Annotated in this window: 58 protein-coding genes (2 of these 58 cut by a window edge); 43 read left to right on the top strand and 15 right to left on the bottom strand. The window is 73.1% G+C overall.

Annotated features, from left to right (window positions below; all coding sequences use genetic code 11):
* From Q7A36_RS13575 to Q7A36_RS13560, 4 genes are all read left to right on the top strand, one after another.
* On the top strand, positions 1-36 hold the 3' end of the coding sequence (locus tag Q7A36_RS13575; protein WP_305104241.1) for an SAM-dependent methyltransferase. The gene continues 861 nt to the left of window position 1, outside the view; the window shows 36 of its 897 coding nt (coding positions 862-897); its start codon lies beyond the left edge, outside the window; it ends in the stop codon at positions 34-36.
* Between the two features lie 162 nt (positions 37-198).
* Positions 199-1,347, top strand: a complete 1,149-nt coding sequence (locus tag Q7A36_RS13570) for an HlyD family secretion protein (protein ID WP_305104240.1) — start codon at positions 199-201, stop codon at positions 1,345-1,347.
* A complete protein-coding gene (locus Q7A36_RS13565; RefSeq protein ID WP_305104239.1) occupies positions 1,344-2,927 on the top strand; it encodes a DHA2 family efflux MFS transporter permease subunit in 1,584 nt (527 codons plus the stop codon). The genes Q7A36_RS13570 and Q7A36_RS13565 overlap by 4 nt, the downstream gene beginning before the upstream one ends.
* A 7-nt stretch (positions 2,928-2,934) precedes the next feature.
* Positions 2,935-4,449: an efflux transporter outer membrane subunit gene (locus tag Q7A36_RS13560; RefSeq protein ID WP_305104238.1), complete on the top strand. Its 1,515-nt coding sequence runs from the start codon at positions 2,935-2,937 to the stop codon at positions 4,447-4,449.
* A 39-nt stretch (positions 4,450-4,488) separates the two neighbouring features.
* Here the strand turns inward: Q7A36_RS13560 and Q7A36_RS13555 are convergent, their stop codons facing one another.
* The 3 genes from Q7A36_RS13555 to Q7A36_RS13545 are packed head-to-tail and all read right to left on the bottom strand — an operon-like array spanning position 4,489 to position 8,008.
* A complete protein-coding gene (locus Q7A36_RS13555) occupies positions 4,489-6,381 on the bottom strand; it encodes a potassium transporter Kup (protein WP_370655667.1) in 1,893 nt (630 codons plus the stop codon).
* 51 nt (positions 6,382-6,432) lie between these two features.
* Complete coding sequence (locus Q7A36_RS13550; protein ID WP_305104237.1) at positions 6,433-6,810, bottom strand: DOPA 4,5-dioxygenase family protein; 378 nt, start codon at positions 6,808-6,810, stop codon at positions 6,433-6,435.
* A 1-nt stretch (position 6,811) separates the two neighbouring features.
* Positions 6,812-8,008 carry an aminotransferase class V-fold PLP-dependent enzyme gene (locus tag Q7A36_RS13545; RefSeq protein WP_305104236.1) on the bottom strand — a complete coding sequence of 399 codons (1,197 nt, stop codon included), beginning with the start codon at positions 8,006-8,008 and terminating at the stop codon, positions 6,812-6,814.
* Here Q7A36_RS13545 and Q7A36_RS13540 point away from each other — a divergent pair.
* The 5 genes from Q7A36_RS13540 (at position 8,007) to Q7A36_RS13520 (ending at position 12,880) form a co-directional block, all read left to right on the top strand.
* A complete protein-coding gene (locus tag Q7A36_RS13540) occupies positions 8,007-8,444 on the top strand; it encodes a YqaA family protein (protein ID WP_305104235.1) in 438 nt (145 codons plus the stop codon). The two genes, Q7A36_RS13545 and Q7A36_RS13540, sit on opposite strands and share 2 nt — an antisense overlap.
* 68 nt (positions 8,445-8,512) lie before the next feature.
* Positions 8,513-10,018, top strand: coding sequence for a phytoene desaturase (locus Q7A36_RS13535; protein WP_305104234.1), 1,506 nt, complete (start codon positions 8,513-8,515; stop codon positions 10,016-10,018).
* Positions 10,019-10,499: 481 nt separating this feature from the next.
* A complete protein-coding gene (locus tag Q7A36_RS13530) occupies positions 10,500-11,753 on the top strand; it encodes a right-handed parallel beta-helix repeat-containing protein (RefSeq protein ID WP_305104233.1) in 1,254 nt (417 codons plus the stop codon).
* A 69-nt stretch (positions 11,754-11,822) separates the two neighbouring features.
* Positions 11,823-12,263: a helix-turn-helix domain-containing protein gene (locus Q7A36_RS13525; protein ID WP_305104232.1), complete on the top strand. Its 441-nt coding sequence runs from the start codon at positions 11,823-11,825 to the stop codon at positions 12,261-12,263.
* Positions 12,176-12,880 carry an IS630 family transposase gene (locus Q7A36_RS13520; protein WP_305104231.1) on the top strand — a complete coding sequence of 235 codons (705 nt, stop codon included), beginning with the start codon at positions 12,176-12,178 and terminating at the stop codon, positions 12,878-12,880. Before Q7A36_RS13525 ends, Q7A36_RS13520 begins: the two co-directional genes overlap by 88 nt.
* 390 nt (positions 12,881-13,270) lie before the next feature.
* On the opposite strand, the gene flgH is transcribed toward Q7A36_RS13520, so the two are convergent.
* From flgH to flgF, 4 genes are read right to left on the bottom strand one after another with little or no spacing between them, the layout of a single operon-like run.
* On the bottom strand, positions 13,271-13,993 hold the full coding sequence (gene flgH / locus Q7A36_RS13515; protein ID WP_305104230.1) for a flagellar basal body L-ring protein FlgH: 723 nt from the start codon (positions 13,991-13,993) through the stop codon (positions 13,271-13,273).
* The gene (gene flgA / locus Q7A36_RS13510; protein ID WP_305104229.1) at positions 13,993-14,934 is read right to left on the bottom strand and encodes a flagellar basal body P-ring formation chaperone FlgA; all 942 of its coding nucleotides are present in this window, start codon (positions 14,932-14,934) and stop codon (positions 13,993-13,995) included. The genes flgH and flgA overlap by 1 nt, the downstream gene beginning before the upstream one ends.
* 5 nt (positions 14,935-14,939) lie before the next feature.
* The gene (gene flgG / locus Q7A36_RS13505) at positions 14,940-15,725 is read right to left on the bottom strand and encodes a flagellar basal-body rod protein FlgG (protein ID WP_305104228.1); all 786 of its coding nucleotides are present in this window, start codon (positions 15,723-15,725) and stop codon (positions 14,940-14,942) included.
* Positions 15,726-15,735: 10 nt separating this feature from the next.
* The gene (flgF, locus tag Q7A36_RS13500; protein ID WP_305104227.1) at positions 15,736-16,458 is read right to left on the bottom strand and encodes a flagellar basal-body rod protein FlgF; all 723 of its coding nucleotides are present in this window, start codon (positions 16,456-16,458) and stop codon (positions 15,736-15,738) included.
* 239 nt (positions 16,459-16,697) lie between these two features.
* Between flgF and Q7A36_RS13495 the strand changes: the two genes are divergently transcribed.
* From Q7A36_RS13495 to speE, 9 genes are all read left to right on the top strand, one after another.
* The gene (locus Q7A36_RS13495) at positions 16,698-17,216 is read left to right on the top strand and encodes a flagellar basal body-associated FliL family protein (protein WP_305104226.1); all 519 of its coding nucleotides are present in this window, start codon (positions 16,698-16,700) and stop codon (positions 17,214-17,216) included.
* Positions 17,213-18,280, top strand: coding sequence for a flagellar motor switch protein FliM (gene fliM, locus Q7A36_RS13490; protein WP_305104225.1), 1,068 nt, complete (start codon positions 17,213-17,215; stop codon positions 18,278-18,280). Before Q7A36_RS13495 ends, fliM begins: the two co-directional genes overlap by 4 nt.
* A 3-nt stretch (positions 18,281-18,283) precedes the next feature.
* Positions 18,284-18,706, top strand: coding sequence for a DUF6468 domain-containing protein (locus Q7A36_RS13485; RefSeq protein WP_305104224.1), 423 nt, complete (start codon positions 18,284-18,286; stop codon positions 18,704-18,706).
* Positions 18,706-19,338, top strand: coding sequence for a MotE family protein (locus tag Q7A36_RS13480; protein ID WP_305104223.1), 633 nt, complete (start codon positions 18,706-18,708; stop codon positions 19,336-19,338). Before Q7A36_RS13485 ends, Q7A36_RS13480 begins: the two co-directional genes overlap by 1 nt.
* 41 nt (positions 19,339-19,379) lie before the next feature.
* Complete coding sequence (locus Q7A36_RS13475; protein ID WP_305104222.1) at positions 19,380-19,760, top strand: chemotaxis response regulator CheY; 381 nt, start codon at positions 19,380-19,382, stop codon at positions 19,758-19,760.
* On the top strand, positions 19,753-20,346 hold the full coding sequence (locus tag Q7A36_RS13470; protein ID WP_305104221.1) for a protein phosphatase CheZ: 594 nt from the start codon (positions 19,753-19,755) through the stop codon (positions 20,344-20,346). Before Q7A36_RS13475 ends, Q7A36_RS13470 begins: the two co-directional genes overlap by 8 nt.
* Positions 20,346-23,273 carry a hypothetical protein gene (locus Q7A36_RS13465; protein ID WP_305104220.1) on the top strand — a complete coding sequence of 976 codons (2,928 nt, stop codon included), beginning with the start codon at positions 20,346-20,348 and terminating at the stop codon, positions 23,271-23,273. The genes Q7A36_RS13470 and Q7A36_RS13465 overlap by 1 nt, the downstream gene beginning before the upstream one ends.
* Before the next feature lie 157 nt (positions 23,274-23,430).
* Positions 23,431-23,886: an adenosylmethionine decarboxylase gene (gene speD / locus Q7A36_RS13460; protein WP_305104219.1), complete on the top strand. Its 456-nt coding sequence runs from the start codon at positions 23,431-23,433 to the stop codon at positions 23,884-23,886.
* A 72-nt stretch (positions 23,887-23,958) separates the two neighbouring features.
* A complete protein-coding gene (gene speE, locus Q7A36_RS13455) occupies positions 23,959-24,828 on the top strand; it encodes a polyamine aminopropyltransferase (RefSeq protein ID WP_305104218.1) in 870 nt (289 codons plus the stop codon).
* A gap of 1 nt (position 24,829) precedes the next feature.
* On the opposite strand, the gene Q7A36_RS13450 is transcribed toward speE, so the two are convergent.
* The 6 genes from Q7A36_RS13450 to Q7A36_RS13425 form a co-directional block, all read right to left on the bottom strand.
* Positions 24,830-25,318 carry an NUDIX domain-containing protein gene (locus Q7A36_RS13450; protein ID WP_305104217.1) on the bottom strand — a complete coding sequence of 163 codons (489 nt, stop codon included), beginning with the start codon at positions 25,316-25,318 and terminating at the stop codon, positions 24,830-24,832.
* Complete coding sequence (locus Q7A36_RS13445; RefSeq protein WP_305104216.1) at positions 25,315-25,683, bottom strand: heavy metal-binding domain-containing protein; 369 nt, start codon at positions 25,681-25,683, stop codon at positions 25,315-25,317. Before Q7A36_RS13445 ends, Q7A36_RS13450 begins: the two co-directional genes overlap by 4 nt.
* Positions 25,684-25,874: 191 nt before the next feature.
* A complete protein-coding gene (locus tag Q7A36_RS13440; RefSeq protein WP_305104215.1) occupies positions 25,875-27,344 on the bottom strand; it encodes a hypothetical protein in 1,470 nt (489 codons plus the stop codon).
* Between the two features lie 67 nt (positions 27,345-27,411).
* Complete coding sequence (fliP, locus tag Q7A36_RS13435; RefSeq protein WP_305104214.1) at positions 27,412-28,149, bottom strand: flagellar type III secretion system pore protein FliP; 738 nt, start codon at positions 28,147-28,149, stop codon at positions 27,412-27,414.
* Positions 28,146-28,409 (bottom strand): flagellar biosynthetic protein FliO, encoded by a 264-nt coding sequence (locus Q7A36_RS13430; protein WP_305104213.1) that lies wholly within the window; start codon positions 28,407-28,409, stop codon positions 28,146-28,148. The genes fliP and Q7A36_RS13430 overlap by 4 nt, the downstream gene beginning before the upstream one ends.
* A gap of 31 nt (positions 28,410-28,440) precedes the next feature.
* A complete protein-coding gene (locus tag Q7A36_RS13425; protein ID WP_305104212.1) occupies positions 28,441-28,692 on the bottom strand; it encodes a hypothetical protein in 252 nt (83 codons plus the stop codon).
* Positions 28,693-28,837: 145 nt separating this feature from the next.
* Here Q7A36_RS13425 and flgB point away from each other — a divergent pair, with 145 nt between their 5' ends.
* From flgB to recA, 8 genes are all read left to right on the top strand, one after another.
* Positions 28,838-29,230, top strand: coding sequence for a flagellar basal body rod protein FlgB (gene flgB, locus Q7A36_RS13420; RefSeq protein ID WP_305104211.1), 393 nt, complete (start codon positions 28,838-28,840; stop codon positions 29,228-29,230).
* A 16-nt stretch (positions 29,231-29,246) separates the two neighbouring features.
* The gene (gene flgC, locus Q7A36_RS13415) at positions 29,247-29,654 is read left to right on the top strand and encodes a flagellar basal body rod protein FlgC (RefSeq protein WP_305104210.1); all 408 of its coding nucleotides are present in this window, start codon (positions 29,247-29,249) and stop codon (positions 29,652-29,654) included.
* Positions 29,654-29,962 (top strand): flagellar hook-basal body complex protein FliE, encoded by a 309-nt coding sequence (locus tag Q7A36_RS13410; protein ID WP_305104209.1) that lies wholly within the window; start codon positions 29,654-29,656, stop codon positions 29,960-29,962. The genes flgC and Q7A36_RS13410 overlap by 1 nt, the downstream gene beginning before the upstream one ends.
* The gene (locus Q7A36_RS13405; RefSeq protein ID WP_305104208.1) at positions 29,962-30,240 is read left to right on the top strand and encodes a flagellar biosynthetic protein FliQ; all 279 of its coding nucleotides are present in this window, start codon (positions 29,962-29,964) and stop codon (positions 30,238-30,240) included. The genes Q7A36_RS13410 and Q7A36_RS13405 overlap by 1 nt, the downstream gene beginning before the upstream one ends.
* Positions 30,237-30,998, top strand: a complete 762-nt coding sequence (locus tag Q7A36_RS13400; protein ID WP_305104207.1) for a flagellar biosynthetic protein FliR — start codon at positions 30,237-30,239, stop codon at positions 30,996-30,998. The genes Q7A36_RS13405 and Q7A36_RS13400 overlap by 4 nt, the downstream gene beginning before the upstream one ends.
* A 3-nt stretch (positions 30,999-31,001) precedes the next feature.
* Positions 31,002-32,054, top strand: coding sequence for an EscU/YscU/HrcU family type III secretion system export apparatus switch protein (locus Q7A36_RS13395; RefSeq protein WP_305104206.1), 1,053 nt, complete (start codon positions 31,002-31,004; stop codon positions 32,052-32,054).
* Positions 32,047-33,663, top strand: a complete 1,617-nt coding sequence (locus tag Q7A36_RS13390; protein ID WP_305104205.1) for an ATP-binding protein — start codon at positions 32,047-32,049, stop codon at positions 33,661-33,663. Before Q7A36_RS13395 ends, Q7A36_RS13390 begins: the two co-directional genes overlap by 8 nt.
* 218 nt (positions 33,664-33,881) lie before the next feature.
* The gene (recA, locus tag Q7A36_RS13385; RefSeq protein ID WP_305104204.1) at positions 33,882-34,931 is read left to right on the top strand and encodes a recombinase RecA; all 1,050 of its coding nucleotides are present in this window, start codon (positions 33,882-33,884) and stop codon (positions 34,929-34,931) included.
* A gap of 155 nt (positions 34,932-35,086) precedes the next feature.
* On the opposite strand, the gene Q7A36_RS13380 is transcribed toward recA, so the two are convergent.
* Complete coding sequence (locus Q7A36_RS13380; RefSeq protein ID WP_305104203.1) at positions 35,087-35,617, bottom strand: YciE/YciF ferroxidase family protein; 531 nt, start codon at positions 35,615-35,617, stop codon at positions 35,087-35,089.
* 256 nt (positions 35,618-35,873) lie between these two features.
* On the opposite strand from Q7A36_RS13380, the gene alaS reads away from it, so the two are divergent.
* Positions 35,874-38,522: an alanine--tRNA ligase gene (gene alaS / locus Q7A36_RS13375; protein ID WP_305104202.1), complete on the top strand. Its 2,649-nt coding sequence runs from the start codon at positions 35,874-35,876 to the stop codon at positions 38,520-38,522.
* A gap of 93 nt (positions 38,523-38,615) precedes the next feature.
* Complete coding sequence (locus Q7A36_RS13370; RefSeq protein WP_305104201.1) at positions 38,616-39,023, top strand: hypothetical protein; 408 nt, start codon at positions 38,616-38,618, stop codon at positions 39,021-39,023.
* A 20-nt stretch (positions 39,024-39,043) separates the two neighbouring features.
* On the opposite strand, the gene Q7A36_RS13365 is transcribed toward Q7A36_RS13370, so the two are convergent.
* Positions 39,044-39,724, bottom strand: a complete 681-nt coding sequence (locus tag Q7A36_RS13365) for a DUF599 domain-containing protein (protein ID WP_305104200.1) — start codon at positions 39,722-39,724, stop codon at positions 39,044-39,046.
* 126 nt (positions 39,725-39,850) lie between these two features.
* On the opposite strand from Q7A36_RS13365, the gene Q7A36_RS13360 reads away from it, so the two are divergent.
* The 15 genes from Q7A36_RS13360 to hypC (Q7A36_RS13290) form a co-directional block, all read left to right on the top strand.
* A complete protein-coding gene (locus tag Q7A36_RS13360) occupies positions 39,851-40,471 on the top strand; it encodes a hypothetical protein (protein ID WP_305104199.1) in 621 nt (206 codons plus the stop codon).
* Positions 40,472-40,690: 219 nt separating this feature from the next.
* Positions 40,691-41,830: an NAD(P)H-dependent flavin oxidoreductase gene (locus tag Q7A36_RS13355; RefSeq protein WP_305104198.1), complete on the top strand. Its 1,140-nt coding sequence runs from the start codon at positions 40,691-40,693 to the stop codon at positions 41,828-41,830.
* A 416-nt stretch (positions 41,831-42,246) separates the two neighbouring features.
* Positions 42,247-43,338 (top strand): hydrogenase small subunit, encoded by a 1,092-nt coding sequence (locus Q7A36_RS13350; RefSeq protein ID WP_305104197.1) that lies wholly within the window; start codon positions 42,247-42,249, stop codon positions 43,336-43,338.
* A gap of 1 nt (position 43,339) precedes the next feature.
* A complete protein-coding gene (locus tag Q7A36_RS13345; protein WP_305104196.1) occupies positions 43,340-45,133 on the top strand; it encodes a nickel-dependent hydrogenase large subunit in 1,794 nt (597 codons plus the stop codon).
* Positions 45,134-45,146: 13 nt separating this feature from the next.
* Positions 45,147-45,878: a Ni/Fe-hydrogenase, b-type cytochrome subunit gene (gene cybH / locus Q7A36_RS13340; protein WP_305104195.1), complete on the top strand. Its 732-nt coding sequence runs from the start codon at positions 45,147-45,149 to the stop codon at positions 45,876-45,878.
* Positions 45,875-46,507 carry a HyaD/HybD family hydrogenase maturation endopeptidase gene (locus tag Q7A36_RS13335; protein ID WP_305104194.1) on the top strand — a complete coding sequence of 211 codons (633 nt, stop codon included), beginning with the start codon at positions 45,875-45,877 and terminating at the stop codon, positions 46,505-46,507. The genes cybH and Q7A36_RS13335 overlap by 4 nt, the downstream gene beginning before the upstream one ends.
* 12 nt (positions 46,508-46,519) lie before the next feature.
* Positions 46,520-46,822: a HypC/HybG/HupF family hydrogenase formation chaperone gene (gene hypC, locus Q7A36_RS13330; protein ID WP_305104193.1), complete on the top strand. Its 303-nt coding sequence runs from the start codon at positions 46,520-46,522 to the stop codon at positions 46,820-46,822.
* Positions 46,819-47,178, top strand: a complete 360-nt coding sequence (locus Q7A36_RS13325) for a thioredoxin domain-containing protein (RefSeq protein WP_305104192.1) — start codon at positions 46,819-46,821, stop codon at positions 47,176-47,178. The genes hypC (Q7A36_RS13330) and Q7A36_RS13325 overlap by 4 nt, the downstream gene beginning before the upstream one ends.
* A 10-nt stretch (positions 47,179-47,188) precedes the next feature.
* Positions 47,189-48,058 (top strand): hydrogenase expression/formation protein, encoded by an 870-nt coding sequence (locus tag Q7A36_RS13320; RefSeq protein ID WP_305104191.1) that lies wholly within the window; start codon positions 47,189-47,191, stop codon positions 48,056-48,058.
* Positions 48,055-48,684: a [NiFe]-hydrogenase assembly chaperone HybE gene (locus Q7A36_RS13315; protein WP_305104190.1), complete on the top strand. Its 630-nt coding sequence runs from the start codon at positions 48,055-48,057 to the stop codon at positions 48,682-48,684. Before Q7A36_RS13320 ends, Q7A36_RS13315 begins: the two co-directional genes overlap by 4 nt.
* A complete protein-coding gene (locus tag Q7A36_RS13310) occupies positions 48,681-49,664 on the top strand; it encodes a hypothetical protein (RefSeq protein WP_305104189.1) in 984 nt (327 codons plus the stop codon). Before Q7A36_RS13315 ends, Q7A36_RS13310 begins: the two co-directional genes overlap by 4 nt.
* The gene (gene hypA, locus Q7A36_RS13305; protein ID WP_305104188.1) at positions 49,657-49,998 is read left to right on the top strand and encodes a hydrogenase maturation nickel metallochaperone HypA; all 342 of its coding nucleotides are present in this window, start codon (positions 49,657-49,659) and stop codon (positions 49,996-49,998) included. The genes Q7A36_RS13310 and hypA overlap by 8 nt, the downstream gene beginning before the upstream one ends.
* On the top strand, positions 49,998-51,044 hold the full coding sequence (gene hypB / locus Q7A36_RS13300) for a hydrogenase nickel incorporation protein HypB (protein WP_305104187.1): 1,047 nt from the start codon (positions 49,998-50,000) through the stop codon (positions 51,042-51,044). The genes hypA and hypB overlap by 1 nt, the downstream gene beginning before the upstream one ends.
* Before the next feature lie 3 nt (positions 51,045-51,047).
* Complete coding sequence (gene hypF, locus Q7A36_RS13295; RefSeq protein WP_305104186.1) at positions 51,048-53,306, top strand: carbamoyltransferase HypF; 2,259 nt, start codon at positions 51,048-51,050, stop codon at positions 53,304-53,306.
* Positions 53,306-53,330, top strand: partial view of a HypC/HybG/HupF family hydrogenase formation chaperone gene (gene hypC, locus Q7A36_RS13290; RefSeq protein ID WP_305104185.1) — the start only. The gene runs 197 nt beyond the window's last position; the window shows 25 of its 222 coding nt (coding positions 1-25); the start codon lies at positions 53,306-53,308; the stop codon falls past the right edge of the window. The genes hypF and hypC (Q7A36_RS13290) overlap by 1 nt, the downstream gene beginning before the upstream one ends.

Here is a 53,330-nt window from a genome sequence, read left to right as displayed (position 1 = left end):
GCGGCAATCAGCTCCCACTTTGTGGCCTGCGTCTAAGCCTGACTTCGGCCCATTCGGCGATGCCGTTGGTGCTGGTGTTTACTCGTAGGACGGACGGCGAAGCGGGTCTCAGACATCCGATCCCGCCCTTCTCATCCAGCCGCGAAACCGGAGCGGCAGCCCCGCGCTTGGTGCGACGCACACCGGAATGTCGCAGGCATGGACGACGCCCAGACGGCGGAGCAGCAGAAGCCGGCCGCCAAGGGCAGCGCGGACGGGGATGATCGCGCCCGGCAGAATGAGGGGCCAAAGGAGAAGCACGCGAAGCAGCCGGCCGCGCCATCGCCCGGCCGCCGCCGGCTGCTGATCGGCGCCGGCGTGCTGGCGGCGGTGCTCGTGCTCGCCGGCGGCGGCTGGTACTGGTGGCAGGCGCGCCAGTGGGAATCCACCGACGACGCCTTCCTCGAGTCGCATGTCACCCGGCTCGCCCCGCAGGTCTCGGGCCGCGTCGCGCAATTGCTGGTCGACGACAACCAGCGGGTCGAGGCCGGGCAGCTTCTCGTCCAGATCAACCCGCGGGACTACGAGGTCTCGCTCGAGAATGCCCGCGCGCGCCGCGGCAGCGCCGCCGCGCAACTGGCCGAGGCCGCCGCCCAGGTCGCCGTCCGCCGCGCCGCCATCGACCAGGCCAAGGCCAACCAGGTCGTCGCCGAGGCCGATCTGGAGAATGCCGAGACCACGCTGCGCCGCTTCCGCAGCGTCGATCCGCGCGCCGTGACCCGCCAGCAGACCGACGATGCCGAGGCCACCTCCCGCAGCTCCCGCGCCCGGGTCGATGCCGCGCGGCAGGAGGTCGCGGGCGCCGAGGCGCAGGCCGCCGCCGCCGAGGCGCAGCGCCGCGCCGCCGAGGCCGCGCTGCATGAGGCGGAGGCCGCCGTCTCGAATGCCGAGTTGCAGCTCTCCTATACCCGCATCGCCGCGCCGGTCGCCGGTCGCGTTGCCAATCGCGGCGTCGAGGTCGGCAACTACGTCACTCCCGGCCAGGCGCTGCTCTCGGTCGTGGAGCCGACCGTCTGGGTCACGGCCAATTTCAAGGAGACGCAGCTGCGCGAGATCCGTCCCGGCCAGCCCGTCCGGGTGAAGGTCGACGCCTATCCCGACCCCGTCCTGAAGGGGCGGGTGGACAGCCTGCAGCGCGGCACCGGCGCGCGCTTCTCGGTCCTGCCGGCGCAGAATGCCACCGGCAATTACGTCAAGATCACCCAGCGCGTGCCGGTGAAGATCGTGATCGAGGATGACCGGGCGAAGGACATGCCGCTCTCGCCCGGCCTCTCCGTGGTGCCGAGCGTCAGGGTGCGCGAGGAGTGACGGATCTCCCGCGCTCGGCGGCCGGCGGCCGCTCGCCCTGGCTGATCGCCTCCGTCGTCTCCATCGCCACCTTCATGGAGGTGCTGGACACCACCATCGCCAATGTCGCGCTGCGCCACATGGCGGGCGGCGTCGGCGCCAGCCAGGACGAGAGCACCTGGATCCTGACCACCTACCTCGTCACCAATGCCATCATCCTGCCGGTCTCCGGCTATCTCGCCACGCTGATCGGCCGCAAGCGCTTCTACATGGGCTGCGTCGCGGTCTTCACGCTCGCCTCGCTCGGCTGCGCGCTGTCGCCGAGCCTGCCGGTCCTGCTGGCCTGCCGCGCCATCCAGGGCCTCGGCGGCGGCGGCCTCGCGCCGGTGGAGCAGTCCATCCTGGCCGACACCTTCCCGCCGGAGAGGCGGGCGGGGGCCTTCGCGCTCTATGGCCTCACCGTCGTCACGGCGCCGGCCATGGGCCCCGCGCTCGGCGGCTGGATCACCGACAACTACTCCTGGCACTGGATCTTCCTGATCAACCTGCCCTTCGGCGCGCTCTCGCTCTTCCTCGTCTCGGTCTTCGTCAAGGAGCCGGAGGCGGTGCGGGAGGACCGGCGCCGCGCGCGGGAGGAGAATGCCGGCATCGACTGGGTCGGCTTCGGCCTCGCCGCCGTCGCGCTCGGCAGCCTGCAGGTGGTGCTGGACCGGGCGGTGATCGATGACGGCTTCTGGTCGCCGCTGGTCACCTGGCTGACCGTCGCCTGCGTCGTCGGCTTCATGCTGCTGATCCCCTGGGAGCGCCGGCAGGCGCGGCCGGCGGTGGATGTCCGGCTTTTCGCCCACCGCTCCTTCCTCGCCGCTGCGCTGATCATGTTCCTGGTCGCCTTCACGCTCTTCAGCACCACCCAGCTCCTGCCGCAGCTCACCCAGGACCTGATGGGCTACGATGCGACCACCGCCGGGCTGACGCTCGCCGTCGGCGGCCTCGGCACCGTCGTCGCCATGCCGATCGCCGGGCGCGTCACCGGCCTCGTGCAGCCGCGCTGGGTGATCCTGGTCGCGCTGCTCTGGTCCGGAGGCGCGCTGCTCTATGCCACGAACATCGACCTGCAGATGGGCTTCTGGCACGTCTCCACCCTGCGCGTGCTGCAGGTGATGGCGCTGCCCTTCCTCTTCGTGCCGATCACGACGGCCGCCTATGTCGGCCTGCCGCCGGACAAGACGAACGACGCCAGCGCGCTGATCAACCTCATGCGCAATCTCGGCGCCTCGGTTGGCATCTCCGTGATGAACGCGGTCGTCACCCATGGCGCGCAGTTCCACCAGAACCGGCTGATCGAGACCGCGACCGAGGCCAACCCGCTCTGGGTCGAGCAGCTCCGGCAGACCGAGCAGGCGCTGCGCGGCGCCGGCGTCGGCGCCTGGGAGGCCTCGCAGGCCACGCTGCAGCAGCTCTCCGGCCAGGTCGCGGGCCAGGCGCAGGTCCTCAGCTACATGGACGCCTTCTGGCTCCTCGGCGTGGCCGTGCTGACGCTCTGGCCGCTGGTCTTTCTCATGCGCGACATACCGAAGGGGGCAGCGACGGGTGGGCACTAGGATTCCGGTGGCGACACGCCTTCTCCCGCTCGCCGCGCTGCTGCTCGCCGGCTGCACTGTTGGGCCGAACTTCACCGCGCCCGTGCCGCGCGCGCCCGACCGGTGGTCGCGCGCGAGCCTTGAGGCGCCCGCCTATGCCCGCAGCCGTGCCGAGGCGCGCGCGGTGGACGAGACCTGGTGGGAGGGCTTCCACGACCCGACGCTGACCTGGCTCGTCATCACGGCCGACCAGGGCAATCCGGATATCGAGGAGGCCGCCGCCCGCATCGCCGAGACGCGGCAGCAGCGCAGCGTCGCCTATGCCGGCTTCTGGCCGACGGTCGAGGCCAATGCCTCCGACACGCGGCTCCGCCTGTCGCAGAACAGCCCCTTCGCCTCCATCGCCGGCGGGCAGGTCTCGGCGGGCGGTGGCGGTCCGCCGAATGCGGGGCAGGGCCTGGCCATCCCGACCGGGCCGAAGCCCGGCTTCGCCATCTACCAGGGCAGCTTCGACGCCGCCTGGGAGCTCGACATCTTCGGCCGCACCCGCCGCGGGGTGGAGGCGGCGGAGGCCGACATCCTCGGCGCCGAGCGGCTGCTCGACAATGCCCGCCTGTCGCTGCGGGCGGAGGCGGCGCGGACCTATCTCGAGCTGCGCGGGCTGCAGGCGCGCCAGGCCATCGCGCGCCAGAGCCTCCGGCTGCAGCGCGACAATCTCGGCCTCACACGCTCCCGCTTCACCTCCGGCTTCGCCACCGAGGTGGACGTGGCGAATGCCGAGGCGCTGGTCGCCAGCACCGAGTCGACCCTGCCGCTGCTCGATGCCCAGGTGACGCAGGCGATGAACCGGCTGGCGCGGCTGCTGGGGCAGGAGCCGGGGACCCTGTCGGGCCAGCTCGCCGCGCCCGCGCCCGTGCCGCCGGCGCCGCCCGCGGTCGCCATCGGCCTGCCGATCGAGACCATCCGTCGCCGCCCGGACGTCGCCTCGGCCGAGGCGGCGCTGGCCGCGCAGACCGCGCGCATCGGCGTCGCCACCGCGCAGCTCTATCCCTCGCTGCGGATCAACGGCTCGATCGGCCTGCAGGCCGGCAACACCGCGAACCTCTTCGACACGGCGAGCCGCTTCTTCTCCATCGGCCCCTCGCTGCTCATCCCGATCTTCGAGGGTGGGCGGCTGCGCGCGCAGGTGCGGCTGGAGGAGGCGCGGCAGCGCACTGCCGCCATCGCCTGGCGCCGCACCGTGCTGGATGCGCTGCACGAGGTGGAGAATGCGCTGGCGGCCTACTACGGCGACCAGGGCCGGCGCGACGGGCTGCGCCGCCAGGCCTCGGCGGCGCGGCGGGCGGCGGATACCGCGCGCACGCGCTTCTCGGCCGGCCTCGGCACCTTCCTCGAGGTGCTCGATGCCGACCGCACGCGGCTCTCGGCCGAGCTCGCGGTCGCCGAGACGACGGCGGCGGTCGCGACCGACCTCGTCGCGGTCTACAAGGCGCTCGGCGGCGGCTGGCAGCCGGGCGGGGCGGGGCCCGTCGCCACCCCGTGACCTCGGATGGCGCCGCCGGGCGCCACGCCGGGCCGGCCGCTACATCTCGACCCGCGTGCCGAGCTCGACCACGCGCGGCGTCGGGATGCCGAAATAGTCGGTCGCGCCCACCGCATTGCGGGCGAGGAAGGCGAAGAGCTTCTCCTGCCAGGGCGGCAGCTCCGGCCGCATGGACAGCACCGGCACCTCGCGCCCGATGAACCAGCTCGCCGCCGTCGGGTCGAAGCTCAGCAGGTCCTGCCGCTCGCCCAGCGCCTGCATGACGCAGGGCCGCTCGGCGAAGCCGAAGCGCAGCAACACGCGCCGGAATCCGTCGGCCAGCGGCTCCACCGTCATGCGCTCGGCCTCCGGGATGCGCGGCACCCTCTCCCCCTGCACGGTCAGCAGCACCACGCCCTCATGCAGCACGCCGTTGTGCTTGAGGTTCAGGGCGAGGGCGGCCGGCACGACCTGCCGCCGCGTGGTCAGGTAGATGGCGGTGCCCGGCACGCGGGCGGGGCTCTCGGCAGTCTCCAGCCGGGCGAGGAAGCGCGCCAGCGGCTCGGCATCGCCGTCGCGCCGCTCCAGCAGGATGGCGCGGCCGCGGATCCAGACGAGCACGAGCGTGAGCGAGATCGTGGCCACGACCAGCGGGAACCATCCGCCGCCCGGGATCTTGTGCGCATTGGCCGCGACGAAACCGACATCCAGCGCCAGGAAGGCGCCGGCCACCGGCAGCACCGCCGCCAGCGGCAGGCCCCAGCGGCCATGCGCCACCAGGCTCACCAGGATGGTCGTCACCAGCATGTCGCCCGCGACGGCGATGCCATAGGCATTGGCCAGCGCTTCGGAGGAGTGGAAGCCGAGGACGAGGGCGAGCACCGCGGCCGCCAGCAGCCAATTGATCTGCGGCACATAGACCTGGCCGGCCGTCTCCTCCGAGGTCTGGTGCACCTCGAGCCGCGGCACCGCGCCGAGCTGGATCGCCTGCTGCACCAGCGCAAACGCACCTGAGATGACGGCCTGGCTGGCGATGACGGTGGCCGCCGTCGCCAGCGCGACCGCCGGCAGCAGCAGCATGCTGGGGAAGAGGTGGAAGAAGGGGTCGGAGGCCGCCGCCGGGTCGGCGAGCACCAGCGCGCCCTGGCCGAGGTAGTTCAGCACCAGCGCCGGCATGACCACCGCGAACCAGTCGATGCGGATGGCCGGCCGGCCGAAATGGCCCATATCGGCATAGAGCGCCTCGCCCCCGGTGACCGCGAGGAAGACGCTGCCGAGCGCGGCGAAGCCGCCGCCCATGCCGACGGCCTGCAGCGCATGCCGTGGGTCGAGCGCGGCGAGGATGCCGGGACGCCCCAGCGCATGCCACAGCCCCGCCGCCGCCAGCACGATGAACCAGGCGGCCATGACCGGGCCGAAGAGCCGCCCGACATGCGCGCTGCCGCGCGACTGGATGAGGAAGAGCCCGGCCAGCACCGCCAGCGCGGCGGGGACCACATAAGGCTTCAGGACGGGCTCGGCGACCGCCAGGCCCTCCACCGCCGAGAGCACCGAGATCGCCGGCGTGATCATGGCATCGCCGAAGAAGAGCGAGGCGCCGGCGAGCCCCACCGGCAGCAGCCAGGCCTTCCAGCGGCCGGCCTCCGGCATGGCGAGGGAGAGGAGCGCCATGGTCCCGCCCTCGCCCTGGTTGTCCGCGCGCATGACGAAGACGACGTATTTCACCGCCACCACCAGCGCGACCGCCCAGAGGATGAGCGAGACGACGCCAAGCACTGCCTGGTCCGGCGGCGTGCCGTGCTCGGCCGCGGTGCGCAGGCTCTCGCGGAAGGCGTAGATCGGGCTGGTCCCGATATCGCCGAAGACCACGCCGAGCGCGCCCAGCATCATGGCGCGGCCAGCGGGGTGCTCGGCGACGGCGGGGGTGGAGATGGCGGCGGTGCTGCCCGACATGCGCGGAGCCTCCCCTGTTCGGGAGCGGCAACGCGCCGAGGGGGCCGGAAGTTACTCGGGCAGGATCTCGGCCTTCAGCGGCAGGGGCGGGCCCATCCAGAGGGCATGGCGGGTATGGTCGGCGCGCTGCCGGCCGGTCTCCGGATGCAGCAGGACGGAGAGGTCGCGCCGGTTCAGCGCCAGCCAGGGCACGAGCGCCGGGAAGAGCCCGGGCGGGAAGGCCACCTGGTACATCGCGGCCGTGTGCGGCCCGACCGGCACGTCGTGCCAGCGGCCGAGCACCGCCTCCGGGAAGCGCTCGGCAAGGCCGGCCCGCACCGCCTCGGCCGCGGCGCGCGTCGCGGCGGGGTCGTAGTAGACATGGGCGTGCCAGCCGGCGATGGGCGTCTCCATGCGCCGAGGGTCGGGCGGCGGGGCGGCCCGGGTCAAGTCACAGGATCGCCCCGAGCAGGTCGCCCAGCCGGTCATAGTCCTGCGGTCGGTTGTAGGCGGCGGCCGAGAGGCGCAGCCAGAACCGCCCATCGATCGCCGTGACCGGCGCATCCGTGCCGGCCGCCAGCAGGCGGGCGCGCAGGGCGACCGCCGCAGCACGGTCGGCGGGGCCGGGCAGGGGCAGCCGGACCAGCGCCATGCTGCCGGCCATCTCCGGCCGCGCCCCGACCTCCGTGCCGAGCCGCGCCGCCAGCCGCGCGCCGGCCTCCCGCGCCAGGGCGCGGTTGCGGTCCATCAGCGCCGCGCCGCCCAGCCGTTCCAGGAAGGCGATCGCCTCGGTCACCGCGAGCCAGGCGCTCGGGTCGCGGGTGCCGGTCCAGTCGAACTCGGCGAGGTAGCCCTCGCCCAGGCCATGCGAGAGGATGGGGGCATGCGTCCCGGCGCGGCGCTGCGGCGCGGTCCAGAGGAAGGCGCAGCCCTTCGGCGCCATCAGCCATTTGTGGCAATTGCCGGCATACCAGTCGGCGCCGAGCGCCCCGAGGGCGAGCGGCACCTGGCCCGGCCCATGCGCGCCGTCGACCAGCACCGGCACGCCACGGTCGCGGCAGGCGGCGACCATGGCCTCGATGGGCAGGACCAGCGCGCTCGGCGAGGTGATGTGGTCCAGCACCGCGAGGCGGGTGCGCGGGGTGATGGCGCGGGCGAGGGCCTGCACCACCGCCTCGGGCTCCGGGCGCGGGAAGGGCAGGGGCGCCTCCACCACGCGCGCGCCGGCCCCGGCCGCGATGTGCTCCGCCGTCTTGCGCACCGCGCCATAGGCATGGCCCAGCAGCAGGATCTCCTCGCCGGGCGCGAAGGCCAGCGAGCGCAGCACCGCATTGCAGGCGGCCGTCGTGTTGTCCACGAAGCCGAGCCCCTCCGGATCGCCGCCGAGGAACCCCGCCAGCCCAGCCGCCGCCGCGCGCAGGGCGGGGGTCAGGACCTCCACCATGAAGCGGCTGGGCTGCGCCTCCAGCCTGGCGCGCCAAGCATCCTGTGCTGCCAGCACGGAGCGCGGCGCGGCGCCGAAGCTGCCGTGGTTGACGGTGTTGAAGCCGGGGTCGAGGAGGAATTCCGCCGCGATGTCGTCCATGCCGGCAGCAGACCCGGCCGGGGCGCGGACGGCAAGCCCGGTCCATGGCAGGATGCCGGGCATGATCGACCTCGCGGCCACTGGCGGCCTCTTCCTCGTCGCCTTCGGCGCCGCGACCATCCTGCCCTTCCAGAGCGAGCCGCTGCTGGTCGGCCTGCTGCTGGCCGGCGACCAGCCGCCCTGGCTGCTGGTGCTGGTCGCCAGCCTCGGCAATACGCTGGGCAGCGCGGCGAACTGGGTGCTGGGCCGCTGGATCCATCGCTGGCGCGACCGGTCCTGGTTCCCGGTGAAGCCGGCGGCGCTGGCGAAAGCCGAGGGCTGGTACCGCCGCTGGGGCCGCTGGTCGCTGCTGCTGAGCTGGGCGCCCGTCATGGGCGACCCGCTGACCGTCATCGCCGGCGTGTTGCGGGAGCCCTTCTGGGTCTTCCTGCTGCTGGTCGCCGCCGCGAAGACCGGGCGCTACGTGGTGCTGGCGCTGGTGACGCTTGGCCTGATGTAGCGGCCTCGCTTGTTCCCGGCGGGGGCGCGGCGGTACGGTTCGGTCCGGGGAGAGACGGGGACACGCCAATGCCCGACATGCAGGCCGATGGCCGCCCGCACGCCGTCGTCATCGGCTCGGGCTTCGGCGGGCTGGCCGCCGCGATAAGGCTGGGCGCCCGCGGCTGGCGGGTGACGGTGCTGGAGAAGCTCGATGCCCCGGGCGGCCGCGCCACCGTCTTCGAGCAGGACGGCTTCCGCTTCGATGCCGGCCCGACCATCATCACCGCGCCCTACCTGCTGGAGGAGCTGTGGCAGGTGGCCGGCGCGCGGCTGGCCGACGACATCGACCTGCGCGCCATCGACCCCTTCTACCGGATCCGCTTCGACGACGGCGGCACGCTGTCCTGCCATGCCGATCTCGACGCCATGCGGGCCGAGGTCGCGCGGATCAGCCCGGAGGATGCGGCGGGCTTCGACCGCTTCATCCGCGACAGCGAGAAGATCTACGACGTCGCCTTCACGCAATTGGTGGACCAGCCCTTCCACAGGATCGGCACCCTGCTGCGGGAGGTGCCGGACCTGGTCCGCCTGCAGGGCTACCGCACGGTCTACCGCAAGGTTTCCGACTACTTCCGCCACCCGAAGCTGCGCATCGCCTTCAGCTTCCACCCGCTGCTGATCGGCGGGAATCCCATGACCACCACGGCCTATTACTGCCTGGTCGGCCACCTCGAGCGCACGCATGGCGTGCACTACGCCATGGGCGGCATGGGGGCGCTGGTGAAGGGGATGGCCGGGCTGATCCGGCGGCTCGGCGGCACGCTCCGCTGCAAGGCCGAGGTCGCGCGGATCGAGGTGGCGCAGGGCCGCGCGACGGGCGTCACCCTCGCGTCCGGCGAGGCCATCGGCGCCGACATCGTCGTCTCCAATGCCGATATCGGCTGGACCTATTCGAAGCTGCTCGGCCACCACCCGCGCCGGCGCTGGACCGATGCGAAGCTCGACCGCGCGCGCTGGTCCATGGGTCTCTTCGTCTGGTATTTCGGCACCGACCGGCGCTGGGACGGCGTCTATCACCACACCATGGTGCTCGGCCCGCGCTACGAGGCGCTGCTGCGCGACATCTTCACCCGCAAGCAACTGGCCGAGGATTTCAGCCTCTACCTGCATCGCCCGACAATGACCGACCCGTCGTTGGCGCCGCCGGGTTGCGATGCCTTCTACGTGCTGGCGCCGGTCCCCCATCTCGGCAGCGGGACCGACTGGGCGGCGATAGCGGAGCCCTATCGCGCCCGCATCCAGCAGCGGCTGGAGGAGACGGTGCTGCCCGGCCTCGGCCGGCATGTCGTGACCTCGCGCATCCTGACGCCGCAGGACTTCCACGACCGGCTGCTGAGCACCAAGGGCGCCGCCTTCTCGCTCGAGCCGCAGCTCTTCCAGAGCGCCTGGTTCCGGCCGCACAATGTCAGCGAGGAGGTCGAGGGCCTCTACCTCGTCGGCGCCGGCACCCATCCGGGCGCCGGCGTGCCGGGGGTGATCAGCTCGGCCAGGATCCTCGACCAGGTGGTGCCGATGCCGGCGGGCCTGCGGTGACGCATCGTCTCGGCCGGATCGGAAAAGACCTCCTCGACAGGATGGCCTGCGTCACGGCTGAAGGCGCCGCTGTCCCCGTCGGAATCAGCCATCCTTTCAGTACGGCGAGACGAGTCCGGTCCCCGACCGGGTGAGGTGGCAGCCTGCTCGTCAACCCCCGCGGTAAAGCCGTCCGGAGCAGCGCTTCCGCCCCGAGCGCAATGCCGAAGCCTTCCAGTGCGGCCGGTCGTGCCGGACCTCACCGTGCCGGTCTTCGGTCCGACAGGTCGGTGTCCGGGGAAATTGGGGGCAGCCGGGCCAGACCGGGGGGGTCGGTGGCGAAGCAATCTTTCCTTTACGAAGCAGAAGGAAAATGGTCTTGAGGTGACCGTAACGTATAGATCCGGGGAATATCTTGCCATGAAGCAATGAAATGTTCCGGCATGGCTGCGCTGGGTGCCGGATCGTCCGATCGAGCGCGCATTCTCAGGAAGGGTAAGTGATGACCGTACTGACGGTGGGCGCGGGCCAAAGTTACAAGACCATTGCCGCAGCAGTTGCGGCGGCACACGACGGCGACGTCGTGAAGGTCGCGGCTGGAACATACACAAACGATTTCGTCACAGTGAATGCCAGCATCACGCTGCAGGCGGTTGGCGGCATGGTCAACATGGTCGCAACCGCCTCGCCGCCGGATGGCAAGGCGATCATGACCGTCAACAAGAGTCTCACTATCGACGGCTTTGCTTTCTCCGGTGCCAAGGTCGCGGACCACAACGGCGCCGGCATCCGCTATCAGGGCGGCGACCTCGTCATCCGGAACTGCTACTTCCACGACAACCAGGAGGGTATCCTCGCTGCATCCAATCCGAGCGGCCACATCACCATCGACCACAGCGAGTTTGCCCGGAACGGGTACGGCGACGGCTATACTCACAACCTGTACGTCAACAAAATTGCCAGCCTGACGATCACCGACAGCTACTTCCACGACGCCATTGTCGGCCATGAGATCAAGAGCCGAGCCGATGTCACAACCATCACCAATACCAGGATCTTCGATCTCGGCAGCACGGCAAGCTACAGCGTCGATCTGCCCAATGGCGGAAAAGCCGTGATGGCCAACAACACCATCCAGCAAGGTGCCAGTTCCCAGAATCCCTACATCGTGCATTTCGGCGGCGAGGGCACGCCATACGCCGGCTCTTCGCTGACCATGACCAACAACATGGTTCTGAACGACCTGCATTCGGGTAGCGCGAAGCTCCTTCTTAACCAGAGCGGCTATACGCCGGTCCTGCAGAACACCAAAGTCTTCGGGCTCGACGCCGGCCATCTCGCAACCGGCACTGCCAGCATCGCCGGCACCAGCTTTCTCGCCAGCGAGCCTGCCCTCGATACCCGCTCGCCCTTTCACCCGGGCGTTGGCTATGTCGATCTCGGGACCGCTGCCAACCAGCACCTGACGGCAAGCGCCGCGCCGGACTACTTCATCTTTCGCGGTGGTAGTCTGGGCCATGACAGCATTGCAGGCTTTTCCTACGCGGGCGGTGACCGGCTTGATCTCACTGGCCTGCTCGGGAATGTCAGCCACAGTGTCGCAACCCTCGAGCAGAAGGGCTACCTTGCCGTCGTGCAGAACGGCTCGGCGGCCGAGGTGCAGATCGACCTCGCTGGCAATCACCACTTCACGGTGCTCGTCGACCTGGCGGGATTGCGGGCAAGCCAGCTTCCGAGCGACTTCCTCCTCGTCTAAGCAGGTTCTGACGGCTTGCCCAACGGATGTATCTGCGATTCGCTGTGCATCGATTCGCGGATGGGTGGGATGGCGGGCAAGTCGCCGTTGCGGGCGGATGCGGCTGAGCGGTTGGCGCTGGAAGCTCTGGCGGGGTCGGATGATCGCGGTGAGGCGGACCGGGCCCGGGCGGTGATGCTGACGCTGTCGGGCTGGACCAGCGCGCGGATCGGCCAGGCGTTCAGGGTCCGCGAAGACACGGTGCGGCTGTGGCGCAGCCTGTTTGCGTCCGGCGGTGCGACGGCGCTGAAAACCCGCGTCGCGCCCGGACCGGCGCCGGTGAAGAGCGAGGCGGCATTGCGTGTTGCGACGCCGCTGCTGGAGGCGGCGGTGGCGGATCGGCCGAACTGGATCATCGCCCGGCTGCGTGCCGAGATTGAGGCTTGCGAGGGCGTGCGGATCAGTCGCTCGCAACTGTCCAAGATGTTGCGCAAAAAAAGTTCCGCTGGCGACGGCCGCGGCACACGCTGAAGGGGCGCCAAGTGGCCGCCGAGGTCGAGCGGGTCGGACTGCGCCTGCAGTTGCGCCAGCAGCAGGCCGAGGCCGGCGACATCGTGCTGCTGTATGGCGACGAGAGCGAGGCACTGACCCACCCCTACCTCGCGCGGGCCTGGGCGAAGGCCGGCGCCGACCTGCGGGTGCCGGCGCCGGGGCAGGCGAAGAAGATCGCCATGCTCGGCTCGCTCGATCACCTCACCCGCCAGTTGATCGTGCATACCAGCCCGACCAAGCGCAGCAGCGACTTCGTCGCCCACCTCCAGCAACTCGATGAGGTCTACGGGCCCAAGCCAGGTCGGCCGGCCAAGCCGGTCGTGCTGGTCGAGGACAATGGCCCGATCCACACCAGCAAGCTGTCGCGGGCTGCGCTCGCCGCCCGGTCGCACTGGCTCACCGTCGAGTGGCTGCCGAAATACGCGCCCGAACTCAACGACATCGAAGCCGCCTGGCGCGACCTCAAAGCCCATCACCTCGCTCACCAGACCTTCCAGGACGTCGACGCCCTCAATCAGGCCATCCACGCCGCCGTCCAGGCCCGAAACCAGCAACGCCGCACCCATCCGTTGGGCAAGCACCGAATCTCTGCTTAGCATACCATCGCACTCTCCTGGTGCCGACGCATTGCCCGCTTTCGCCCAAGGGTGCGCTTGCGGGTGCGGACCGCGCCCCTCCGGCGCGAGCGGTTCGGGCGCTCGTCGGAGCGCCCGGCACCTCGAGCTCCATCAGCCGCTTGGCCGCGAAGCCGAGACTCCCGCGAAGAGGATCGGCGTCTGTGCCCTTCGCCAGGGGCTCGCGAAGGGCAGTCTCCTGCTCGGCCATCCTGGGCTCCCAGGGCAGAGGTCGCGTGCCGCACATCAGCCCGACCCAGGTTCACCGCGATGGCCGCCTCCTGCACCACGCCAGGGGGCATGACATCCACGGATCGGGCGACTGCCTGATGCTGCTTGCCCACCGGACCGTCGTGCTGCCCGGGCAGACGCTCAGAAGGGCAGCAGGATGTCGAGCAGTTGCGAGCCCAGCCGCGGCTGCTGCAGGTCGGAGAGCGTGCCACGCCCGCCATAGGCGATCCGCGCTTCCGCCAGCCGGTCGTGCCGGATGGTGTTGTCGCTGGCGATGTCCTGCGGCCGGATCACGCCCTGCACCGATAGCTCGCGCATCTCGGCGCTGACCCGCACCTCCTGCTTGCCGGCCACCACCAGGTTGCCGTTCGGCAGCACCTGCGTCACCGTCGCGGCCAGGCGCAGCGTCACGCTCTCCGTCCGCTTCACGCTGCCGTCGCCATCCGTCGTCTGGTTGCCGGAGGCGCTGACCAGCGTGTCCGGGCTCGCCGCCCGCGGCAGCCAGCGCGTCTGCATGCCGAAGAGCTGCGGCATGCCCATCGTGTCGCTGCCGCTGCGCGCCCGCTGGGTGCGGTTCTGCAACTGCGCCTGGTCGTCGATGCTGACCAGGATGGTGATGAGGTCGCCAACCTGCGCCGCCCGCTGGTCGCGGAGGAAGGTGCGGCTGCCGGGACGCCAGAGGCTGTTGGCCGCGGCCGGCGGGTCCTGCAGCCCGGGCATGGGCATGGAGACCGGCCGCCAGGCCGGATCGGCCGTCGGGTCCTGCACGGCGGAGAGCTCCGGCGCCCGGCCGACGCGCGACAGCCTCTCGAGCTGCCCGCAACCCGCGAGCAGCAGCGCGGCGAGGAGGCAGAGCCCGCGCATCACTCGCCCGCCATGCGGATCGGCGCCGCGCCCATGGCGACGCGCACGTGGCCGGGGCCGATCACCTGCCCCTCCACCACCGTCCGGCTGGCGAGGTTCATCACCGGCACCAGCCCGCCGCGCGGCCCCGCCTCCAGCGACCGTCCCTGGGCGGTCAGCGCCAGGCCCGGCGCCTCCACCACCATGGTCACCAGCGCGTTCTTCTCGACCAGCGGCGGCGGGCCGAGATCGGCGCGGAGGAAGGGCGCCTCGGCCCCCATCGGCCGCCGGAGCTGCTGGCCCAGCACCTGATCGAGCTGGTCGGCCGTGCCGGGCCGCACCCGCTCCGCCCGCAGCCGCAACAGCCGCGCATCGCCCGGCCCGACCACCTCGCCGAGCGAGAGGCGGCGCGTCGCCACGACCGCCGCCAGGGTCGGCAGGGCGCGGCCGGCGATGCGCTGCCGTAGCACCGGCATGCCCTCGGCGATCACCGCGAGGGTCGCCGCGAAGCGGCCGCTCGTGGCATCGAGGCTCGGGCTCTCGGCCAGCAGCCGCGGCGGGGCGCCGGGCGGGACCATGAGGGACGGGAGCGGCCCCAGCTCCAGCTCCGCCTCCGGGTCGAGGCCGAGCCGCAGCAGCTCCGCCCGCAGCGCCGCGGCGATGTCGTCGCGCGGCACCGCCTGGCCCGGCCGCTCCACCACCACCCGTTCCTGCGCCGAGACCGGGCGCCAGGGCAGGCCTTGCGCGCGGGCCAGCGCCGCGAGCTGCGGCGCCTCGATCACCAGCCGCCGGCCCGGCGCCGGCGCGGCGCCGATCGGCTGCGCCGCGCGCGGCCCGGCGCCCTCGAAGATGTCGCCGAGGCGGAGCACGGTGTCCTCGGTGACCACCAGCGGCCGCGGTCCGGCCAGCTCCTGCGCCGCGGCGGGCAGGGCGAGGAGCAGCAGGAGGAATAGCAGGCGCATCGCCCTCACCGCATGCGCGAGAGCGTCGAGAGCATCTCGTCGCTCGCCGTGATGACCTTGCTGTTCATCTCATAGGCCCGCTGCGCCGTGATCAGGCTGGTGATCTCCTGCACCACGTTGACGTTCGAGCTCTCGATGAAGCCCTGCAGCACCTGGCCGTGGCCGGGCTGTCCGGGGGCCGCGAGCTGCGGCTGGCCGGAGGCGGGCGTCGCCAGCAGCATGTTGTCGCCCATGGCCTCGAGCCCGCCCTCGTTGGCGAAGATCGCGGTCTGGACCTGCCCGACATTCTGCGGGTTCACCTGGCCGTCGAGCTTGGCCAGCACCTCGCCCGCCGCATTGATCGTCACGTCCCGCGCGGCCGCGGGGATGGTGATGCCGGGCAGCACCAGGAAGCCTTCCGCCGTCACGATCTGGCCCTCGGCCGAGAGGCCGAAGGTGCCGTCGCGGGTATAGGCGATCTCGCCGGAGGGGAGCTGGACCTGGAAGAAGCCATTGCCGCGGATCGCCAGGTCGAAGCGGTTCTCGGTCTGCTGCAGGCTGCCCTGCTCGCCGATGCGGTAGATCGCCGAGGTCTTGACGCCGAGGCCGACCTGCGCGCCGGAAGGCAGAATGCTGCCGGTCTCCGAGCTCTGCGAGCCGACGCGGCGCATGTTCTGGTAGAGCAGGTCCTGGAACTCGGCCCGCCGGCGCTTGTAGCCGGTGGTGCTCATATTGGCGATGTTGTTGGAGATGACCTCGACATTGGTCTGCTGGGCCAGCATCCCCGTGCCGGCGATCTCGAGCGAGCGCATGTCCCTCTCCTCAGCTCCGCTTGCGCAGGATGCGGTCGACCGCAGTCTGCAGGCGCTCGCCTTCCCGGTCGGCGAAGGTCACGGCGTTCTGGAACTCGCGCACCTCCTCGGTCATGCGCACCATCTCCAGCACGGAACTCACGTTGCTGCCCTCGACCGCGCCCTGCACGACGCCGGGCCGGTCCATGGGCTGCGGCGCCTCCTCGGCGGCGAAGAGCCGGTCGCCGACCGGGCGCAGCTGCTGCGGCGCCTCGAACCGCACCACGCGGAGCTGGCCGACGACGCCGTTCTCCGATTGCACGGTGCCGTCGCCCAGCACCCGCACCCGGCTGTCGCCGGGCCCGAGGGTGAGCGGCGCGCCGCGCGCATCCAGCACGGCATTGCCCTCGGCATCCACCAGCCGCCCGTCGCCCGAGAGGGTGAAGCGGCCGGCGCGGGTGTAGCGTTCCTCGCCGCCCGGGGTCTCGAGGACGAAGAAGCCCTCGCCGCGGAGCGCGAGGTCGAAGGGATTGCCGGTGGCGGTCAGCGGGCCGGGCGCGGTCTGCCGCCAGGTGGCGCGGTCGATGCTGTAGGCGACGCCGCCGCCGGGCTGCGGCCGGAGGAAGCTGGCGAAGACCGGTCGCTGCGCCTGGAAGCCGGGCGTATCGGCATTGGCCAGGTTGTTCGCCAGCACCTGGGTGGCGCGGAGCTGCGCGCCGAGGCGGGAGAGGATGACGTAGCCGGGCGTGTCCATGGCGGTTCCGGTCGGGCGTGACGGGGCGGCGCCGTCCTGGCGCCCTGGGCTTCGGCGCCGTCCTGGCGCCTGGGCTTCGGCGCCGGATCCGCAACCCGCGTGCCAGCCCCGCCGCCGGGATGGGGCGGCGGCTCCTGCCGGCCGCGGCAGATCCTGCCGCCCGCCCGGCCGGCCCTGCCGGTGCAAAGCTTCCTTAAGCCCGGCCCGGCCAGGATGCGCCGGCAGGACCGGGGCAAGGGATGTCGGCGCAGGCTGAGGCAGCGGAGGGCGCGGGGGGCGCGGCGAAGGGCGGCAGGCGCAGGCTGCCGCTGCTCGCCCTTCCCGCCGTGGCGGCCGCCCTGGGCGCCGGCCTCTGGTTCACCGGGGTGCTGCCCGGGCTGCTCGGCCTGGACGAGCCGGAGGCGCATGCGGCGGCCGAGGGCGCTGCGCCCGCCGCGCCGGCGCCGCCGCGTCCGCCGGTCTTCTTCGACATGCCGGAGATCACCGCCAACCTGAACGTGCCCGGCCGCCGCGCCAGCTACATCCGGCTGCGGAGCAAGCTCGAGCTCTCGAAGCCCGAGGATGCGGCGGCGATCCAGGCCGCCATGCCGCGGCTGCTCGACCTCTACACCACCTACCTGCGGGAGATGCGGCCGGAGGAGCTGCGCGGCAGCGCCGGCACCCAGCGGCTGCGGGAGGAGCTGATCGCCCGCGCCGCCATCGCCGCCGCGCCCGCCCGCGTCACCGACGTGCTCTTCACGGAAATCCTCGTGCAATGAGCCCGTCGTCGCAGGAGGAAGACGATCTCGCCGCCGCCTGGGGCGAGGCGCTGGAGCAGGAGGGCGCATCCCCCGCGCCGGCCGCGCCGACGCCCGATTCCACGCGCGTGCTGAACCAGGCGGAGATCGACAGCCTGCTCGGCTTCGGCAGCGACAGCGCCCGGCAGGAGGAGCAGACCGGCATCCAGCGCATCGTCAGCGCCGGCCTCGTCTCCTACGAGCGCCTGCCGATGCTGGAGATCGTCTTCGACCGGCTGGTGCGCATCCTCTCGACCTCGCTGCGCAACTTCACCTCCGACAACGTGGAGGTCTCGATCGACAGCATCGTCTCGCTCCGCTTCGGGGACTACCTCAACAGCGTGCCGCTGCCGGCGATGCTGGCGGTCTTCAAGGTGGAGGAGTGGGACAATTACGGCCTGCTGGTGGTCGATTCCGCGCTGATCTACTCGGTGGTGGATGTCCTGCTCGGCGGCCGCCGCGGCACCGCGGCCATGCGGATCGAGGGCCGGCCCTACACCACCATCGAGCGCACGCTGGTCGAGCGGCTGATCACCGTGGTGCTGCAGGACCTCTCGGACGCCTTCGGCCCGCTCTCGACCGCCACCTTCCGGTTCGAGCGGCTGGAGGTGAACCCGCGCTTCGCCGCCATCTCCCGCCTCGCCAATGCCTGCATCCTGTCCCGCCTGCGCGTCGACATGGAGGATCGCGGCGGCAAGATCGAGCTGCTGCTGCCCTATGCGACGCTGGAGCCGGTGCGCGAGCTGCTGCTGCAGCAGTTCATGGGCGAGAAATTCGGCCGCGACTCGATCTGGGAGACCCACCTGGCCGAGGAGCTGCGCCATACCGAGCTCGCGCTCGACGTGGTGCTGGACGAGCAGACCATGCCGCTCGCCTCCGTCATGTCGCTGCAGCGCGGCGACCAGATCCTGCTGAACGTCGCGCCGGGCGCGCCGGTGATGCTCCGCTGCGGCGAGGTCCCGCTCTTCGAGGCCGAGCTCGGCCGGCGGGAGAACCGCCTCGCGGTGCGCATCGCCCGCGAGGTGCGCCGGCAGGAGGAGGCCTGAGCCATGGGCTGGTTCGAATGGCTGCTCCAGCTCGCCGTCGTGCTGCTGCTGGCCGTCGCCCTGCCGCTGGTGGTGCGGCTGGAACGCGCGCTCGCCGCGGTGCGGCGCGACCGCGCGGCGCTGGAGGGCAGCGCCGGCAACCTGACGGAGGCGACGCGGCTGGCCGAGGCCGCCTCCATCCGGCTGCGCGCCGCGGCCGAGGGCGGCGGGCGGCAGCTTTCCGAACGGCTCGCCGCGGTCGAGCCGCTGCGCGACGACCTGCGCTACCTCGTGGAGCGGGCCGAGGGCCTGGCCGACCGGCTGGAGGCGCTGGTGCGCGCCGCCCGGCCCCTGGCGCAGGACCCGCCCGAGCCGGCGCCGCCCGCCGAGGCCGGCCGCAGCCAGGCCGAGCGCGCCCTGCTGCGCGCCCTGCGGGCAGGCCGCTGATGCGCCCGCGCCTGCTGCCCGCCGTCATCGGCGCCATGGCGCTGCTGCTCGGCGTGAAGCTCTACGGCCTCGCCCGGCCAGGCGGCGAGGCGATGTCGCCCCTCGCCCTGGTCGCGCCGGCCCGCGCCGGCAGCGAGGCCAAGCCCGCCGCGGCCGCCTTCGCGCCGACGCCCGCCCCGGCGCGCCCGCTGCAGACCCTGGCGCCCGAGGGCCCGACGCCCGAGCAGCAGGCCGAGCGCGCGGTCCTGGAGGGGCTGCGCGCCCGGCGCGGCGAACTCGAGGCGCGCGAGCAGGCGCTGGCGGCGCGCGAGATGGTCCTCGCCGCGGCCGAGAAGCGGCTGAGCCAGCGGGTCGAGGAGCTCTCGGCCCTGCAGGAGCGGCTGGCCGCCTTCGACCGCAGGCTCGGCGAGCGCGAGGAGGCCGGCTGGCGGCAGATGGTCCGGCTCTACGAGGGCATGCGGCCGCGCGACGCGGCGGCGATCTTCGACGAGCTGGACCTGCCCGTGCTGGTGCAGATCCTCGACCGCATGGGGGAGCGCAAGGCGGCGCCGGTGCTCGGCGCCATGAAGCCGGAGCGCGCCCGGACCATCACCGCGGAGCTGGCGCGCCACCGCGCCCGCCCCGCCGACTGACCCGCAACCCCGCAACCGGCAAAGGAAGGCGCAGCCGCCCCATGGACAAGAACACCAATGTCCTGATCGTCGACGACTACAAGACGATGCTCCGGATCATCCGCAACCTGCTCAAGCAGCTCGACTTCAACAATGTCGAGGAGGCGACCGACGGGCAGGAGGCGCTGGCCAAGCTGCGCGCCGGCAGCTTCGGCCTGGTGATCTCGGACTGGAACATGCAGCCGATGACCGGCCTCGACCTGCTGAAGGAGGTGCGGGCGGATGCGCGGCTGAAGGACCTGCCCTTCATCATGATCACCGCCGAGAGCAAGACGGAGAACGTGGTGGCGGCGAAGCAGGCCGGCGTCTCCAACTACATCGTCAAGCCCTTCAACGCCGAGACGCTGCGCGAGAAGATCGAGAAGGTGATGGCGCATGCCTGACGGACAGGGCCAGGACCGGATCGAGGAGGCGGTGCGCGCCGTCCTCGGCAGCCTCTCCGGCGCCATGACGGTGACCGAGGCCGCGCTGCTCGCCGAGCTCGAGGCGCTCGGCCGCGAGGTGGCGCGCGCCAAGTCCGAAATCGCCGCGCTGCGGGTCGAGGACATCAACCACAGCCACATCCCGACCGCGACCGACGAACTGGACGCGGTGGTGGAGCACACCGCCGAGGCGACCAACGAGATCCTCGACTGCTGCGAGAAGCTGGAGGCGCTGCAGCCGAGCCTCTCCGGCGAGGCGGCCGAGGTGGTCGGCTCCGCCGTCACCCGCATCTACGAGGCCTGCAGCTTCCAGGACATCACCGGCCAGCGCATCGGCAAGGTGGTGGCGGCGCTGAAGGCGATCGAGAAGCGGGTGGCGGCGGTGACCGCGAGCTTCGCGCCGGCCGCGGGGGAGGCGCCGCCGCCTGCGCCGGAGCCCGAGGCGGATGGCCGGACGGAAGGCGAGAAGCTGGCGAACGGCCCGCAGCTTCCGACCGCCGCCACCTCCCAGGCGGATATCGACCGGCTGCTGGCGAGCTTCGACTGATGCGCCGGCGGCCTGCCGGCGAGGGGCGGCGTCCCGCCCCGGCGTGGATGGGTGGCGCCCGGCCTTGGCAGGTCCTGGCGCTCGCGGCCGCGCTGGCGCTGCCGCCCGCCGCCGCGCTGGCGGAGCGGGTGACGGTCCGCAGCGGCGACCATCCGGGCTTCGGCCGGCTGGTCTTCGACTGGCCGGCGCTGCCTGCCTGGTCGCTGCAGCAGCAGGGCGACGGCGTGCTGCTGCGCGTCCCGGCCGGGACCACGCTGCAGCCGCCGGCCCGCCTGCCGCGCAACCTCCTGTCGCTGGCCGAGGAGCCGGAGGGCATCCGCCTGGTCCTGCGGCCCGGGGCCAGCGCGAAGGCCTACCGACTCGGCGCCCGGGTGGTGGTGGACGTGGCGGATCCACCGGCACAGCCGCCCGCGCCGGAACGGACGCGGGCGGCGGCGCGGCCCGTGGCGGCGTCACCTCCGCCGGCCGGGCCCGTCGAGGCCCGCTCCCGGGCCCGCCGGACGCGCGGGGCCGCGCCGCCGGAGGCGCCGTCGCCACCGCCCGCCCTGGCGGCGCCGTCGCCCCCGGCACCGGCCGCATCGGTCGCGGCAATGCCCACATCGCCGGCGGCGCCCGCAGCGGCTGCACCGGCGCCCCCGGTCGCGCTGCCTGCCGCCCGCCCTGCGCGGCCCTTGCCCGGCGGTCAGGCCGTGCTGCTGCCCGTCCCCGCCGGCACCGGGGCCGCGGTGGTCCGCCGCGGTGGCGAGGTGCTGGCGGTGCTCGACAGCGCGGAGGCGCCGGACCTCGCCCCGCTGCGCGGCCATCCGGTCTTCGGCGCCCTGGTGGCGGACCCGCTGCCGGGCGCGACGCTGCTGCGCCTGCCGCTGGCGCCGCCTGGCCAATTGCGCGCCCGGCGGGAGGCCGCGGGCTGGGTGCTGGAGGCGATCCGCCCGGCCCCCGCCCTTGAGGGCGCACCGGCGCTGATGCCGGAGGCCGAGCCCGGCCCGCCGCCCCGCCTGCTGCTGAAGGCCGCGGCCCCCGGCCGGGTCGTGCCGGTGGCCGATCCGGAGACCGGGCTGCCCCTGCTGCTCGGCACCCTGCGCGAGGGGGCGGAGGCGCTGCCCGTCGGGCGCCGCCTGCCGGAATTCGACCTGCTGCCGAGCCTGCTCGGCGCCGCGGTGCTGGCGCGGTCGGACGGCGTCGCGGTCCAGGCCCTGCGCGGCCGCTTCGGCATCGCCGCGGCCGGTGGCGCTCGCTTCGCGCTGGATGCCGGCGTCACCCAGCCGCCGGCGGCACCGGCCATGACCCGCAGCTTCGACCTGCCGGACCAGCCGCCGGCCGAACTCCTCAACCGCGCCCAGGCGCTGCAGGCCGCGATTGCCGGCGCCGCGCCGCTCACGCGCCTGGCGCAGCGCCGCGCGGCCGGGGAGGCGCTGCTCGCGCTCGGGCTGCCGCAGGAGGCGCAGGCCATGCTCGCCCTCGGCTTCGCCGAGGATCCGCGGGCCACGGCCGATGCCGGCTATGCCGCGCTCGCCGGGGCCGCCGCGCTGCTGGCCGGTCGCCTGGCCGAGGCCGGGGCGCTGCGGGCGCCGGACTGGCCGGAGAGCGACGAGGCGACCCTCTGGCGCGCGGCGCTGGCCGCGGCGCAGGGCGAGTGGCGGGAGGCCGGGCCGGGCTTCGCCGCCACCATGCCCCTGCTGCTCGCCTACCCGGCGGCGCTGCGCGCCCGGCTGCTGCCGCTCGCCGCCCTCGCGCTGGCCGAGGCGGGGGAGCGCGCCGCGCTGGCACGGCTGCTTGGCAGGGCGGGCGAGGCGGCGGAGGACCTGGTCCTGCCGCGCGCCATCCTCGCCGAACTCGACGGCAAGCCAGAGGAGGCGCTGGCCCTCTATGACCGTGCTGCGGCCGGCCGCGACCGGCAGGCGCGGGCGCGGGCGATCCGCCGCGGGGTGGAGCTGCGCCTCGTCACCGGGGCGATCGATGCGAAGGCGGCCGCGCGCGCGCTCGAGGCCGCGCTCTATGCCTGGCGCGGCGATCGGCAGGAGCTCGAGACACGGCTGCGCCTCGCCACGCTGCGCCGCGGGTCGGGCGATGCGCGCGGCGCGCTCGCCCTGCTGCGGGAGACCGCGGCGATGCTGCCGGAGCAGGCAGAGGCGCTGCAGCCGGCGATCCGCGACGCCTTCCTGGCCGGCCTTGCCGAATCGCCGCCGCTCGCCGCCGTCGCGCTCTTCGACGCCTTTCCCGAGCTGCTGCCGGCCGATCCGCGCGGCGAGGAAGCGATGCTGGTGCTGGCGGACCGGCTGCTCGCGCTCGATCTCGGCGACCGGGCGGCGGCGCTGCTGCGGCAGGCGATGGAGCGCGCCGCCGGCACCTCGCGTGCGGCGCTCGGTCTTCGCCTCGCCGCATTGCGGCTGCAGGAGAGTGATCTCTCCGGCGCGGAGGCGGCGCTTGCCGACAGCGCCGCGCCCGAACTGCCGGCCGGCCTCGCGCAGCCCCGCGCCGTGCTCGCCGCGCGGCTGGACGCCAGGCGCGGCCGGGTGCCGGAGGCGGTGGCGGCGCTCCGCGCCCTCGGTCCCGCGGGCGGGGAGGCCTTGGCGGAGCTGCTGACCGAATCCACCGACTGGGCCGGCGCCGCAGCGGCGCTCGGCACGCATCTCGCCGCGACGCTGCCGGCGCCGCCCGCGACGCTGGCCGATGCACAGCGCCGGCTGCTGCTGCGGCAGGCGGCGCTGCTCGCGCTCGCGGGTGACGAGCCGGCGCTGGCCGCGCTGCGCGAATCCGCGGCGGCGCGGATGGGCGAAGGGCCGCTGGCGGAGGCCTTCGCCCTGCTCACCGCCGATCCGCTGCGCGGCCTCGCCGATCTGCCGCGGCTGCAGCGGGAGCTGCAGCTTTTCCGGAGCCTGCCTGCGCGGCTGGAGGCATTGCGGGCAGGCGCGCCGGTCACGCGCTGAGTCCCGCGTCCCCCGCGGGGGAGGGCGGCAGTTTTTCCGGCCGCCGATCGGAAAAAATGGGTTGCACCCCCGACCCCCTTGCCCCATATGCCGCCGCCGTTGACCTGATCGATCCCCGATCACCCTGGTCATCTGCTGGTGGGAACAGGAGCCCGCGATGGACGCTCTTCTCCAACTGGGGATGGTCTCGGAGCAGCTCCCGAGCGAAGCCCAGAATTCTGCGACCTCGGTGAGCGAGGCCAAGGATTACTTTGTCAGCCGTGACGGCGTGAAATTCGCCGGCACGCACCTGATCATTGATCTATGGGACGCCACCAACCTGGCGGATCCCGAGCACATCGACGAAGTGCTGCGCGAGGCGGCCGTCGCCACCGGTGCGACGATCCTGCACGGCCACTTCCATCATTTCGGCCCGAACAGCGGCGTGTCCGGCGTGCTGGTGCTGGCGGAGAGCCATGTCTCCATCCACACCTGGCCGGAGCGGGACTACGCGGCGCTCGACATCTTCGTCTGCGGCGCCTGCAACCCGTATCTCGCCATCCCGGTGCTGAAGAAGGGCTTCCAGCCCGGTCGCGTGCAGCTCGCCGAGCACAAGCGCGGCCTGGTCGGCTGACATAGAACCGTAGCGTGCGAAGGCCGGGGCGGGGCCGCAAGGTCCCGCCCCGTCTGTGTCAGGGACACCGCCATGGCGACCGATTCCTGGGTCAACGAGACCCTCTACAGCGCCTGGGGCCAGCGCTTCCGGGTGGTGCGCGAGCTCGCCCGGGTGCAGAGCGCGTTCCAGGACATCATGATCTTCGAGAGCGAGACGCATGGCCGCGTCATGCTGCTCGACGGCGTGGTGCAGATCACGGAAGGCGACGAGTTCGTCTACCAGGAGATGCTGACGCATGTGCCGCTGCTGGCGCATGGGTCGGCGAAGCGCGTGCTGATCATCGGCGCGGGCGATGGCGGCGTGCTGAAGCGCGTGCTGCAGCACAAGGGCGTCGAGCGCGCCGTGATGGTCGAGATCGACGGCGAGGTCATCCGTCTCTGCAAGGAGCACCTGCCGGGCATCGGCGGCGACGCCTGGACCGATCCGCGGGCCGAGGTGATCGTCGGCGACGGCATCGACCATGTCCGCAAAGCCGCGGCCGGCAGCTTCGACGTGGTGATCGTCGACAGCACGGACCCGATCGGCGTCGGCGAGGTGCTCTTCACCGACGAGTTCTACGCCAATGCGGCGCGGCTGCTGTCGGACCGCGGGCTGGTGGTGAACCAGTGCGGCGTGCCCTTCATGCAGGCCGACGAGTTGCGCGAGACCTCCATCCGCCGCGGCAAGGCCTTCCCCGACATATCGGCCTATGTGGCGGCGGTGCCGACCTATGTCGGCGGCTTCATGACGCTCGGCTGGGCCTCGAAGGACGCGGCGCAGCGCCGCGTGCCGGTCGAGGAGATCCGCCGCCGCGCCGAGGCGGCGGGCATCCTGGGCATCACGCGCTACTGGACGCCGGAGATCCATGTCGGCGCCTTCAACCTGCCGCCCTATATCGCCGAGACCTTGCCGCAGGGGTGAGTCAGGTGTCGCGGAACGGCCAGTCCGGGCCGTCCCGCACGTCCTGCAGGACGCGCTGCATGCTCTTGCCGAGCCGCGGCAGCGCCTCCGCCCAGGGCAGCACGGCGAAGGCGTCGAGTTCCGGGATCCAGCGCCCGTCCGGCAGGCGCATGAGCGAACGGCATCGCAGCGCGGCCGGATCCGGCATGGCCTCCGGCCGCCAGGCGAAGAGGGCGAGGTCCTTGCCGCGGAGATAGGCATGCAGGCCGAGCGGGATCAGCGCCTCCGCCGGCGCCGCCAGCCCCGTCTCCTCCCGCAGTTCGCGCAGCGCGGCGCTGCGATGGTCCTCGCCCGGCTCGGCCAGGCCCTTCGGGATGTCCCAGAGCGCCGAGCGGGTTGCATGCCCGATCAGCAGCCGCTCTCCCTCCGTGACGATGACGCCGCAACTGGTGCGGCGCGGTGCGCGGGGCCTGGTCGTAGCGGGAAAGAGCTCGCCCTGCGGCGGCTTCATCCGCCGGCGCGGGCCCAGGGGCTGCCGGCCGCGACGCCCGCCTCGCCCTTCAGGGTGACGGCGGTGCCGCTCACGCTCACCATCAGCATGCCGTTCTTGCTGCCGAGCACCTCGTAGTCGAGGTCGATGCCGAGGACGGCCTGCGCGCCGAGCGCCTCGGCCTGCGCCACGAGGCCCCGCATGGCGGCGTCGCGCGCCGTGCCCAGCTCCCGCTCATAGGTGCCGGAGCGGCCGCCGATGATGTCGCGCAGGCCACCGAGGAAATCCTTGAAGGCATTCACCCCGAGCACGGTGTCGCCGAAGACGATGCCGAGATAGCGGTCGACCTCGCGGCCCTGGATGACGGTGGTGGTGGCGAGGATCATGCGCGGCGGCTCTCAGTTGGAAGCCGATTCTACCGCATCCGGCCCGGTCGTGCCTGTCCCGGGTGCCGCCGATGCGCCATGCCAGCCAGCACAGGTGCTGTCCGCCATGGCTTGTTGTTTGGCGCGCAGCCGCCACGCCAACCCTGCGCGCGATACCGACCGGCAGACGTCGTGACGTCTGCCGGTCGGTATCAGCTCGGCACGGCCACCGGCGCGAGCGTCCGGAAGCGGGGACTGTCGAAGCGCTCGCCGAAGATGTTCTCGGCGGTCGCCGCCGCGGCCTCCTTCGCCTGGGCGAAGGCGGTATCGGCTGCCGCCGCATCGGCCGGGGCGGCGCTTCGCGCGGCGGCCGCGGCGGAGCGGACCAGGGTGATCTGCTGCTCGAGCTGACGCAGCGTCTCGTTCGGCACCAGCTTGCCGAAGACATAGATGCCCTGGCTGAGCCCGAGCAGCGCCACGATGCTCTGCGGCAGCGCGAATTCGGCGAGGTTCGCGGCGCCGTTCACGACCAGGGAGGCGATGGCGAGGCCGGAGAAGATCAGCGCCTGCACGCGGGTGACGTCCACCTCGCCATTCGCGGTCACCACGTCCCGCCAGCCCGGCAGGTCGGCGCCGAGCGTCAGGCTGCCGGTGCCGAGCAGCAATTGCCGGCTGCGCGCCGAGAGGCCCGGCGTCGAGCCCGCGAGCTGCGCGAGGCTCGATCCCGCCGCGGTGATGCCGAGCAGCTCGAGCACACCGGCGGACATCTCGGACAGCGCGCCGCTGCGCAGGAAGACATAGAGGGCGACGCCGCCGACGGTCAGGGTGAAGGCCAGGATCTGCAGCCGCGCCATGCTGCCGCTGCCGAGCGCGTCCTGGCTGATGAAGACCGGGTCGATGGCGCGGAGCGCCTTCCAGGCCAGGCGCCGGCGCACCAGGGGTTCGCCCAGGTCATGCCACCGGGCGGGCCGGCCGAAGGGATCGGCCGGGTCCTGGCCGGCCTGCGCGGCGGGCGGCGGGTGCCGCGCCCAGCAGGCCTGCAGCCGGTCCGCATGCTCCGACCAGGCCCAGCGCGCGACGCCGAGCCAGACGACGAGGGCCGCGCCCGCCGCGATCACCACCGACCAGCCGAAGGGGTTCACCCGCACCTCGGTGACGCCGAAGCCCAGCATCTCCCCGTTCGCCGGGTCGCAGGCGGCGACCACGAAATACCAGACCTCGTTGAACCAGCCGGTGCGGTTCTCCGGCACCTCCATGCGCAGGGTGACCTGGCCGTCGTCGCGGGCGCCGACATCGACGCGGCGTCCGGTGCGGGCGAAGTCGGTCCGCACCGGCGTGCGGAGGAATGTCGGGAAGCTCCCCTTCGGGTACTTGGCGACCACGGCCTCCTTGCTGCGGGCGCCGCCGATGAAGACGGCGCCGCGCCAGCGTTCCGGGGCGACGCTGCCGCCCGACCTCAGGGTGAGGGTGGCCATGGCATCGGCGGCGGCGCTCGGCCGCGTCGCCTCGACCGGCAGGGGGCTCGGCTCGCCCACCGGCGCCGCCTCCAGCGTGCGGGCCAGGAATGCCTCGATGCCCAGCGCGCCGCCGGCGCCGCGGCAACTGGCCGGGGCTGCCGCGAACCCGACCCGCGGCGCCAGCAGGAGGAGAAGGGCGAGCAGGGCGGCGCGGCTCGGGTGCATCGCGGTTCGGGCCCCAGGCGGTCCCGGCAAGGCTAGGACCCGGCATGGCCGTTCCGCAACGACCTCGTCACGCCCCGAAGCCCTGCACCAGCCCCCCCGCCACCAGCCGCCAGCCATCCACCAGCACGAAGAAGATCAGCTTGAAGGGCAGCGCCACCACGTTGGGCGGCAGCATCATCATGCCGAGCGACATGAGCAGGCTGGCCACCACCATGTCGAGCACGAGGAAGGGCAGGAAGAGCAGGAAGCCGATCTCGAAGGCGCGCTTGAGCTCCCCGATCAGGAAGGCCGGCAGCAGGGCGCGCCAGGGGATCTGCTCGGGCGCCGCGCCCTCCGGCAGGGGGGGCAGCCTGGCGAGGTCGAGGAAGAGCGCGAGGTCGGCCTCCGTCGCCTGGGCGGCCATGAAGCGCCGGAAGGGCTCGGCCGCGGCCTGCAGCCCCTCGATCTCGCCGACCCGCGCCTCCATCAGCGGCTGCAGCCCCGCGGTCCAGCTCTGCTCCAGCACCGGCTGCATGACGAAGAGGGTGAGGAAGAGCGAGAGGCCGATCAGCGCCGGGTTCGGCGGCACGCCCTGCGCGCCGATGGCGCTGCGCAGCAGGGCCAGCACGATGGTGATGCGGGTGAAGGCCGTCGCCATGACCAGCAGCGAGGGCGCGAGGGAGAGCACCCCGACCAGCGCGGTCAGCAGCACGAGGCGCGAGGTCGCGCCGGGCTGGCCGGCCGCGCCGAGGTCGATGCTGACGCTCTGTGCCGCGGCCGGCGCCGCGGCGAGCAGCAGGAGGAGGGGCGGCAGGAGGATCCTCATGGCGCCTCCCGCGGCGGCAGCCAGCCGATGACGGCGTCCTGCGCGCCGCCGGTGAGCAGCAGCACCTCCCGCCCGTCGCAGCGGACCAGCAGCAGCCGGCGGCGGGCATCGAGGGCCAGCGCCTCCTCCACCGCCAGCCGGCGCCCGGCCTTCTGCCCCGCGCGGCTGCCGCGCAGCGCGCGGGCGATCAGCCAGAGCGGCAGCAGGATGGCGAGGAGTGCGATGCCGGCCCGCAGGACGGCTTCGGGATCGGGGAACAACCGGCGGCCTCCTGCCGACGCGGTGGATGGGTCAGGGCGGGGGCAGGGCGGCGCCGAGCCCCTCCACCTCCTCGAGCAGCGCGACCAGCGCGGGGCGCAGCGGCCTCGCCTGCCCGGGCGGCAGCATGGCGATGGCGGCGCAGAGCGCGGCGGCGCCGGCATCGAGGCCGGCGAGGTCGATCCGCCGGCCGGATTCGGCGAGGGCGCGCGCGACGACCAGCGTGCCGTGCAGGGAGTCGATGGCGGCGGCGGGCGAGACCGGGGTGTGGGCGCAGGGGCTCATGCGCCGCAGTCTCGCCTGCCGCGGGTTAAGGAAGCCTCGCCGGCCCGGCAGGCTTTGATGGCCTGGTTTGGCGCACGGCTCGAGGGGGTCGCCCGGCGCGCTTCGCTTTACGGAATCTTCGGCCTCCTCCCGGCATGCTCGGCGCATGGACCCGTCGCAGAGCGCCCCCGTCGCCCTGGCCGAGCGCCGGCTGGCCTGGCTCGATGCCCGCCAGCGGGTGCTGGCGCAGAACATCGCCAATGCCGATACGCCCGGCTACCGGCCGCGCGACCTGCCCGACTTCGCCCGGCTGGTGGCGAAGCAGGGCGCGATGGCCGTCGCCCTGATCCGCACCGATGCGCAGCACATCGCGCCGGCACGCGACCCGCGCGCCCGCATCGACCGCACGGCGACCGAGGCCTCGCCGAACGGCAATGCCGTCTCCCTGGACCGGGAGGCGCTGAAGGTCGCCGATACCGATACCGCGCATGCGCTGGCCATCGGCCTGCACCGCCGCTGGCTCGGCCTGTTCCGCACCGCGCTCGGGCGGACGCAATAGGGCAGGGAGGGGCCGCATGGATCTCGAACGGGCGCTGCGCATCTCGGCCGCCGGCATGGCGGCGCAGTCCACCCGGCTGCGGGTGGTGGCGGAGAACCTGGCCAACCGCGACAGCACCGGCGACGCGCCGGGCGCCGATCCCTATCGCCGCAAGACCGTCACCTTCGGCGCCCGCCTCGACCGCAGCCTGGGCGCGGAGACGGTGGCCGTGCGGCAGATCGGCACCGAGCCCGGCGACTTCCCGCAGGTGCACGATCCCTCCCACCCCGCGGCGGACGAGAAGGGCTATGTCAAGCGCCCGAATGTCGACAGCCTGGTCGAGATGATGGACATGCGGGAGGCGCAGCGCAGCTACAGCGCCAACCTCTCGGTGCTCGAGGTCACGCGCGGCATGCTGACCCGCGCCATCGAATCGCTGCGCTGATGCCGCCCGCCCTCGGTCCGCTCGCCGCCGCGGCTGCCTATCGCGCCGCGCAGTCGCCCGGCGCCGGCCTCGCCGCCCCGGGCGCGGAGGGCGGCGATTTCGGCGCCGCCCTGCAGCGCGCGGTGGAGGGCGCGGTCGAGATCGGCCGCGCCGCCGATGCCGCGAGCGGCGAGGCGCTGGTCGGCCAGGGCAGCGTGACCGATGTCGTCCTCGCCGTGGCACGGGCCGAGATGGCGCTGCAGACCGCGGTCACGCTGCGCGACAAGGTCGTCGCCGCCTACCAGGACGTCATGCGCATGCCGATCTGATGACGGAGGACCCGACCGCGCTCGCCCTGCGGGAGGCGCTGTGGCTGGCCCTGCAGCTCGCCTGGCCGCCCCTGCTGGCGATGCTCACCATCGGCCTTCTCGTCTCTGTGCTGCAGGCGATGACCCAGATCCAGGAGGCGACGCTGGCCTTCCTGCCGAAGCTGGTCGCCATGGCTGTCGTGCTGCTGCTGACCGGACCGGCCATGACCCTGGCGCTGCAGGGCTATGCCACGCAGCTCTACGAGCGCGTGGTGGCGCTGGGCGGGCAGCCGCGGTGACGGAGGCGCTGCCCGGCCTCGTCTTCCAGGCCGTGCTGGTGCTGGCCCGCATCGGCGGCGCAGCGATGCTGCTGCCCGGGATCGGCGCGGCGGAGGTGCCGGCGACCATCCGGCTGGCGCTGGCCCTGACCCTCACCGCCCTGTTGCTGCCGGTGGCCGCGCCCGGCCTGCCGCCCCTGCCCGGAGAGGTGCCGGAGGTGCTGCGGCTGCTGGCGACGGAGACGGCGATCGGCCTCTGGCTCGGCCTGCTGGCGCGGCTGGTGGAACTGGCGCTGGCCCAGGCCGGTCAGATCATGGCGCTGATGATCGGCCTCGCCAGCCCGCTGCAGGCCGATCCCGCCTTCGGCGCGCAGGGCACGGCGCTGTCGCGCCTCTTCGGCCTGGTCGCGGTGATGCTGGTCCTCTCGACCGGGCTCTATGCCCTGCCGCTGCGGGCGCTGGCCGAGAGCTATGCGCTGCTGCCGGCCGGCGGCGCGCTGCCGGTGCCAAGCCAGGCGGCGGTGCTGGCGCAGGCGGTGGCGGACAGCCTCTCCCTCGCGCTGCGCCTGGCCGCGCCGCTGCTGCTGGCCGGCATCCTCGGGCAATTCGCGCTCGGCCTGCTCTCGCGGCTGGCGCCGACGATGCCGGCCTTCGTGCTGCTGGCGCCGGGGCAGATCCTGGCGGGGCTGCTGCTGCTCGCCCTGGTCCTGCCGGCGCTGCTCGACACCTGGCTGGCGGCGGCGCGGGACGGGTTCGGCGCCCTGCCGGGGCTGGGCTGAGCCATGGCCGAGGGCGAAGCGAAGGAGGCCGAGGACCGCACGGAAGCCCCGACCCAGCGGCGGCTGGAGCGGGCGCGGCAGGAGGGCCAGGTGCCGCTGTCGCGGGAGGCGGTGGCCTTCGCCACGCTGCTCGCCGCGACGCTCGCCGGCTTTCTCGCCTTGCCGCCGCTCGGGATGGAATGGCTGCGCGCGCTCCGCGGCCTGGCGGAGGCGCCGGAGGGCGGCGACGAGGCCGTCTTCGCCCTGCTGCGGGCGGCGGCGCTGGCGGTGCTGCCGGTGCTGGGCGCCGTCGCCCTCGCCGGCATCCTGGCGAGCCTCGGCCAGACCGGGCCGCTGCTGCGGGCCGAGGCGGTGCTGCCCGACCCCTCCCGCCTCAGCCCGCGGGCGGCGCTGCGCCGGATGCTCGGGGCCGAGGCGCTGCTGGACCTGCTGCGGACCCTGCTGAAGCTCGGCGTGGTCGGGGCGGTGCTGTGGCTCTCGGTCGACCTCGCGGCGCTGCAGGCGGCGCTGCACCAGCCGCCCGGTGCGCTGCCGGCGCTGATCGGCCGCGGTGCGCTGCAAATGCTGGTCGTGGCGCTCGGCGCCTTCGGCGCGATCGCCGCGCTGGACCTGCTGGTCGTCCGCCTGCGCCACCTGCGGCAGATGCGCATGAGCCGTGAGGAGTTGCGCGAGGAGTTGCGGGAGGCCGAGGGTGACCCGCAGGTGAAGGCGCGGCTGCGCCGGCTGCGGGAGGGTCGGGCGCGCCGGCGCATGCTCGCTTCGATTCCCAATGCCACCGTTGTGATCACGAATCCGACTCATTTCGCTGTCGCGCTGGCCTATCAGCGGGGTGGGGCGGCGGCGCCGCGGCTCGTGGCGAAGGGGGTGGATGCGATGGCGGCGCGGATTCGCGCGGCGGCGGAGGAGCATGGGGTGCCGATCGTCGCCAACCCGCCGCTGGCCCGCGCCCTCTACCGGCTCGAGCTCGAGACCGAGATCCCGCAGGAGCATTGGCAGGCGGTGGCCGAGATCATCGCCTATGTCTGGCGGCTGCAGGGCCGCGCCGCGCATGGCTGAGCGCGCGCTGCTGCGCCGGGCCGCGCGGCCGCCGGGCTTCGTCGAGGCCTTCCGGATCCTCGCCGCGACCGCGCCGGAAGGGCTGGCGCTGCTGGACGCCGAGGGGCGCCTGGTCGCGGCCAATGCGGCGCTCGGGCGGATGGGTGGACCCATGGCGTCGCTCAGGCCCGGCGCGCCGGTCATCCCGATCCTCGCCCCGGCGGGGCGAGCGGCCTTCGCCAGCGCGCTGGCGCTCGCGGCCGGTGGCGGCGCGCCGGCGCCGCTGCGGGGCGCGCCGGCCGATCCGGCGGCGCCCACCGATACGGAATGGGCGCTGCGGCTCGGCTGCCTGCCGCCGGAGGCCGGGCCGGAGGCGCGGGTGCTGCTGCGGGTCGAGGACCGGACGGAGGCGCGGCGGGCCGAGGCGCGGCTGGCCGAAGCCGGTCGACTCGAGACGGTCGGGCGCCTTGCCGGCGGCATCGCGCATGACTTCAACAACCTCCTCGCCGCCATCCTGGGTGCGGCGGAGGCGGCGCGGGCGGCGGGCCTGCCGCCCGCGGCCGAGGCGGATGTCGCGCAGATCGAGGAGGCCGCCCGCCGCGGTGCCGGGCTGGTCCGGCAATTGCTGGCCTTCGCTCGGCAGCAGCGCCTGCAGCCGCGGGTGATCGAGCTGAACGAGGCGGTGACGGCCATCGCCCCGCTGCTGCGCCGCGTGCTGGGCCGGCAGGTGCAGGTGGAGCTGGCGCTGGAGCAGCCCGGGCGGCGCGTGCGGGTGGACCCGACGCAGCTCGACCAAGTGATGCTGAATCTCGCGGTGAATGCGCGGGAGGCCATGCCGGAGGGCGGCCGGCTGCGCATCGCCACCGGCCACCGTCTGGTGCTGCGACCGGAGGGCGAAGGGGCGGGCCGCACCGCCCTGCCGCCCGGCCGCTGGGTGGTGCTGGAGGTGAGCGACACCGGCCGCGGCATCCCGCCCGAGGTGCTGCCGCGGCTCTTCGAGCCCTTCTTCACGACCAGGCCGGAGAAGGGCGGGACGGGCCTCGGCCTTGCCACCGTGCAGGGCATCGTCGCCCAGTCCGGCGGGCAGGTGGCCGTCGAGAGCCGGCAGGGCGAGGGGACCACCTTCCGCATCTACCTGCCGCGGCAGGAGGGGCCGGCCATGCCCCTGCCGGACCTCATGGGGGCGGCACGGCAGGCGGCATCAGACCTGCCCGCGCCCCTGCCGCCCGCACCGGGCGCTGTGCCGCCGCCGGCATCGCCGATCCTGCTGGTGGAGGACGAGGCGCCGCTCCGGCTGCTCGGGACGCGGCTGCTGGAGCGGGCGGGGCATGGCGTGCTGGCGGCGGACAGCGCCGAATCGGCACTCGCCCTGCTGGAGGAGGGAGCGAGGCCGGCGATGCTGGTCAGCGACGTGGCCATGCCGGGGATGGATGGGCTGGACCTGGCGCGGCGGCTCAGGGCGCGCTGGCCGGCGCTGCCCGTGCTGCTGCTCTCCGGCTATGCCGAACGGGTGATCGAGGAGGTGCCGGACATCGAGGGGATCCGGTTCCTCGCCAAGCCCTTCGGCGCGGCCGAATTGCTGCGGGAGGTGGCGGCGGCGCTCGGCCCCGGGGCGCCCGCGTTGGGCTGAGCCGCCGCACCGTGTTTACCAAATGTTCTTGTTTTCCGGCCTCCGCGGGCCCATAGTCTGGGCACGGCCCTGCTGGTCAGGGCGAGTCGGATCATTCCGGTTTCTCCTGCTGCGCGGGGCATGCTAACCTGCAGGCAATACAATCGTATGCAAATCAAAGCGACGATTGTGGAGGGGAACCGGGTACAGGACGCGTACCGCGAACAGGGGCAGCCAGGATGGACAAGTCAAAGGCGCTCGACGCCGCGCTCAGCCAGATCGAGAGGTCCTTCGGCAAGGGCTCGATCATGCGCATGGGCGCCAAGCAGCAGGCCGAGAACGAGATCGAGGTGATCTCGACCGGCTCGCTCGGCCTCGACATCGCGCTCGGCATCGGCGGCCTGCCCAAGGGCCGCATCGTCGAGATCTACGGCCCGGAGAGCTCGGGCAAGACCACGCTGGCCCTGCATGCCATCGCCGAGGCGCAGAAGAAGGGCGGCACCTGCGCCTTCATCGATGCCGAGCATGCGCTCGACCCCGGCTATGCCAAGAAGCTCGGCGTCGACGTGGACAACCTGCTGATCAGCCAGCCGGATGCGGGCGAGCAGGCGCTCGAGATCTGCGACACGCTGGTGCGCTCCGGCGCCGTCGATGTGCTGGTGGTGGACAGTGTCGCGGCGCTGGTGCCGCGCGCCGAGCTCGAGGGCGAGATGGGCGATTCCCATGTCGGCCTGCATGCCCGCCTGATGAGCCAGGCCCTGCGCAAGCTGACCGGCACCGTCTCCCGCTCCAACTGCCTGCTGATCTTCCTGAACCAGATCCGCCTGAAGATCGGCGTCATGTTCGGCAATCCGGAGACGACGACGGGCGGCAATGCGCTGAAGTTCTACGCTTCGGTCCGCATGGAGATCCGCCGCATCGGCTCCATCAAGGACCGTGACACCGTGGTCGGCAACCAGACCCGGGTGAAGGTGGTGAAGAACAAGATGGCGCCGCCGTTCCGGGTGGTCGACTTCGACATCATGTATGGCGAGGGCATCTCCAAGCTCGGCGAGCTGATCGACCTGGGCGTGAAGGCGACCATCGTCGAGAAGTCGGGCGCCTGGTTCAGCGCCGAGGGCCAGCGCATCGGCCAGGGCCGCGAGAACGCCAAGCAGTTCCTGCGGGACAACCCGCAGATCGCCGCGACCATCGAGAACAAGGTGCGGGCGCAGGCCGGCGTGGTGGCGAATGCCATGCTGATCGGCGACGAGGGCGAGGGGGCCGAGGAGGCCGCCGCCGCGGAGTAGGAAGAGGCGGGGGAAGGTATTCCCCCGCACCCCCATCTATTTCTCTGAGTTTTTGGGCGCGGGTTTTACCGCACGGCCCATGCAAGACTCTGGCCGGTCCAGGGGTCGCTTGACCCCTGGCGGGGGATTGCAAAGGGGGCAGAGCCCCCTTTGCGTCAAGCCGCCCCGCGGCTCCCCTTGGTCTGGTCGTTCGCCGCCGTCTTCAGCGCCGCTTGGTTCACCTCGGACTCCGCAAGCTGCGTCAGCAGCTCATCGGTGTCCTTCTCCTCCTTGAGCGTCTGCGCCAGCAGGTCGGCCGCCTTGGTCTCGCCCATGCTCTTCAGCATGGCGGTGAGCGTCCCGTAGGCGGCCATCTCGTAGTGCTCGACCTTCTGGGCGGCGCCGATCAGGGCGGCGTCGAGGACCGGGCCCTCGTCGAACTGGTCCATGATCTCCTCGCCTTCCTCGACCAGGCCCTCCATGGCCTCGCAGGTCTCACCCTCCGGCTCGATGCCGAGCTGCTGGCAGACCTGCTCCAGCCGCTCCACCTGGCGCTGGGTGACCTGCAGGTGCTCCTGGAAGGCCTGCTTCAGCTTCGGGTTGGTCGCGGAGTCCTGCATCTTCGGCAGCGCCTCCAGGATCTGGGTCTCGGCGCTGTAGGTGTCCTGCAGCTCCATCTTGAGCAGGTCGCGGATATCGCTGGCCATGACGTCCTCCTCTGCCGCGGCCGGCAGGCGCCGCCGCGGGCAAGGGGAACGGGCGCCGGGCGGGGCCGGTTGCCCCTGGCCATCGCAACGTCATGCCCGCCCCTCGACGCTCCCGCCCCCGCGCGCTACAGGGTCCGGTCAGGGCCGGGGTCGCGGGATCGGCGGAATCCGCCCTGTATTCAAGGGGCTGATGGGCGACCATCGGCATGGAGCGTGCCCCGGGCCATAGGGGCTGGAGACGGGACCCCCACCGGCGATGACCAGCAGCAACGACATCCGCGCCACCTTCCTCGACTACTTCGCCCGCAACGGGCACCAGGTGGTCGAAAGCTCGCCGCTGGTGCCGCGCAACGACCCGACGCTGATGTTCGCCAACAGCGGCATGGTGCAGTTCAAGAACGTCTTCACCGGCCAGGAAAAGCGGTCCTATTCCCGGGCGACCACCGCCCAGAAATGCGTCCGCGCCGGCGGCAAGCACAACGACCTGGACAATGTCGGCTATACCGCGCGGCACCACACCTTTTTCGAGATGCTGGGGAATTTCAGCTTCGGCGACTACTTCAAGGAACAGGCCATCGCCCATGCCTGGGAGCTGCTGACCAAGGATTTTGCGCTTCCGAAGGACCGTCTGCTGGTCACGGTCTATTCCGAGGACGAGGAGGCGCCGGTCTACTGGAAGAAGGTCGCGGGCTTGCCGGACAGCCGGATCATCCGCATCCCGACCTCCGATAATTTCTGGCGCATGGGCGATACCGGCCCCTGCGGCCCCTGTTCCGAGATCTTCTTCGACCACGGCCCCTCCATCCCTGGCGGCCCGCCCGGCAGCCCGGAGGAGGATGGCGACCGCTTCATCGAGATCTGGAACCTCGTCTTCATGCAGTTCGAGGAAGGCCCGCCCGGCACCCGCGTGCCGCTGCCGCGCCCCTCGATCGATACCGGCATGGGCCTCGAGCGCTTCGCCGCCATCCTCCAGGGCAAGCACGACAACTACGACACGGACACGCTGCGGGCGCTGATCCTGGCCTCGGCCGAGATCACCGGCCAGGACCCGGACGGCAAGTTCCGCGTCAGCCACCGCGTGGTCGCCGACCATCTCCGCGCCGGCACCTTCCTGATCGCCGACGGCGTGCTGCCCTCGAACGAGGGGCGCGGCTATGTCCTCCGCCGCATCCTGCGCCGCGCCATGCGCCATGCGCACATGATGGGCTCGCGGGAGCCGCTGCTGCACCGCCTGGTCCCCGCCCTGGTCCGGCAGATGGGCGCCGCCTATCCGGAGATCCAGCGGGCCGAGGCGCTGGTCACCGAGACGCTGAAGCTGGAGGAGACCAAGTTCCGCTCGCTGCTCGAGCGCGGCCTCGGCCTGCTCTCGGAGGAGAGCGGCAGGCTCGGCGAGCGCGGCACCCTGCCGGGCGAGGTCGCCTTCCGCCTGTATGACACCTATGGCTTCCCGCTGGACCTGACCCAGGACGCGCTGCGCTCCGAGGGCAAGACGGTCGATGTCGAGGGCTTCAACGCGGCGATGGCCGAGCAGCGGCGCCGCGCCCGCGCCGCCTGGGCCGGCAGCGGGGAGGCCGCGACGGATGCCGTCTGGTTCGACATCCGGGAGAAGGTCGGGGCCAGCGAGTTCCTCGGCTATTCCACCGAGACGGCCGAGGGCGAAATCCTCGCCATCGTGCATGAGGGCAAGCCGGTCGAGCGCGCCCCGGTCGGCGCCGAGGTCGCGGTCGTCCTGAACCAGACGCCCTTCTACGGCGAGAGCGGCGGTCAGGTCGGCGATACCGGCCTGATCTCGGCCGGCGAGGCCTGCCGCATCGTGGTGCGCGACACCCAGAAGAAGCTGGGCGACCTCTTCGTCCATCTCGGCACCGTGGCGCATGGCGAGGCAACCCTTGGCCTGGCCGTGCAGGCGGAGGTGGACCATGGCCGCCGCTCCAACATCCGCGCCCATCACAGCGCGACCCACCTGCTGCACGAGGCGCTGCGGCGCCGCCTCGGCACCCATGTGGCGCAGAAGGGGTCGCTGAACGCGCCGGACCGGCTGCGCTTCGACGTCTCCCAGCCCACGCCCATGTCCGACGAGGACCTCGCCTGGGTGGAGGAGGAGGTGAATGCCCGCATCCGCCAGAACACCGAGGTCACGACGCGCCTGATGACGCCGGAGCAGGCGGTGGCCGCCGGCGCCATGGCGCTCTTCGGCGAGAAATACGGCGACGAGGTGCGCGTGGTCGGCATGGGCGCCGACCCCAATGCGACTGAGAAGCACGGCATCTACTCGCTGGAATTGTGTGGCGGCACGCATGTCCGCCGCACCGGCGATATCGGCCTGTTCAAGATCGTCGCGGAGGGCGCGGTCTCGGCCGGCGTTCGCCGCGTGGAGGCCGTGACCGGCGCCTTCGCGGAGAAGCTGGTCGAGCAGGCCGATGCGCGCCTGCGCGAGGTGGCGGCGGCGCTGCGCGTCGCGCCCGCCGACGTCCCGGCCCGGGTCGCTGCCCTGCTGGAGGAGCGCCGCAAGCTCGAGCGCGACGTCGCCGAACTGCGCAAGCAGCTTGCCACCGGCGGCGCGGCGGCGGAGGTGGAGACGATCGCCGGCCTGCGCGTCGCGCTGCGCAACCTCGGCGAGGTGCCGGCGCGCGACCTGAAGGGGCTGGCCGAGGCGATCCTGAAGGGCGGCACGGCGGATGTCGTGGCGCTGGTCTCGACCGCCGAGGGCAAGGCCAGCATCGTCGCCGGCCTCGGCGAGGGCGCCAAGGGCAAGGCGGATGCCGTGGCGCTCGTGCGCGCCGCGGCGGCAGCGGTGGGCGGCAAGGGCGGCGGCGGCCGGCCGGAGATGGCCCAGGCCGGCGGGCCGGAGGGCGGCAAGGTCGACGAGGCGCTGGCCGCGGTGCGGGGCGTGCTGGCGGGCTGACCTGCCCGCTCTCCTGCCAACCTCCCTGGTTTTGGGGGGGGTACCCGTCCGCGTTAGCGGGATGCTGACCCACCCGGTGCATCCTGCGCGCCGATGGTGGAACTTCTCGGCGTGCTCCTCGGTGCGGCGGTCTTCGCCCTCGGCGTGCTGGCCTGGCGCCTGCTGCGCTGGCTGCGGCGCAGCCTCGGGCTGCTGCTCGGCGCCGCCGGCCCCGGCCATCGCCTGGCGGCGCTGCGGGGCGCCAGGCTGCGCGCCTCCCGCGCCCTGGCGCGGCACCAGGCGGCGCGCATCGCCGCCCTGGCCGCCGAGCTGGAGCGCGCCCGCCGCGACCTCCGCCTGGCCCGGGCCGGGCCGGCCGATGACCGCTTCCGCCGCGCCAAGCAGGCCTTCGCCTTCCATTTCCACCCGGACCGGCTGACCTGCGCCGAGCCCGAGCGCGGCATCCGCACCCGCATCTTCCAGCAATTCTGGGGCGTGCTGCGGCGGATCGAGCGGGGCTGACCCGGACCGCGCCGGACGGGCTACCCCTCCCGCAGCGCCTCCCGCACCACGCTGCGGAATTCCCGCCGGTAAAGCTCCTGCACCACCCAGAGGCTCGCCAGGATCAGCGCCAGCGGGTGGAGGATCCAGGCCAGCGCCGCCAGCCCGAAGTAATAGGCCCGCAGCCCCGTGTTGAAGTGCCGCGCCGCCCGGTTGGCGACCTTGGCCGCCATCTCCGCATGCGTCTCCCGCGTCGGGTCCGCCGGATCGTGGGAGATGCCGCCGAGCACGATGGAGCAGTAGTTGAACTGCCGCAGCGCCCAGGTCAGCTCGAAGAAGGCGCGCACGAAGATCAGCAGCAGCAGCGCCACCTTCATCTCCCAGGCCGCCGGATCGGGCGTGGCGGCGAAGGGCAGGGCGCCGAAGACCCGCGCCCCCAGCTCCGGGCTGCCCATCATCGCCACCAGGCCGCCCAGGATGAAGATGGCGGTATTGGCCAGGAAGCTGGTGCTGTTCATCAGGTTGCCGATGATGTTCGTGTCCATGATGCGGTTGTCCCGCGTGACCATGATGCGCAGCCAGCGGCGCCGGTGCTCGTCCATGGCGGCGATGACGCTGCGGGCCTGCAGCCCCGGGTGCCGGTCCACCAGGGTCGAATAGGTGAGCCAGCAGGCGACGAAGACCACCAGCGCGACCCAGTCGAGGAGGGAGAGGGAGTGCATGGCGGGGATGTCTAGCCCGATTGCCGCCGCCTCGGCAGGCGCGAAGCACGACCGAACCCTGTGCTATGCTGCCGCCCAAAGCCGCCAGGGTCCGCCGGGGCCCGGGATGGCGGGACAGGAGGCTTCATGAGCGACGCCCAGTGGTACCTCACGATCCGGCGCTACGGCGGCACCGGCGCGCCGGAGGAGATCGCCCAGCGCATCCGGGACGGGCTGCTGCCGCGGATCCGGCAGGAGGCGACCTTCCGCGCCTACTACGTCGCCCGGCTCGACGGCGGCGGCGGCATCTTCTCCGCCTCGGTTTTCGAGGATCGCGCGGCATCCGTCCGCGTCAGCGAGGCGGCGGTGCAGTTCGCGGAGAGGGACCTGGCCGGGCTGCTGACCGGCGCGCCGCTCATCACGCGCTCCGCCGTGTCCGTCCATCTCGACGCCACGCGCCCGGGCACGGATGCCTATATGATGGTGCGGGTGACGGAGGGTCTCGGCCCCAGCACCGGCACCCTGCCGACGGTGCAGGAGAAGCTGGTCCCGCTGACGCTGGAGCAGCCGGGTTTCCGCCACCTCTATACCGGGCGGGACGAGGAGCAGCCGGACCGCTCCGTCGCGCTCGCCGTCTTCAGCAACCGCAGCACGGCGACGGCCGCGCATGCCCAGGTGGCGGCGCTGATGGCGCAGCACCGCGACATCTGGCCGCAATCCCCGAAGGTCCTGCTGGCCGGCGAGGTGATCGTCGCGGCCCTGGCCTGACGCGGTCCGGAGACCGGGGGCCGATCAGCCCGGTCGGGGCGGTGGCCAGGCGCGCCCGGTTGGTCCTACCCTGCCGCCGACGCCGCCCGTCCGCGGCGTGCCGATGACCGAAGGGCCGAAGGGGTCCCCACGAAGCGCCGCTTCGTGGGGTGCCCCGGATGGCCCGGAGGTCTGAATCGGCTCGCCCAACATGCAAGGCGGCGCGGGAGGAAGGCGACCATGGCGCTGCGCACGCGCATCTGCGACCTGCTGGATATACGCTACCCGATCCTGCTCGCCGGCATGGGCCGGGCGAGCACGCCGGAACTCGCCGCCGCCGTCTCCAATGCCGGCGGCCTCGGCGTCATCGGCGCGGCGAGTTGCGGCCCGAACCAGCTCCGCGATTGGATCCGGCGGGTGCGGGACCTCACCGACCGGCCCTTCGGCGTGGACACGCTGCTGCCAGCCTCCGTCCGCCGCGGCGGCAGCAATGCCGGTGGCCCCTCGGCCGAGGACCTGGTCCCGCAGCACCGCGCCTTCGCCCGCGACGTCATGGCGAAGGAGGGGCTGGAGGCGCTGGACCCGGAGGCGCTCGACCGCGTCCTCGACCGCCACCCCGCCGACCGGGACGGGCCGGCGCCGCTCTCCCGCGCCTTCTTCGAGGCGCAGATGGAGGTGGTGATCGAGGAGCGCGTGCCGGTCTATGCCGCCGGCCTCGGCAATCCCGCGCCCTGGCTGGACCGACTGCATGCCAACGGCACCAGGGTGATGGCCGTGGTCGGCACCACGCGCCACGCGCGGCAGGTGATGGAGTCCGGCATCGACATCATCGTCGCGCAGGGCCATGACGGCGGCGGGCACAACTCTCCCATCGGCACCATGGCGCTGATCCCGCAGGTGATGGATGCGGTCGCGGGCCGCGTGCCGGTGGTGGGCGCCGGCGGCATCGGCGACGGCCGCGGCATCGCCGCCGCGCTGATGCTGGGCGCCGAGGGCGCCTGGATCGGCACCGCCTTCCTGGCGACGGAGGAGGCCGGCATCAGCCCCGCCCAGAAGCAGGCCCTGGTCGAGGGCAATGACGAGGGCACGACCGTCTCGCGCTCGGTCACCGGCAAGCCGGCGCGGATGGTGAAGAACCGCTGGGCCGCGGCCTATGCCGAGGCGGGGATCGAGCCGCTGCCCATGCCGTATCAGGGCATGGTCTCCACCCCGGTGACGGCGGCGGCGCTGGCGGCCGGCCGCGCCGATGTCTGGGGCGGCTTCGCCGGCCAGGGCCTCGGCATGGTCCGCGCGGTGCGGCCGGCGGCGGCGGTCATGCAGGACCTCGTCGCGGGCGCCGAGCAGGTGCTCGGCCGCGCCGGCGGCTTCCTCGGCGGCTGAGGCTCAGGCCAGGCGCGCCGCCGCGGCCGCGGGCTCGTCGGGGTTGATGTCGAGGCCAGGTCCCGCGTCAGCCAGCCGAGGACGAGGACCATGGACCGCGCGTAGCGCCGCGCGCGGGAAGACGAGCCAGTGCCGGTGCAGACCAGATCCTCGCAGCGGCCGGCGAGCGGCTGCACCAGCCGGCCGGCTCGATCGGCACCTTGCCGTAGAGGTCGCGCGCGCTGCGGAATCGCGGCACGAGCACCGGCGCGCGGAGCGGCGTCACCACCTCCGCATCGACACATTGCGGTCGAGGTTTGATCCAGATCAAAGATCAACCATCGAAGCGTCGCGAGAATGAAGCGGAACCTCACATCACGCTGGTCTCTGCCCGCGCTTCCCGGCCTGCCGGGCCCGAGGCACCAGGGGGGAAATTGATGGCGCACCAGGAGACCTTCTACGATGTCATCCGCCGGCAGGGGATCAGCCGCCGCAGCTTCCAGAAATTCTGCGCGCTGACCGCCGCCTCGCTCGGCCTCGCCCCCTCCTACGCCGCGAAGATCGCGCATGCGATGGAGACGAAGCCGCGCATCCCCGTGCTCTGGCTGCACGGCCTCGAATGCACCTGCTGCTCGGAGAGCTTCATCCGCAGCGCGCATCCGCTGGCGCGCGACGTCGTGCTCTCCATGATCAGCCTCGACTACGACGACACGCTGATGGCGAGCGCCGGCCACCAGGCCGAGGCGATCCTCGACGACATCCGGCGGGAGTACAAGGGCCGCTACATCGCGGCGATCGAGGGCAATCCGCCGCTCGCCGAGGACGGCATGTACTGCATCATCGGCGGCCGTCCCTTCGTCGAGCAGTTGCGGGAGGTCTGCGCCGATGCGATGGCGGTGATCTCCTGGGGCTCCTGCGCCTCCTGGGGCTGCGTGCAGGCGGCCAAGCCCAACCCGACCCAGGCGACGCCGGTGGACAAGGTCATCACCGACAAGCCGATCATCAAGGTGCCGGGCTGCCCGCCGATCGCGGAGGTCATGACCGGCGTCGTCAGCTATCTCCTCACCTTCGACCGGCTGCCGAGCCTCGACCGCCAGGGCCGGCCGCTGATGTTCTACGGCCAGCGCATCCACGACAAGTGCTACCGCCGCGGCCACTTCGACGCCGGCCAGTTCGCCGAGGCATTCGACGACGACGGCGCGCGGCGCGGCCATTGCCTCTACAAGCTCGGCTGCCGCGGCCCGACCACCTACAACGCCTGCTCCACGGTGCGCTGGAACGGCGGCGTCTCCTTCCCCATCGCCTCCGGCCATGGCTGCATCGGCTGCTCGGAGGACGGGTTCTGGGACAACGGGCCCTTCTACAAGCGGCTGGCGAATGTCACCGCCTTCGGCGCGGAGTCGAATGCCGACAAGCTGGGCCTGCTGGCGGCCGGGACGGTGACCGCCGGCGTCGCGGCGCATGCCGGCATGTCGGCCATCCACCGGCTGCGCAAGAAGGCGGCGACGCCCGAGCAGGAGACCGTCTGAGATGACCGCGATCTCCACGCCGAACGGCTTCTCCCTCGACCGCTCCGGCAAGCGCGTCGTCGTCGATCCGGTGACGCGGATCGAGGGCCACATGCGGGTCGAGGTGAACCTCGACACCGACAACGTCATCCGCAACGCGGTCTCGACCGGCACCATGTGGCGCGGTCTCGAGGTCATCCTGAAGGGCCGCGACCCGCGCGATGCCTGGGCCTTCACCGAGCGGATCTGCGGCGTCTGCACCGGCACCCATGCGCTGACCAGCATCCGCGCGGTCGAGGATGCGCTCGGCATCCAGATCCCGGACAATGCCAACTCCATCCGCAACATCATGCAGCTCACGCTGCAGGTGCACGACCACATCGTGCACTTCTACCACCTGCATGCGCTGGACTGGGTGGACGTGGTCAGCGCCCTGAAGGCGGACCCGAAGGCGACGAGCGAGCTGGCGCAGTCCATCTCGCCCTGGCCGATGTCCTCGCCGGGCTATTTCCGCGACCTGCAGGGGCGCCTGACCCGCTTCGTGGAGAGCGGCCAGCTCGGCCCCTTCCGCAATGGCTATTGGGGCCATCCCGGCTACCGGCTGCCGCCCGAGGCCAACCTGATGGCCGTGGCGCATTACCTGGAAGCGCTCGACTTCCAGAAGGAGATCGTGAAGATCCACACGGTCTATGGCGGCAAGAACCCGCATCCGAACTGGCTGGTCGGGGGCGTGCCCTGCCCGATCAACCTGGATGCCGCGGGCGCCGTCGGGGCGGTCAACATGACCAGCCTCAACATGGTCTCCGACATCATCGACCGCTCCATCGAGTTCACCCGGCAGGTCTATATCCCCGACCTGCTCGCCATCGGCTCCTTCTACAAGTCCTGGCTGCACGGCGGCGGCCTGTCCTCGAAGTCGCTGCTCTCCTACGGCGACATCCCGGAGAAGGCGAACGACTATTCCGCCGCGAATCTTAAGCTTCCCCGCGGCGCCATCATCGACGGCGACCTGACCCGCGTGCACGATGTCGACCTGCGCGACCCGCAGCAGGTGCAGGAATTCGTCCCGCATAGCTGGTACAAGTATGCGGACGAGACGCGCGGCCTGCATCCCTGGGACGGCGAGACGGTGCCCAACTACGTCCTCGGCCCGCAGACCGTCGGCACCCGCACGAACATCAAGGAGATCGACGAGGGCGGGAAGTATTCCTGGATCAAGGCGCCGCGCTGGAAGGGCCATGCGATGGAGGTGGGCCCGCTCGCCCGCTACGTCATCGGCTATGCGCAGGGGCGGCCCGAGTTCAAGGAGCCGGTGGACAAGGCGCTGCGCACGCTGGACGTGCCGGTGCAGGCGCTGTTCTCGACCCTCGGCCGGACCCTGGCCCGCGGCCTCGAATGCGAATGGGCCACCCTGCAGCTCCGCCACTTCCAGGACAAGCTGGTCGCGCGCATCAAGGCGGGCGACACCAGCACGGCCAATACCGCGAAGTGGGAGCCGGAGACCTGGCCGAAGGAGACCAAGGGCGTCGGCTTCACCGAGGCGCCGCGCGGCGCGCTCGGCCACTGGATCCGCATCAAGGACGCGAAGATCGACAACTACCAGGCGGTGGTCCCCACCACCTGGAACGGCAGCCCGCGCGACCACAAGGGCAATATCGGCGCCTTCGAGGCCAGCCTGCTGGACACGCCGATGCAGGTGCCGGACCAGCCGCTCGAGATCCTGCGGACGCTGCACAGCTTCGACCCCTGCCTCGCCTGCTCGACGCATGTGATGGCGCCGGGGGGCGAGGAACTCACCCGCGTCCAAGTCCGCTAGGGGAGGGCGCGCCATGCCGGACACCCGCGTCGAGGTGCTGCCCGTCCGCAACATGGGCGCGGCGCACGAGGTCACGCGCGAGACCTCGATCTATGTCTACGAGGCGCCGGTGCGCATCTGGCACTGGGTCAATGCGCTCTGCATCGTGGTGCTGGCCGCGACCGGCTTCCTGATCGGCCGGCCGCCGCCGGCCGTCGCCCCGGGCGCGACGGACGACCTGCTCTTCGGCTATCTCCGCTTCACGCATTTCGCCGCCGGGCAGGTGCTGGCCATCGGCTTCCTCTTCCGCATCCTCTGGGCCTTCGTCGGCAACCACCATGCACGGCAGGTCTTCCTCCTGCCGGTGTTCAACCTGCGCTGGTGGGCCGAGGTCTGGCACGAGGCGAAGTGGTACGCCTTCCTCACGCCCGAGCCGAAGAAATACGCCGGCCACAACCCGCTGGCGCAGCTTGCCATGTTCGTCATGTTCACCGCCGGCATCGCGCTGATGATCCTGACCGGCCTCGCCCTCTATGCCGAGGGCGCGGGCCAGCAGAGCTGGTGGTGGGCCGCCTTCGGCTGGGTGCATGGCCTCGCCGGCGACAGCATGACGCTGCACACCGTCCACCACCTCGGCATGTGGGTGCTGGTGGTCTTCGCCATCGTCCATGTCTACGCGGCGATCCGCGAGGACATCATGAGCCGGCAGTCCCTGATCAGCACCATGATCAGCGGCCGCCGCATGTTCAAGGACGACCGGCCGTGACCCTTCCGGCCGATCCCGCGGCCTGCGAATGCCTGGTGCTGGGCATCGGCAACCTGCTCTGGGCAGATGAGGGCTTCGGCGTCCGCTGCGTGGAGGCGCTGCACCGGGGCTGGCGCATGGCGCCTGGCGTCGCGCTGATGGATGGCGGCACCCAGGGCCTCTACCTCGTCCACCATATCCGCGCGGCCCGCCGCCTGATCGTCTTCGACGCCATCGACTACGGCGACGAACCGGGCCGGCTGCGGCTGGTGCGGGACGGCGAGGTGCCGGCCTTCGGCGGCGTCCGCAAGATGAGCCTGCACCAGACCGGCTTCCAGGACGTGCTCATCGCCGCCGAGATGCTGGGCGGCGGGCCGGAGCGCATCCTCCTCGTCGGCGTGCAGGCCGGCGAGCTGGAGGATTACGGCGGCAGCCTGACGCCGCCGGTGCGCGCGCAGATGGGGCCGGCGCTGATGGCGGCGCTCGCCCAGCTCACGGACTGGGGCCTGCCGGCCGTCCCGCGCCCGGAGGAGGAGGCGGTGGCGCCGCTGCTCGGCCCCGGCCTCGGCCTCTCGGACTACGAGGGCGGCCGGCCCGGGCCGGAGCAGGCCTGGCGGCGCGGCGACGCCCGCTTCCTCGCCGCGGACTGAGCCGGCATGTGCATGGGCATCCCGATGCAGGTGCTGGACGGCGCGGCCGATCCGGCCCCCTGCGCCACGCGCGACGGGCGGGAGGAGGGCGTCTCGATGCTCCTGCTCGGGCCGCAGCCGGCCGGCACCTGGGTGCTGGTGCATCTCGGCACCGCCATGCGGGCGCTGGAGGCGGCTGAGGCCGCGCAGATCGCCGATGCGCTCGAGGGCCTCGCCGCCGGGCTCGAGGGGCGGCCCTTCGAGCATCTCTTCGCCGACCTCATCGGCCGTGCGCCGGAACTGCCGCCGCATCTGCGCCCGGAGACGCCCGCATGACCCATCCCGCCTTCGCGCGGCTCGATGCCGCCGGCTGCCCCGCCCTCGATGCCGCGGCGCTGGAGGGCTTCGCCGCCGGCCCCGGCCTGCGCGTGCTGCTCGTCGCCGGCGATCCGGCGAAGCGGCCGGAGGCGGTGGACGCCGCGGTGATCCTGGTTGAGCTGCTGAAGGCCTATCCCGTCGCCGCCGCCCGCGCCGCGCCGGCGGCCGAGGCCGCGGCGCAATCCCGCTTCGGCGCCGCCGTCCTCCCCTGCCTGGTCTTCCTGCGCGACGGCACGCCGGTCGGGAAGCTCCCGGGGGTCAAGGACTGGGATGCCTACCGCGCCGCCTTCGACGCCCATCTCGCCACCGCCTGAGGGACCCGGCATGCAGCCCCTGAATCCGATGCGCTGGGACCCGGCGGAGGAGGAGGCCCCGGAGGGCGTCTTCATCGGCGAGCCCGATCCCGCCGCCGCGCCGCGGCTGCTCGGCATGCCGGCCGCGGTCGTCGCGCGCGCCCGGCCGGACCTGCAGGAGGCCGGCGCGGAGGCCGCCTTCCTCGCCGAGGCCCTGGCCGGGGTGCGGGCGGCGCTGGCCGGCCGCCGCCCGGGCGATCCGCCCGTCGCCTTCCCGCTGGACGGCCTGGCGCCCGCGCGCCGGCGGGCGCTGGACGGGCTGCTGGGCCAGGGCGAGGTCTCCATCGTGGTCGCCGGGCAGCATACGCGGGAGATCCAGGAGACGGTGCTGACCGGGCTCTGGCGCGTCCGCACCACCGACGCCACCGGGCGCGTGCTGGCCGAGGAGCTGGAGGTCGCGGAGATCCCGGATGCCGTGCTGCTCGCGGCCGAGCATGGCACGCTGCCCGCCGTGCCCCCGCCGCCGCCGGCCGAGGGGCTGATGAACGCCCCGGCGCTGATCGAGGAGATCCGGGCGCGCGCCGCGTCCTGGCGTCCGGGCGCGCCGAACCACGTCATCTCCTTCACCCTGCTGCCGGTGAACGAGGCCGACATGGCGCTGCTGCGGGCGACGCTCGGCACCGGCCCGGTGCTCGGCCTCTCCCGCGGCTATGGGCATTGCCGCGTGCAGCTCACGGGCTGCCGCCGCGTCTGGTCGGTGCAGTACCTCAATGCGCGCGACGCCATCGTGCTGGACACGCTGGAGATCGGCGGGGTGCCGGAGGCGATCCTGGCCGCCGCCGAGGATTTCGCCGACAGCGCGCTGCGCCTCGGCGAGATCCTCGAGGCCTATGCGCCGTGAGCGAGACGCTCGAGGCCGCGGCCGACCGGCACGAATGCGGCGTCTGCTGGCATGTCTACGACGCCGCCGCCGGCGACGAGGCCTGGCAGGTGCCGCCCGGCACGCCCTTCGCCGCCCTGCCGGCGCATTGGCGCTGCCCGAATTGCGATTCGGGCAAGGAGCGCTTCCTCGCCCTCGGCGCCGACTCGCCCATGGCGGCGCGGCTGCGGGCCCTCGCCGCCGGCTACCGCGCGGCCGAGGCGCGCCTGCGCGGCCTGCCCGTGCACAATCCGGCGCTGGAGGTGGCGCTGGTCGGCTTCGTGGCGCAGGGCGAGGGCTTCGCCGGCGTCGCCGTGACGCCCTGGAGCATGAACCTGGTCTGGCTGCCGGCGCGCGCGGAGGCCATCGCCGCCGCCCTCGGCGAGACGGTGGAGCATGTCCTGCCGGGCGGCGCCTTCGATTTCCTCGTCGTGGAGCTCGACGGCGTCGGGCGCTTCCTCTCCTGCTCGCTCTTCTCCCCCATGGCGGAATTCGCCGATGCCGAGGCGGCGCGGCTGGCCGCCGAGGCGGCGGCGCAGGAGGCGCTGACCCCGCCGGCGCCGCCGCCGCCGCCTGCGCGCGGCCGCCGCGCGCTGTTCGGCGGATGAGCGCGCCGGGCGCCGGGGCGATCACCGTCACGCTCGGCGTTGAGGAGGGGCGCGTCACGACGGCGCGCCTTGTCTCCTCGCGCCCGGCCGCGATCGGCGCGGTGCTGGTCGGCCGCAGGCCAGCGGAGGCGCTGGCCATCCTGCCCCGGCTCTTCGCCCTGTGCGGGGAGGCGCATGCGGCGGCGGCGCGGGCCGCGCTGCACCGCCGGCGGGTGACGCCCGCCGAGCAGCGGCGGGTCCTGGCCGAGATGCTGGACAGCCATGGCTGGAACGTCCTGCTGGCCTGGCCGGCCCTGCTCGGCGAGCCGCCGCGACGCGAGGCGCTGCTGGCCCTGCGGCGGGCCGCGGCCGTGCTGCGCGGCGGCGACCTGCCGGCGCGACGCGGCGCGCTGCGGGAGGCCGAGGCGCTGCTCGCCGCGGAGGGCCTGCTCGTGCCGCCCGGGATCGAGGCCTGGGCGGCAGCCACGACGGCGCCGGCGGCGCGGCTGGTCCGGGCGGTGCTGGACGGCGGCCTCGCCGGCTTCGGCGCGACGCCGCCCGACCTGGCGGAGGCGGGACCGGCGCTCGATGCCGCGGGCGCGGACGCGCTGGCGGCGATCGTCGCGCGGCATGGCCATGGGCTGCTGGCGCGGCTGGCGCGCCGTCTCTGGGCCCTGGCGGCGCTGCCGCGGCGCCTGGCCGCGGTGCTCGAGGCGGAGGACGCGGCGGAGCCTGACGTGCCGGACGGCGATGGCGAGGGCAGCGCCGAGACCGCGCGCGGCCGGCTGCGGCATCGCCTGCGGATCGAGGGCGGCACCGTCCGGGACTGGCAGGTGACGGCGCCGACGGACCTGAACTTCCACCCCGACGGGCCCGCCCTGCGGGGGTTGCTCGGCGCCGCGGCCGGCCCGGATCTGGCGGCGCGGGCGGCCTGGCACCTCGCCGCGCTCGACCCTTGCGTGCCCGCGACGGTGCGGGTGGAGGCGCCGGCCCATGCATGAGACTGCCCTCGCCGCCGGGGTGATCGACATCGTCCGGGACGCGCTGCGCGAGCGGCCGGCGGAGCGGGTCGCGGTGGTGCGGCTGTCGATCGGCGGGCTCTCACATGTCGAGCCGCGGGCGCTGGAATTCTGCTTCGATGCCGCGGCGCGCGGCACGCCGGCGGAGGGGGCGAGGCTGGCGATCGACCGGCCGCCGGGCCGGGCGCATTGCCTGACCTGCGACCGGGAGGTCGGGCTCGCCTCGCGCGCCGATGCCTGCCCGGGCTGCGGCGGGCATCGGCTGCTGGTGACGGGCGGGGAGGAGATGCGCGTGACCGAATTGGAGCTGGCCTGATGTGCGGCGTCTGTGGCTGCGGCGGCGCGGAAGCGCGGATCGAGGGGGCCGGCGCGGCGCATGCGCATGAGCACGAGCATGTCGGCGCGGACGGCAAGGTCTACCGCCACAGCCGCGCTGCTGCGGGCGGGCATGCGCATGAGCATGAGCATGTCGGTGCGGACGGGAAGACCCACCGGCACAGCCACGCTGCGGCGGGCGGGCATGCGCATGAGCACGAGCATGTCGGCGCGGATGGGAAAGCCCACCGCCACAGCCATGCCGCGGCGGCAGGGGACGTGCATGAGCACGTGCATGTCGGTGCGGATGGCAAGGCATACCGCCATAGCCACAGCCCGGCGGATGGCCACGCCCACGGCCACGCCGCGCCGGGCGAGGTCCGTGGCGCGCGCATCCTGGCGGTCGAGCGCGACATCCTCGACAAGAACAACCGTTTCGCCGCGCTGAACCGGCGGCTGTTCCGCGCAACCGGCACGCTGGCGCTCAACCTCGTCTCCTCGCCCGGCTCGGGCAAGACGACGCTCCTGGTGCGCAGCCTGACGGATCTCCGCCGCCGCATGCCGGCCGGCGTGATCGAGGGCGACCAGCAGACCAGCCTCGATGCCGACCGCATCCGCGCGACCGGCGCGCCGGCGGTGCAGGTGAATACCGGCAAGGGCTGCCACCTCGACGCCGCCATGGTGGCGGAGGCACTGCCGGCGCTGGACCTGCCGGACGGCGCCGTGCTCTTCATCGAGAATGTCGGCAACCTCGTCTGCCCCGCGGGCTTCGACCTGGGGGAGGGGGCGCGGGTCCTCGTCTGCTCGGTGACCGAGGGCGAGGACAAGCCGCTGAAGTATCCCGACATGTTCGCCAGCGCCGATCTGCTGCTGGTGAGCAAGGTGGACCTGCTGCCGCACCTCTCCTTCGACCTGCCGCGGCTGCTCGAGAATGCGCGCCGCATCCGCCCGGACCTGCCGGCGATCGAGGTCTCCGCCACCACCGGCCAGGGCCTGGAGGAGTGGTATGCCTGGATCGCGGCGCGGCGTGCCGCGCTGACGGGCTAGGCCATGGACGGCGCCCTCGCCCCTGTTGTCCCGCGCGCCCGTCTGCGGGTGCGCGGACTGGTGCAGGGCGTGGGCTTCCGGCCCTTCGTGCACCGCCTGGCCGGCGAGTTCGGCATCTCCGGCTGGGTCAGGAACGACGAGGCCGGCGTGCTGATCGAGGCCGCCGGCGAGCGCTTGGCGCTATTCCGCGCGGCGCTGGCGGAGCGCCCGCCGCCGCTCGTCAGGCTCGACGCGCTGGAGGAGGAGGCGCTGGCGCCCGCGCCACCGGCCGCGCCGGGCTTCGCCATCCTGGAGAGTGCCCGCGCCGGCGCGGCGACGACCGCCATCGGGCCCGATGCCGCGGTCTGCGGCGACTGCCTCGCGGAACTCTTCGACCCGGCGGACAGGCGCCACCGCTACCCCTTCCTCAACTGCACCCATTGCGGCCCGCGCTTCACCATCGCCGCGCGGCTGCCCTATGACCGGCCGCAGACCAGCATGGCCGGCTTCCCGCTCTGCGCCGATTGCGCGCGGGACTATGCCGACCCCGCGGACCGGCGCTTCCACGCCCAGCCCATCGCCTGTCCCGCCTGCGGCCCGCGGCTCTCCGTGCCGGTCGAGGAGATCCTCGCGCGCCTCCTCGCCGGGCAGGTCCTGGCGATCAAGGGCATCGGCGGCTTCCACCTGGCCTGCGATGCGCGGAACGCCGCCGCCGTCGCCCGCCTGCGGGCGGCGAAGCGGCGGGAGGCCAAGCCCTTCGCGCTGATGGCCGCCAATGCCGCGAGCCTCGATGCCGTCGCCGCCATCGCCCCGGCCGAGCGCGCCCTGCTGGAGAGTCCCGCCCGCCCGATTGTGCTGCTGCGCCGGCGCGGGGCCATCGACTTGCCCGATCCGGCGCCGGGCCTCGGCTGGGTCGGGGCCATGCTGCCCTATGCGCCGCTGCACTGGCTGATCTTCCACGAGGCCGCCGGCCGCCCCGCCGGCATTGCCTGGTGCGCCGCGCCGCAGGACCTGCTGCTGGTGATGACCAGCGCCAACCCGCCCGGCGAGCCGCTGGTGCTGGACGGGGCGGAGGCGGCGCGGCGCCTCCACGGCCTCGCCGATGCCGTGGTGGACCACGACCGGCCCATCCTGGTGCGGGCCGACGACCCGGTCGCGCGCGTCGTCGCCGGGGCGCCGCGCTGGCTGCGCCGCGGCCGCGGCTGCACGCCGGCGCCGATCCGCCTGGCGCGCGGCGGCCCGCCGGTCGCCGCGCTCGGCGCGCATCTGAAGGCGGCGGTCTGCGTCACGCGCGGCGAGGCTGCCTTCCTCTCGCAGCATGTCGGCGACCTCGACAGCGGCGCGACGCGCGACTTCCATGCCGAGGCCCTGCGCCACCTGCTGGCCCTGACCGAGGCGGCGCCGGCGCTGCTGGCGCATGACCTGCACCCCGACCTCGCCAGCACGGCACTGGCGCAGGCGCTGCCCGTCCCGGCGCTCGGCGTGCAGCACCACCACGCCCATGTCGCCGCGGTGCTGGCGGAGCATGGCGTCGAGGGACCCTGCCTCGGCCTGGCGCTCGACGGGCATGGCCATGGCAGCGACGGCGCGGCCTGGGGCGGCGAACTCCTGGCGGTGGAGGGGGCGCGGTTCGAGCGGCTGGGGCATCTGGCGCCGCTGGCCCTGCCGGGGGGCGATGCCGCGGCGCGGCAGCCCTGGCGCCTGGCCGCCGCGGCACTGCATGCGCTCGGCCGCGGCGAGGCGATCGCCGCGCGCTTCGCCGGGGAGCCGCAGGCGGCCGGCGTGGCGGCGCTGCTGGCGCGCGGGCTGCGCTGCCCGCCCAGCACCTCCTGCGGCCGGCTCTTCGATGCGGCGGCCGGGCTGCTCGGGGTCAGCGCCGTGCAGTGCTACGAGGGCGAGGCGGCGATGCGGCTGGAGGCGCTGGTGCGGCGCCCGCGGGTGCTGCCCGGCGGCTGGGCGGTGCGCGCCGGCGTGCTGGACCTGCTGCCGCTGCTCGCCGCGCTCGATGGCCGCGACCCGCAGGAGGGCGCCGAGCTGTTCCACGGCACGCTGGTCGCGGCGCTGGTCGACTGGACCCTGCCGCTGCTGGCGGGGCGGGGCGAGCGGCGGATCGCCCTCGGCGGCGGTTGCCTGGCCAATGCGGTGCTGGCGGAGGGGCTGGCGGAGGGCTTCGCGCGGCATGGCATCGCCGCGCTGCTGCCGCGCCTGGCGCCGCCCGGCGATGGCGGCCTGGCGCTGGGCCAGGCCTGGGTCGCGCAACATCATCTGCAGGGAGAGGTCTGATGTGCCTGGCGGTGCCCGCGCGCA

This window comes from Paracraurococcus lichenis, assembly GCF_030657435.1.
GTDB classification, from domain to species: Bacteria; Pseudomonadota; Alphaproteobacteria; order Acetobacterales; family Acetobacteraceae; genus Paracraurococcus; species Paracraurococcus lichenis.
This window is presented reverse-complemented; position numbering and strand designations above follow the sequence as displayed.

What these genes read in the sequence shown, in the direction of transcription:
- Q7A36_RS13570 (WP_305104240.1), top strand. Translation starts at nt 199, where the DNA reads ATGGACGACGCCCAGACGGCGGAGCAGCAGAAGCCGGCCGCCAAGGGC.
- Q7A36_RS13555 (WP_370655667.1), bottom strand. Translation starts at nt 6,381, where the DNA reads ATGTCGGGCAGCACCGCCGCCATCTCCACCCCCGCCGTCGCCGAGCAC.
- Q7A36_RS13540 (WP_305104235.1), top strand. Translation starts at nt 8,007, where the DNA reads ATGATCGACCTCGCGGCCACTGGCGGCCTCTTCCTCGTCGCCTTCGGC.
- Q7A36_RS13545 (WP_305104236.1), bottom strand. Translation starts at nt 8,008, where the DNA reads ATGCCCGGCATCCTGCCATGGACCGGGCTTGCCGTCCGCGCCCCGGCC.
- Q7A36_RS13535 (WP_305104234.1), top strand. Translation starts at nt 8,513, where the DNA reads ATGCCCGACATGCAGGCCGATGGCCGCCCGCACGCCGTCGTCATCGGC.
- Q7A36_RS13530 (WP_305104233.1), top strand. Translation starts at nt 10,500, where the DNA reads ATGACCGTACTGACGGTGGGCGCGGGCCAAAGTTACAAGACCATTGCC.
- Q7A36_RS13525 (WP_305104232.1), top strand. Translation starts at nt 11,823, where the DNA reads ATGGCGGGCAAGTCGCCGTTGCGGGCGGATGCGGCTGAGCGGTTGGCG.
- flgH (WP_305104230.1), bottom strand. Translation starts at nt 13,993, where the DNA reads ATGCGCGGGCTCTGCCTCCTCGCCGCGCTGCTGCTCGCGGGTTGCGGG.
- flgA (WP_305104229.1), bottom strand. Translation starts at nt 14,934, where the DNA reads ATGCGCCTGCTATTCCTCCTGCTGCTCCTCGCCCTGCCCGCCGCGGCG.
- flgG (WP_305104228.1), bottom strand. Translation starts at nt 15,725, where the DNA reads ATGCGCTCGCTCGAGATCGCCGGCACGGGGATGCTGGCCCAGCAGACC.
- flgF (WP_305104227.1), bottom strand. Translation starts at nt 16,458, where the DNA reads ATGGACACGCCCGGCTACGTCATCCTCTCCCGCCTCGGCGCGCAGCTC.
- Q7A36_RS13495 (WP_305104226.1), top strand. Translation starts at nt 16,698, where the DNA reads ATGTCGGCGCAGGCTGAGGCAGCGGAGGGCGCGGGGGGCGCGGCGAAG.
- fliM (WP_305104225.1), top strand. Translation starts at nt 17,213, where the DNA reads ATGAGCCCGTCGTCGCAGGAGGAAGACGATCTCGCCGCCGCCTGGGGC.
- Q7A36_RS13485 (WP_305104224.1), top strand. Translation starts at nt 18,284, where the DNA reads ATGGGCTGGTTCGAATGGCTGCTCCAGCTCGCCGTCGTGCTGCTGCTG.
- Q7A36_RS13480 (WP_305104223.1), top strand. Translation starts at nt 18,706, where the DNA reads ATGCGCCCGCGCCTGCTGCCCGCCGTCATCGGCGCCATGGCGCTGCTG.
- Q7A36_RS13475 (WP_305104222.1), top strand. Translation starts at nt 19,380, where the DNA reads ATGGACAAGAACACCAATGTCCTGATCGTCGACGACTACAAGACGATG.
- Q7A36_RS13470 (WP_305104221.1), top strand. Translation starts at nt 19,753, where the DNA reads ATGCCTGACGGACAGGGCCAGGACCGGATCGAGGAGGCGGTGCGCGCC.
- Q7A36_RS13465 (WP_305104220.1), top strand. Translation starts at nt 20,346, where the DNA reads ATGCGCCGGCGGCCTGCCGGCGAGGGGCGGCGTCCCGCCCCGGCGTGG.
- speD (WP_305104219.1), top strand. Translation starts at nt 23,431, where the DNA reads ATGGACGCTCTTCTCCAACTGGGGATGGTCTCGGAGCAGCTCCCGAGC.
- speE (WP_305104218.1), top strand. Translation starts at nt 23,959, where the DNA reads ATGGCGACCGATTCCTGGGTCAACGAGACCCTCTACAGCGCCTGGGGC.
- Q7A36_RS13450 (WP_305104217.1), bottom strand. Translation starts at nt 25,318, where the DNA reads ATGAAGCCGCCGCAGGGCGAGCTCTTTCCCGCTACGACCAGGCCCCGC.
- Q7A36_RS13445 (WP_305104216.1), bottom strand. Translation starts at nt 25,683, where the DNA reads ATGATCCTCGCCACCACCACCGTCATCCAGGGCCGCGAGGTCGACCGC.
- Q7A36_RS13440 (WP_305104215.1), bottom strand. Translation starts at nt 27,344, where the DNA reads ATGCACCCGAGCCGCGCCGCCCTGCTCGCCCTTCTCCTCCTGCTGGCG.
- fliP (WP_305104214.1), bottom strand. Translation starts at nt 28,149, where the DNA reads ATGAGGATCCTCCTGCCGCCCCTCCTCCTGCTGCTCGCCGCGGCGCCG.
- Q7A36_RS13425 (WP_305104212.1), bottom strand. Translation starts at nt 28,692, where the DNA reads ATGAGCCCCTGCGCCCACACCCCGGTCTCGCCCGCCGCCGCCATCGAC.
- flgB (WP_305104211.1), top strand. Translation starts at nt 28,838, where the DNA reads ATGGACCCGTCGCAGAGCGCCCCCGTCGCCCTGGCCGAGCGCCGGCTG.
- flgC (WP_305104210.1), top strand. Translation starts at nt 29,247, where the DNA reads ATGGATCTCGAACGGGCGCTGCGCATCTCGGCCGCCGGCATGGCGGCG.
- Q7A36_RS13410 (WP_305104209.1), top strand. Translation starts at nt 29,654, where the DNA reads ATGCCGCCCGCCCTCGGTCCGCTCGCCGCCGCGGCTGCCTATCGCGCC.
- Q7A36_RS13405 (WP_305104208.1), top strand. Translation starts at nt 29,962, where the DNA reads ATGACGGAGGACCCGACCGCGCTCGCCCTGCGGGAGGCGCTGTGGCTG.
- Q7A36_RS13395 (WP_305104206.1), top strand. Translation starts at nt 31,002, where the DNA reads ATGGCCGAGGGCGAAGCGAAGGAGGCCGAGGACCGCACGGAAGCCCCG.
- Q7A36_RS13390 (WP_305104205.1), top strand. Translation starts at nt 32,047, where the DNA reads ATGGCTGAGCGCGCGCTGCTGCGCCGGGCCGCGCGGCCGCCGGGCTTC.
- recA (WP_305104204.1), top strand. Translation starts at nt 33,882, where the DNA reads ATGGACAAGTCAAAGGCGCTCGACGCCGCGCTCAGCCAGATCGAGAGG.
- Q7A36_RS13380 (WP_305104203.1), bottom strand. Translation starts at nt 35,617, where the DNA reads ATGGCCAGCGATATCCGCGACCTGCTCAAGATGGAGCTGCAGGACACC.
- alaS (WP_305104202.1), top strand. Translation starts at nt 35,874, where the DNA reads ATGACCAGCAGCAACGACATCCGCGCCACCTTCCTCGACTACTTCGCC.
- Q7A36_RS13370 (WP_305104201.1), top strand. Translation starts at nt 38,616, where the DNA reads ATGGTGGAACTTCTCGGCGTGCTCCTCGGTGCGGCGGTCTTCGCCCTC.
- Q7A36_RS13365 (WP_305104200.1), bottom strand. Translation starts at nt 39,724, where the DNA reads ATGCACTCCCTCTCCCTCCTCGACTGGGTCGCGCTGGTGGTCTTCGTC.
- Q7A36_RS13360 (WP_305104199.1), top strand. Translation starts at nt 39,851, where the DNA reads ATGAGCGACGCCCAGTGGTACCTCACGATCCGGCGCTACGGCGGCACC.
- Q7A36_RS13355 (WP_305104198.1), top strand. Translation starts at nt 40,691, where the DNA reads ATGGCGCTGCGCACGCGCATCTGCGACCTGCTGGATATACGCTACCCG.
- Q7A36_RS13350 (WP_305104197.1), top strand. Translation starts at nt 42,247, where the DNA reads ATGGCGCACCAGGAGACCTTCTACGATGTCATCCGCCGGCAGGGGATC.
- Q7A36_RS13345 (WP_305104196.1), top strand. Translation starts at nt 43,340, where the DNA reads ATGACCGCGATCTCCACGCCGAACGGCTTCTCCCTCGACCGCTCCGGC.
- cybH (WP_305104195.1), top strand. Translation starts at nt 45,147, where the DNA reads ATGCCGGACACCCGCGTCGAGGTGCTGCCCGTCCGCAACATGGGCGCG.
- hypC (WP_305104193.1), top strand. Translation starts at nt 46,520, where the DNA reads ATGGGCATCCCGATGCAGGTGCTGGACGGCGCGGCCGATCCGGCCCCC.
- Q7A36_RS13325 (WP_305104192.1), top strand. Translation starts at nt 46,819, where the DNA reads ATGACCCATCCCGCCTTCGCGCGGCTCGATGCCGCCGGCTGCCCCGCC.
- Q7A36_RS13320 (WP_305104191.1), top strand. Translation starts at nt 47,189, where the DNA reads ATGCAGCCCCTGAATCCGATGCGCTGGGACCCGGCGGAGGAGGAGGCC.
- Q7A36_RS13310 (WP_305104189.1), top strand. Translation starts at nt 48,681, where the DNA reads ATGAGCGCGCCGGGCGCCGGGGCGATCACCGTCACGCTCGGCGTTGAG.
- hypA (WP_305104188.1), top strand. Translation starts at nt 49,657, where the DNA reads ATGCATGAGACTGCCCTCGCCGCCGGGGTGATCGACATCGTCCGGGAC.
- hypB (WP_305104187.1), top strand. Translation starts at nt 49,998, where the DNA reads ATGTGCGGCGTCTGTGGCTGCGGCGGCGCGGAAGCGCGGATCGAGGGG.
- hypF (WP_305104186.1), top strand. Translation starts at nt 51,048, where the DNA reads ATGGACGGCGCCCTCGCCCCTGTTGTCCCGCGCGCCCGTCTGCGGGTG.